The 47047-nt window shown below is 70.1% G+C and carries 46 protein-coding genes and 1 pseudogene (1 of these 47 running past the window's edge); 15 read left to right on the top strand and 32 right to left on the bottom strand.

From position 1 onward, the window contains the following. On the top strand, positions 1-345 hold a 345-nt coding region (locus ABZ807_RS10920; protein WP_357155211.1), incomplete at its 5' end, for a phosphotransferase. A 64-nt stretch (positions 346-409) separates the two neighbouring features. Here the strand turns inward: ABZ807_RS10920 and ABZ807_RS10915 are convergent. After that, a complete protein-coding gene (locus ABZ807_RS10915) occupies positions 410-1018 on the bottom strand; it encodes an IS30 family transposase (protein ID WP_357155209.1) in 609 nt (202 codons plus the stop codon). Positions 1019-1031: 13 nt separating this feature from the next. Continuing rightward, positions 1032-1181 carry a helix-turn-helix domain-containing protein gene (locus tag ABZ807_RS10910; protein WP_357155208.1) on the bottom strand — a complete coding sequence of 50 codons (150 nt, stop codon included), beginning with the start codon at positions 1179-1181 and terminating at the stop codon, positions 1032-1034. A gap of 156 nt (positions 1182-1337) precedes the next feature. Here ABZ807_RS10910 and ABZ807_RS10905 point away from each other — a divergent pair, with 156 nt between their 5' ends. Both ABZ807_RS10905 and ABZ807_RS10900 read left to right on the top strand, forming a co-directional pair. Next, positions 1338-3551 carry an ATP-dependent RecD-like DNA helicase gene (locus tag ABZ807_RS10905; RefSeq protein WP_357155250.1) on the top strand — a complete coding sequence of 738 codons (2214 nt, stop codon included), beginning with the start codon at positions 1338-1340 and terminating at the stop codon, positions 3549-3551. A gap of 33 nt (positions 3552-3584) precedes the next feature. Beyond that, positions 3585-3899, top strand: coding sequence for a hypothetical protein (locus tag ABZ807_RS10900; RefSeq protein WP_357155206.1), 315 nt, complete (start codon positions 3585-3587; stop codon positions 3897-3899). Between the two features lie 469 nt (positions 3900-4368). Here the strand turns inward: ABZ807_RS10900 and ABZ807_RS10895 are convergent, their stop codons facing one another. The 4 genes from ABZ807_RS10895 to alr form a co-directional block, all read right to left on the bottom strand. Beyond that, complete coding sequence (locus ABZ807_RS10895; protein ID WP_357155204.1) at positions 4369-4599, bottom strand: hypothetical protein; 231 nt, start codon at positions 4597-4599, stop codon at positions 4369-4371. Positions 4600-4957: 358 nt separating this feature from the next. Beyond that, positions 4958-6133 carry a UDP-N-acetylglucosamine--N-acetylmuramyl-(pentapeptide) pyrophosphoryl-undecaprenol N-acetylglucosamine transferase gene (locus ABZ807_RS10890; protein WP_357155202.1) on the bottom strand — a complete coding sequence of 392 codons (1176 nt, stop codon included), beginning with the start codon at positions 6131-6133 and terminating at the stop codon, positions 4958-4960. Next, positions 6133-7161 (bottom strand): D-alanine--D-alanine ligase family protein, encoded by a 1029-nt coding sequence (locus ABZ807_RS10885; protein WP_357155200.1) that lies wholly within the window; start codon positions 7159-7161, stop codon positions 6133-6135. The genes ABZ807_RS10890 and ABZ807_RS10885 overlap by 1 nt, the downstream gene beginning before the upstream one ends. Then, entirely contained in the window at positions 7158-8291 is a 1134-nt protein-coding gene (gene alr, locus ABZ807_RS10880) for an alanine racemase (protein ID WP_357155198.1), read from the bottom strand. Before alr ends, ABZ807_RS10885 begins: the two co-directional genes overlap by 4 nt. 190 nt (positions 8292-8481) lie before the next feature. On the opposite strand from alr, the gene ABZ807_RS10875 reads away from it, so the two are divergent. Then, entirely contained in the window at positions 8482-9228 is a 747-nt protein-coding gene (locus tag ABZ807_RS10875) for a response regulator transcription factor (protein ID WP_357155196.1), read from the top strand. After that, positions 9225-10883 (top strand): ATP-binding protein, encoded by a 1659-nt coding sequence (locus ABZ807_RS10870; RefSeq protein WP_357155194.1) that lies wholly within the window; start codon positions 9225-9227, stop codon positions 10881-10883. Before ABZ807_RS10875 ends, ABZ807_RS10870 begins: the two co-directional genes overlap by 4 nt. On the opposite strand, the gene ABZ807_RS10865 is transcribed toward ABZ807_RS10870, so the two are convergent. The 4 genes from ABZ807_RS10865 to ABZ807_RS10850 form a co-directional block, all read right to left on the bottom strand. Beyond that, positions 10861-11154, bottom strand: coding sequence for a hypothetical protein (locus ABZ807_RS10865; protein WP_357155192.1), 294 nt, complete (start codon positions 11152-11154; stop codon positions 10861-10863). The two genes, ABZ807_RS10870 and ABZ807_RS10865, sit on opposite strands and share 23 nt — an antisense overlap. A gap of 314 nt (positions 11155-11468) precedes the next feature. After that, on the bottom strand, positions 11469-14786 hold the full coding sequence (locus ABZ807_RS10860; protein ID WP_357155190.1) for a S8 family serine peptidase: 3318 nt from the start codon (positions 14784-14786) through the stop codon (positions 11469-11471). Positions 14787-14890: 104 nt separating this feature from the next. Next, on the bottom strand, positions 14891-16084 hold the full coding sequence (locus ABZ807_RS10855) for a CU044_5270 family protein (RefSeq protein ID WP_357155189.1): 1194 nt from the start codon (positions 16082-16084) through the stop codon (positions 14891-14893). Then, complete coding sequence (locus ABZ807_RS10850; protein WP_357155187.1) at positions 16081-16638, bottom strand: RNA polymerase sigma factor; 558 nt, start codon at positions 16636-16638, stop codon at positions 16081-16083. The genes ABZ807_RS10855 and ABZ807_RS10850 overlap by 4 nt, the downstream gene beginning before the upstream one ends. A 370-nt stretch (positions 16639-17008) precedes the next feature. Here ABZ807_RS10850 and ABZ807_RS10845 point away from each other — a divergent pair, with 370 nt between their 5' ends. Then, positions 17009-17218, top strand: a complete 210-nt coding sequence (locus tag ABZ807_RS10845) for a hypothetical protein (RefSeq protein WP_357155185.1) — start codon at positions 17009-17011, stop codon at positions 17216-17218. 86 nt (positions 17219-17304) lie between these two features. Then, positions 17305-17493 carry an ABC transporter permease gene (locus ABZ807_RS10840; protein ID WP_357155183.1) on the top strand — a complete coding sequence of 63 codons (189 nt, stop codon included), beginning with the start codon at positions 17305-17307 and terminating at the stop codon, positions 17491-17493. 268 nt (positions 17494-17761) lie between these two features. On the opposite strand, the gene ABZ807_RS10835 is transcribed toward ABZ807_RS10840, so the two are convergent. The 4 genes from ABZ807_RS10835 to ABZ807_RS10820 are packed head-to-tail and all read right to left on the bottom strand — an operon-like array spanning position 17762 to position 20176. After that, positions 17762-18049 (bottom strand): hypothetical protein, encoded by a 288-nt coding sequence (locus ABZ807_RS10835; RefSeq protein ID WP_357155181.1) that lies wholly within the window; start codon positions 18047-18049, stop codon positions 17762-17764. Continuing rightward, on the bottom strand, positions 18046-18621 hold the full coding sequence (locus ABZ807_RS10830; RefSeq protein WP_357155180.1) for a SigE family RNA polymerase sigma factor: 576 nt from the start codon (positions 18619-18621) through the stop codon (positions 18046-18048). Before ABZ807_RS10830 ends, ABZ807_RS10835 begins: the two co-directional genes overlap by 4 nt. Continuing rightward, positions 18618-19766 carry a hypothetical protein gene (locus tag ABZ807_RS10825; protein ID WP_357155179.1) on the bottom strand — a complete coding sequence of 383 codons (1149 nt, stop codon included), beginning with the start codon at positions 19764-19766 and terminating at the stop codon, positions 18618-18620. The genes ABZ807_RS10830 and ABZ807_RS10825 overlap by 4 nt, the downstream gene beginning before the upstream one ends. 17 nt (positions 19767-19783) lie before the next feature. After that, complete coding sequence (locus ABZ807_RS10820; RefSeq protein WP_357155178.1) at positions 19784-20176, bottom strand: hypothetical protein; 393 nt, start codon at positions 20174-20176, stop codon at positions 19784-19786. 149 nt (positions 20177-20325) lie between these two features. On the opposite strand from ABZ807_RS10820, the gene ABZ807_RS10815 reads away from it, so the two are divergent. The 4 genes from ABZ807_RS10815 (at position 20326) to ABZ807_RS10800 (ending at position 23963) form a co-directional block, all read left to right on the top strand. Next, positions 20326-20559 carry a DUF3311 domain-containing protein gene (locus ABZ807_RS10815; protein WP_357155177.1) on the top strand — a complete coding sequence of 78 codons (234 nt, stop codon included), beginning with the start codon at positions 20326-20328 and terminating at the stop codon, positions 20557-20559. A gap of 92 nt (positions 20560-20651) precedes the next feature. Next, on the top strand, positions 20652-22841 hold the full coding sequence (locus ABZ807_RS10810) for a carbon starvation CstA family protein (protein WP_357155175.1): 2190 nt from the start codon (positions 20652-20654) through the stop codon (positions 22839-22841). After that, entirely contained in the window at positions 22838-23026 is a 189-nt protein-coding gene (locus ABZ807_RS10805; RefSeq protein WP_357155173.1) for a YbdD/YjiX family protein, read from the top strand. Before ABZ807_RS10810 ends, ABZ807_RS10805 begins: the two co-directional genes overlap by 4 nt. A 223-nt stretch (positions 23027-23249) precedes the next feature. Next, positions 23250-23963: an ABC transporter permease subunit gene (locus tag ABZ807_RS10800; RefSeq protein WP_357155171.1), complete on the top strand. Its 714-nt coding sequence runs from the start codon at positions 23250-23252 to the stop codon at positions 23961-23963. A gap of 139 nt (positions 23964-24102) precedes the next feature. Here ABZ807_RS10800 and ABZ807_RS10795 read toward each other — a convergent pair whose 3' ends face one another. The 8 genes from ABZ807_RS10795 to ABZ807_RS10760 form a co-directional block, all read right to left on the bottom strand. Beyond that, positions 24103-28308 (bottom strand): LamG-like jellyroll fold domain-containing protein, encoded by a 4206-nt coding sequence (locus tag ABZ807_RS10795; protein WP_357155170.1) that lies wholly within the window; start codon positions 28306-28308, stop codon positions 24103-24105. 70 nt (positions 28309-28378) lie between these two features. After that, a complete protein-coding gene (locus tag ABZ807_RS10790; RefSeq protein ID WP_357155169.1) occupies positions 28379-29242 on the bottom strand; it encodes a cobalt transporter in 864 nt (287 codons plus the stop codon). Positions 29243-29245: 3 nt separating this feature from the next. Next, a complete protein-coding gene (locus tag ABZ807_RS10785; protein ID WP_357155168.1) occupies positions 29246-29887 on the bottom strand; it encodes a hypothetical protein in 642 nt (213 codons plus the stop codon). 301 nt (positions 29888-30188) lie between these two features. Further along, positions 30189-30785: an SRPBCC family protein gene (locus ABZ807_RS10780; protein WP_357155248.1), complete on the bottom strand. Its 597-nt coding sequence runs from the start codon at positions 30783-30785 to the stop codon at positions 30189-30191. Positions 30786-30877: 92 nt separating this feature from the next. Continuing rightward, positions 30878-31024 (bottom strand): hypothetical protein, encoded by a 147-nt coding sequence (locus tag ABZ807_RS10775; RefSeq protein ID WP_357155166.1) that lies wholly within the window; start codon positions 31022-31024, stop codon positions 30878-30880. Positions 31025-31045: 21 nt separating this feature from the next. After that, a complete protein-coding gene (locus ABZ807_RS10770; RefSeq protein WP_357155164.1) occupies positions 31046-31654 on the bottom strand; it encodes a TetR family transcriptional regulator in 609 nt (202 codons plus the stop codon). Further along, the gene (locus ABZ807_RS10765) at positions 31641-32384 is read right to left on the bottom strand and encodes a hypothetical protein (RefSeq protein ID WP_357155163.1); all 744 of its coding nucleotides are present in this window, start codon (positions 32382-32384) and stop codon (positions 31641-31643) included. Before ABZ807_RS10765 ends, ABZ807_RS10770 begins: the two co-directional genes overlap by 14 nt. After that, positions 32381-33313 carry an ATP-binding cassette domain-containing protein gene (locus tag ABZ807_RS10760; RefSeq protein ID WP_357155161.1) on the bottom strand — a complete coding sequence of 311 codons (933 nt, stop codon included), beginning with the start codon at positions 33311-33313 and terminating at the stop codon, positions 32381-32383. The genes ABZ807_RS10765 and ABZ807_RS10760 overlap by 4 nt, the downstream gene beginning before the upstream one ends. Positions 33314-33550: 237 nt before the next feature. On the opposite strand from ABZ807_RS10760, the gene ABZ807_RS10755 reads away from it, so the two are divergent. After that, on the top strand, positions 33551-34636 hold the full coding sequence (locus tag ABZ807_RS10755; RefSeq protein ID WP_357155159.1) for a GNAT family N-acetyltransferase: 1086 nt from the start codon (positions 33551-33553) through the stop codon (positions 34634-34636). A gap of 132 nt (positions 34637-34768) precedes the next feature. Here ABZ807_RS10755 and ABZ807_RS10750 read toward each other — a convergent pair whose 3' ends face one another. The 5 genes from ABZ807_RS10750 to ABZ807_RS10730 form a co-directional block, all read right to left on the bottom strand. Further along, the gene (locus tag ABZ807_RS10750; RefSeq protein WP_357155157.1) at positions 34769-36154 is read right to left on the bottom strand and encodes a rhodanese-like domain-containing protein; all 1386 of its coding nucleotides are present in this window, start codon (positions 36152-36154) and stop codon (positions 34769-34771) included. A 204-nt stretch (positions 36155-36358) separates the two neighbouring features. Further along, the gene (locus tag ABZ807_RS10745) at positions 36359-36787 is read right to left on the bottom strand and encodes a carbonic anhydrase (protein WP_357155155.1); all 429 of its coding nucleotides are present in this window, start codon (positions 36785-36787) and stop codon (positions 36359-36361) included. Between the two features lie 2 nt (positions 36788-36789). Beyond that, positions 36790-38562 (bottom strand): sulfate permease, encoded by a 1773-nt coding sequence (gene sulP / locus ABZ807_RS10740; RefSeq protein WP_357155153.1) that lies wholly within the window; start codon positions 38560-38562, stop codon positions 36790-36792. Continuing rightward, entirely contained in the window at positions 38559-39149 is a 591-nt protein-coding gene (locus ABZ807_RS10735; protein WP_357155151.1) for a rhodanese-like domain-containing protein, read from the bottom strand. Before ABZ807_RS10735 ends, sulP begins: the two co-directional genes overlap by 4 nt. A 77-nt stretch (positions 39150-39226) precedes the next feature. Then, positions 39227-40561: an MBL fold metallo-hydrolase gene (locus ABZ807_RS10730; protein WP_357155149.1), complete on the bottom strand. Its 1335-nt coding sequence runs from the start codon at positions 40559-40561 to the stop codon at positions 39227-39229. 130 nt (positions 40562-40691) lie between these two features. On the opposite strand from ABZ807_RS10730, the gene ABZ807_RS10725 reads away from it, so the two are divergent. After that, positions 40692-41540 carry a GntR family transcriptional regulator gene (locus ABZ807_RS10725; protein ID WP_357155147.1) on the top strand — a complete coding sequence of 283 codons (849 nt, stop codon included), beginning with the start codon at positions 40692-40694 and terminating at the stop codon, positions 41538-41540. 392 nt (positions 41541-41932) lie between these two features. After that, the gene (locus ABZ807_RS10720; protein ID WP_357155145.1) at positions 41933-42199 is read left to right on the top strand and encodes a metal-sensitive transcriptional regulator; all 267 of its coding nucleotides are present in this window, start codon (positions 41933-41935) and stop codon (positions 42197-42199) included. 23 nt (positions 42200-42222) lie between these two features. Here ABZ807_RS10720 and ABZ807_RS10715 read toward each other — a convergent pair. The 3 genes and pseudogenes from ABZ807_RS10715 to ABZ807_RS10705 form a co-directional block, all read right to left on the bottom strand. Continuing rightward, positions 42223-42468 (bottom strand): annotated as a pseudogene (locus tag ABZ807_RS10715) (ISKra4 family transposase); the annotation flags it as partial. A gap of 550 nt (positions 42469-43018) precedes the next feature. After that, positions 43019-44347 carry an alkaline phosphatase family protein gene (locus ABZ807_RS10710; RefSeq protein ID WP_357155142.1) on the bottom strand — a complete coding sequence of 443 codons (1329 nt, stop codon included), beginning with the start codon at positions 44345-44347 and terminating at the stop codon, positions 43019-43021. A gap of 134 nt (positions 44348-44481) precedes the next feature. After that, on the bottom strand, positions 44482-45747 hold the full coding sequence (locus ABZ807_RS10705; protein ID WP_357155140.1) for an MFS transporter: 1266 nt from the start codon (positions 45745-45747) through the stop codon (positions 44482-44484). Between the two features lie 291 nt (positions 45748-46038). Between ABZ807_RS10705 and trxA the strand changes: the two genes are divergently transcribed. Continuing rightward, on the top strand, positions 46039-46413 hold the full coding sequence (trxA, locus tag ABZ807_RS10700; protein WP_357155138.1) for a thioredoxin: 375 nt from the start codon (positions 46039-46041) through the stop codon (positions 46411-46413). Positions 46414-46469: 56 nt separating this feature from the next. Here trxA and ABZ807_RS10695 read toward each other — a convergent pair whose 3' ends face one another. Both ABZ807_RS10695 and ABZ807_RS10690 read right to left on the bottom strand, forming a co-directional pair. Continuing rightward, complete coding sequence (locus ABZ807_RS10695) at positions 46470-46862, bottom strand: DUF302 domain-containing protein (RefSeq protein WP_357155136.1); 393 nt, start codon at positions 46860-46862, stop codon at positions 46470-46472. Between the two features lie 113 nt (positions 46863-46975). Beyond that, positions 46976-47047: the end of a hypothetical protein gene (locus ABZ807_RS10690; RefSeq protein ID WP_357155134.1), read on the bottom strand. 1614 nt of this gene lie beyond the right edge of the window; 72 of the gene's 1686 nt are visible here — the last part of the coding sequence; its start codon lies off the right edge, out of view; the stop codon is at positions 46976-46978.

The raw sequence follows: 47047 nt of genomic DNA, 5'->3' as shown, positions 1-47047 counted from the left end.
CGCAACCGCCGGGTCGCCGAGGCCGCGCTTCGGCCGTGGACTCCGGTGTTCATGCACGGCGACCTGCAGATCACCCACGTGTTCGTCGACGACGAGATCACCGGCGTAATCGACTGGTCGGAGGCAGGCCAGGGCGACGCCCTGTACGACCTCGCCAGCTTGACGCTCGGACACGAGGAGCACCTCCGCGACGTCATCGCCGGCTACGGCGCCGACGTCGACCTAGACGTGATCCGCGCGTGGTGGTCATTGCGAAGCCTGCTGGCGATCCGCTGGCTGGTAGAACACGGCTTCGACCCGGCCGCGCCAGGCTGCGAGGTCGACGTGCTGAAATCCCGGATGTGAGGCCGCACGAGCCCGCCTGCCACGAGTGCCATGCGCGATCTGCGCGTGTTGCGGTGCCGTCCGATCATGCCCATGAGCGTGCGCCAGCTCCGGCGTGCCGAACGCCGGCGGCGGTGATCCGGGCGTGGCCGGCCATCTCCGCCCCGCAGTCCCAGGTCAACGACCGGGCCAGTTGTGGCGGGAGTGTCCCGGCGGCGGCGATGATCGCGTCGCCGACGGTCAACGCGTCCCGTCCGGTCAGCGGGACCAGGACCACGAACCGCGACGTGCGCTCAACCAGGGTCGCCACCGCAGTCTTGCCCGCCTTGCCGATGACCAGGTCACCCTCCCAATGTCCGGGGACCTGCCTGCCCTCGACCTCGGCAAGGCGTTCATCGAGGTAGCGGGGCTCGCGGATCCGTGGCGCCGGAGCCGGACGGGCACCACCACGACGGGCCGTACGGCCGGTGCGCAACCGGATCAACTCCCGCGCCAGGGCGGACACCAGTTGGGCGTACACCCACTGATAGATCGCCTCGTGAGACACCCGGTAAGCCTGATCGTCCGGGTAGTCGAACACCAACCGACCCGCGATCGACGCCAGCGACCAGCCCAGCCGCAACCGCTCCCGGACCACTTCCCGCAGGCCCTGCACCCGCTCGACCGCCCACGTCTTCGGCCGACATCGCGCCACCCCCGCCCCGGTGTCAGCCGTCGCGGCCCGGTACCCCGGTCCGGCCGCCGTGCCGGGCGACCTCCCGCGAGACCACCGACGGGTCCCGACCGATCAGGACACCGATCCGCTTGTACTCCAGGCCCTCGGCCAAGCCACGGGATATCTCTTCACAATCAGCCAAGGTCAACATCGCGCGCACGACGGAACATCCTGTCCCACCCAACCGCCAAGATCAAATGCTACGACCGGCTGAACCTGCCCACGGGTGTCGTCGGTGGTGACCGCAGCTGCGCCACCGCCCGGCCTGGCCGGTGCGGCCGCCTGGGCGCACGGCACGATGGTGCGCGTGACCGTCGCCTCCCGCCCGCCGCTGGCGGTGCTCGACGCGGTGCTCGAGCGGCTGACCTACGTCAACGACGAAACCGGCTACACCGTTGCCCGGGTCGCCACCGACCGCAGCAGTGACCTGTTGACCGTGGTCGGCGCGTTGTTGGGCGCGCAGCCCGGGGAGAGCCTGCGACTGTCGGGGCGGTGGTCGTCGCACCCGACGTACGGCAGGCAGTTCGAGGTCGACTCCTACACCACGGTGCTGCCGGCCACGATCCAGGGCATCCAGCGCTATCTCGGGTCGGGCCTGGTCAAGGGCATCGGGCCGGTGTTCGCCGAGCGGATCGTGGCGCACTTCGGCCTGGACACCCTGCGTGTTATCGAGGAGGAACCCTCCCGGCTGGTGGAGGTCCCAGGGCTGGGGCCGAAGCGGACGGCGAAGATCACCGCGGCGTGGGAGGAGCAGAAGGCCATCAAGGAGGTGATGGTCTTCCTGCAAGGCGTCGGGGTATCGACGTCCCTGGCGGTGCGGATCTTCAAGCAGTACGACGACGCCTCGATCGACGTGGTCACCAAGGAGCCGTACCGGCTGGCCGCGGACGTGTGGGGCATCGGGTTCAAGACCGCCGACACCATCGCCCAGGCCGTCGGCATTCCCCACGACAGCCCTCAGCGGGTGATGGCCGGGCTGCAGTACACCCTGTCCGAGGCCACCGACAACGGCCACTGCTACCTACCAGCTCTCGAGCTGATCGCCGACGCCACGAAGATCCTCGACGTTCCCGGAGACCTCGTCACCAGCTGCCTCGACACCCTGGTCGCCGACGAGGGGGTCGTCCGCGAGACGCTGCCCGGCGGCGACGGGGAGCCGGTGCAGGCGGTGTACCTGGTGCCGTTCCACCGTGCCGAGCAGTCCCTCGCCAGCTCCCTGCGGCGCCTGCTCCACGACCGGGCCGACCGGCTGCCCCACTTCACCAACGTCGACTGGGGCAAAGCCCTGACCTGGCTGAAGGCGCGCACCGGCGCCGACCTCGCCTCCGAGCAGGAGCAGGCCGTCCGTCTCGCGCTGACGTCGAAGGTGGCGGTGCTGACCGGTGGGCCGGGCTGCGGCAAGAGCTTCACCGTCCGCTCGATCGTCGAACTCGCCGCCGCGAAGAAGGCGAAGGTCACCCTCGTCGCCCCGACCGGCCGTGCCGCCAAGCGGCTGTCCGAGCTCACCGGCCACCCCGCCGCCACCGTGCACCGGCTGCTGCAGTTACGCCCCGGCGGGGACGCCTCCTACGACCGGGACAACCCCCTCGACGTGGACCTGCTCGTCGTCGACGAGGCCTCCATGCTCGACTTGATCCTGGCCAACAAGCTCGTCAAAGCCGTCCCACCCGGCGCCCATTTGCTCCTGGTCGGCGATGTCGACCAACTTCCGTCGGTCGGCGCGGGCGAGGTGCTGCGCGACCTGCTCGCCGCCCCCGCTGTTCCGCGGGTGCGGCTGACGCAGATCTTCCGCCAGGCCGCCCAGTCCGGCGTCGTCACCAATGCCCACCGCATCAACGCCGGCCGCCCACCCCTCCTGCAGGGCCTGCCGGACTTCTTCCTGTTCGCCTGCGACGACACCGACGCCACCGCCACCCTGACCGTCGACGTCACCTGCACCCGCATACCAGCGCGCTTCGGCCTGGATCCGCGCCGGGACGTGCAGGTCCTCACCCCCATGCACCGCGGTCCCGCCGGCGCCGGCGCCCTCAACACCCTGCTGCAGCAGCACCTCACCCCACACCGCGAGGGCCAGCCGGAGCGACGCATGGGCGGGCGAGTGTTCCGCATCGGCGACAAAATCACCCAGATCCGCAACAACTACGACAAGGGCCAAGCCGGCGTCTTCAACGGCACCATCGGCATCGTCACCGCCCTATCCCCCGAGGAGCAGACCCTGACGGTACGCACCGACGAGGACGAGAGCATCGACTACGACTTCGACGAACTCGACGAACTGGCCCACGCCTACGCCATGACCATCCACCGCTCCCAAGGCTCCGAATACCCCGCCGTCGTCATCCCCCTGACCACCAGCGCGTGGATGATGCTGCAACGCAACCTGCTCTACACCGCCATCACCCGCGCCAAACAACTCGTCGTCCTCGTCGGCTCCCGCCGCGCCCTCGCCGCCGCCGTACGCACCGTCGGCGCCGGCCGCCGCCACACCGCCCTCAACCACCGCCTCACCTGATACCAGCAATTCGAACGCTTGTACGATAATCTGGTGCAAGCCGTGGCGGGGCGCTGGTGGAACGCCATCTGGGGACGCCTGGCCCGCCGCGACGTATGGCTCACCCGCGAGACCCGGTGGAAGGTCGTCGCCCGCGCCGGAGACACCGAGACCGGTCGGGGCCTGCGGTGGGAGTCCGACACCGAAGCCGAGGCCCGCGCCATGGTCGAACGCCTCCTCGCGACCGACGCCGACGGCGCGGGCAACGGGAGCCATGTGCCGACGAAGGCTCCACCAAGGGATCAACCGCTTCGGCGGTTACCCCACTGGCGCGGGCTCTGGACCGAGCCCCGGCCACCGAGGCGCTGACCCTTTCCAAACGGTTGAGGCGAGACAACCTTGCCCTTCGCGCGTCGGGCAGCCCGATTTGCGTAAACGGCAGAGTCGTCGGTCTCGGTCTCGGTCTCGGCCATGGTTGGCGTGTCCGCATCCTCGGCGTGGGCGCCTTGAACGGGCTCGGGCTCCGGCATCGGTATCTCCCTGGATTCGTCGGGCGCCCTGCGGACCATCGCCAGCCGGCGGACGCGGACTGCTCGACGCCGGTGTGGGCACCTTGACGGTATCGCAACGCCGAGCCCGTCCGATCGACGGTCCGTAGGCCCCGCGCGGGTGGCAACCGCCATCAGATCTGTGGTGTCAACGCCGCCAGGCGGGGCGCCCGAGGTGCGCCGCCGGACGACGCCATCCTGGGAACCTTCGTCGAATCGGCACTTGATGACAGTCGGCTCCCAGCTAGCGGGACGACGGTGCGGGTGCGTTGGTCGGGAAGGGTGCACGGTCAGGCCATCGCGCTGCTCACCGTGCAGCCCACCGGCGGCGGGGTCATCGCGTACGCCATGCACGGTGACGACCGAACCGGCTGGTGGATCGACCTGCGGCTGCTGTTGCCGGCCGAGGGCGCCGACCAGCGGCCGATCGGCTGGCGGATCCAGGCTGACAACGGCACCCGCACGCCGACGGACCAGGTGCGGGTGGTTGCCCCGCCGGACGCGGCCCGCGTTGCGGTCACGGTCGACGGTGCACATCCGATCACTGTCACCCTCGACGGATCGGGCGCCGGCACCACCCGGGTACCACCGGACCAGCCGGCCACCCTCACCGCATACTCGACGGACGGAAGTGTCCTTGGAAGCACGCCGTTGCCGCCAGTCGAGGCTGACAGGTCCGGCCTGCCGGGCGGCAGCCCGGCGACCCGGGTGACCCCTAACAACTCGAGGCGACGCCGCTGGCCATGTCCGCAGCCAACTGAAGACCCCGAAGGGTCGTGGCGGGGTCAACCCGAAGTTCCGCAACCTGGCGCACGTCGACCAGGGCTTCCCCGTCGTCGCCTAGCGGAATGGCCGAAATTCGCCGATCGGACAGCAGAATCATGACCGGCACCGGCCGGCGGCGTCGATGATCGCGCTGGCCACGGCTGCGGCCGCGTGGGGGCGGCCGTGTTGACGGGCGGCGTCGGCCAGCTCCCGGCGTCGCTCCGGGTGGTCGAGCAGCACCATGATCTCCTCATAGAGGCGGTTGGCGGAGGCGTCGGGGCCGGCGAGCATGCGGGACGCACCTGCGTCGGCGAGGTGCCGTGCGGTCCGCCGCTGTTCGTCGCCTCCGGTGGGGATGAGCGGGATGAAGACGCATGCCTTGCCCAGGGCGGTGAGTTCGGCGACGGTGCCGGCGCCACTGCGCGCGACGACGATGTCCGCAGCGCTCAGGACGTCGGGCAGCTCGCCGTGGACGTAATCGACCACCCGGTACCTGCTGCGCAGGTGTTCCGGAATGGCGTCGGCGACGTTCCGCATGCGGTCGAGTGAGAAGTCGCCGCACTGGTGGAGCACCTGACATTTCGGCAGGAGTCCGGGGAGGATGTCGGCGATCAGGTTGTTGATCTGGACGGCACCCTGGGCGCCGCCGGTGACGTACACCAGCGGCAGGCGGGGATCCAGGTGGTATGCGGCGAGCGCCCGGTTGCGGTTGCCACTGAGGATCTCGGGCCGGATCGGGTTGCCGGTGACCACCGCGTGGGCTTTCGCTCGGGCGGGCAGATGGTCGATGGAGGATTCGTGGCTCAGCAGGACTCGATCGGCCAGGCGGGCGAGGATCCGGTTCGCCAGCCCGAGCGTGAGGATCTGCTCGTGCATGACCAGCGGGCGGCGGGTCATCCAGGCGGCGATCCCGATCGGGACGGAGACGTACCCGCCGGTGGAGAAGACCACCTCGGGCCGGGTGCGCACCACGATCATGATGGCCTGGAAGATGCCGAGCGGCACGCGGAAGGCGTCGGCGACGTTGCGGCCCCACTCGTGCAGGTTCGGCGAGCGGCGCAGTTTGCCGGTGGTGATCGCCGTGAAGGGTATGCCCTCCTGCCTGGCGACTCTGGCCTCCAGTCCGTGGGCGACGCCCACCCAGAGGACGTCTGGTTCGGTGCCGGCTGCCGCCAGCCGGGCGCGGAGCGTGCGGATCGTGGTCAGCGCCGGGTAGGTGTGTCCGCCCGTTCCCCCGCCGGTGACGATCACGCGGATGCTGCGGAGATGTTCCGCGGTGTAGACGGCCATCAGCAGGGCCTCGAGCGGGGGGAGGCGGCGTCGCGTCGGTGCAGTGCGCCCCGGATGAGGATGTCGAGCAGCGCCGAGAAGTCGATTCCGGCCCGCTGCCAGATCTGCGGGTACTGGGATGCGGCGGTGAATCCGGGAAAGGTGTTGACCTCGTTGATCACCGGCTCCCGGCAGTCTCCGGTCCACGCTGTGCCGTGGTCGGCGTCCGGTTCAGGGAGGAAGAAATCGACGCGGAGCAGCCCACGACAGCCGAGCGCGTGGAATGCCTGCACAGCCCGGTCCTGCAGCAGTCGGGCGGTACCGGGGTCGAGTTGGGCCGGAACGTGGAAGTCGGCACCGCCGTCGTACTTGGCTGCGTAGTCGAAGAAGGCGGCGTCCGCCACCCATATCTCCAGCGGCGGCCCGGCCTCGACACGACCGTCGGGGTGCTGAAGGACGCCGACGTCGATCTCGCGCCCGCGCACCGCGCGCTCGACGAGAACCTTCGCGTCGCTCTCGCGCGCGAGCCGCAGGGCGGCGGGCAGCTGCGCCCATCGTTGGACCTTGGAGACCCCCAGGCTGGAGCCGGCCCGGGCCGGTTTGACGAAGACGGGCAGCCCCAGTCGCTCCTGATCCCGCGACGACAGCTCCTCGTCGGGGCGCAGCGTCACCCCGTCGGCCACGCGCAGGCCGTCGGCGGCGAGGATTTTCTTCGTGACCGGCTTGTCCATCCCCGCGGCGCTGGCGAAAACACCGTTTCCGACAAACGCGACGCCGAGCCACTCCAGCATCGACTGGACGGTGCCGTCCTCACCGTACGGGCCGTGCAGCGCCGGAAACACCACGTCCTGACCGCCCAGTGTCCGCAGCGCCTGCGCGAACGTGGCCCGGTCGCCATCTACCCGCCACTGGCCGTCCCGCTCGATCAGCACCTCGGTCACGTCGTACGTGTCGCGGTCGAGATGGGCCAGGATGCTTTCCGCCGAGTGCCGGGAGACGTCGTGTTCCCCGCTGCGCCCACCGAACAGCACCGCCAGACGAACAGTCATGATGTCGCCGCTCCCCCGCGTAGGTGTACGCGCGCCACTCGCGCTCCAATTCCGGTCAAGACTTCATGCGGGTTGGTGCCGGCCCACTGCGCCCACTCCGCGGCCGTCGGCTCGGCCGAGTCAGGCGAGCCCGGCTCGGCGCCGGGACCGAAGACGACCACGGGATCGCCGAGCGCCACCGGTAGCTCGCCGACATCGGCGACGCACTGATCCATGGCGATGCGGCCGACGATCGGACATCGTCGACCAGCGAGCCAGACCCACGCGCGGCCCTCGGCGGTGCGCGACAGACCATCGGCGTACCCGAGTGGCAGCAGGGCGAGCGTGGTCGGCCGATTGGTCACGTGGTCGGGCCCATACGAGACGCCGGTCCCGGCGGGCACGCGCTTCAGGTTGATCACCCTTGACCGCAGGGTCATGGCGGGTCGCAGGCCGAAACGGCGGGGACCGGTCCCGCCAAAGGGGTCGACGCCATACATGGCCAGGCCGATCCGACAGAGATCGAACCGGGTCTCCGGGGCGGCCAGTGTCGCCGCCGAATTGGCCAGATGCACCACTTCGGGGTCGAGCCCGGCATCCCGGGCGATCCGCAGCGCCTCCCGGAACGTTGACAGCTGCCGGCCGATGCTCGGGCATCCAGGCACGTCGGCGTTCGTCAAGTGGGACCACACCCCGTGTACCCGGACGCTGCCCTCCGCCTCGTGCTTGCGAGCCCAGGCGACCAGTACGGGCCATTCGTCGCCGCTGGCACCGTTGCGTGACAGACCGACGTCCGCCTTGAGCTGGACCGCGGCGGGCACACCGAGATCCGTGGCCGCGTTGGCGATCGCGTGCAGATGGGTCAGGGTCGACACCGCGATGTCGACGTCCGCGGCGATCAGGCGGGTGAAGTCCTCGCCCGGCCGGTGCAGCCAGCTCAGGACGGGCGCGTCGATGCCCGCCGATCGCAGTGCCATCGCCTCCGTCGCCGAGGTCACGCCCAGCCAGCCGGCGCCGGCCCCCAACGCAGCCCGCGCCACCGGCACCGCGCCGTGCCCGAAGCCATCGGCCTTCACCACGGCCATCAACCCGGTACGTGCGATCGCCGCGATCGTCCGGATGTTCTCCGCGATCGCCGCAAGATCGATCACGGCCTCGGCCAGCTGGGCACTCTCTGACACGACGGGCACGGTAGGCAGCCGGTTGTGAAGAAGCCTTGAAGAAGCCGTGGGCCAACTGTGCGAATATCCCGCTCGCCGCCCTCCGGAGCTCGCCCACATCAGTCCTTCACGGGTTTCGGGTTTACTTGACCCCCGCCACCACCAGCCAGAATGAGGAAACATGAGCGCGCGGATCCTGGTCGCCGAGGACGACCCCAAGCAGGCCAACCTGGTGCGGGTCTATCTCGAACGCGAGGGGCACAGCGTGCGGCTGGTCGGCGACGGGCGGGCCGCGCTGGACCAGTGCCGGTCCCACCGGCCGGACCTGGTGGTCCTCGACGTGATGATGCCGGTCGTCGACGGCCTCGACGTGTGCCGGATCCTGCGCGCCGAATCGGAGATTCCGATCCTGCTGCTGACCGCCCGCACCACCGAGGACGACGTCCTGCTGGGCCTCGACCTCGGTGCCGACGACTACCTCACCAAGCCGTACAGCCCGCGGGAGCTGGCCGCCCGGGTACGGGCGCTGCTGCGCCGGGCGCGGGTGGTGAGCGCCGACAACCGGGCGGTGCTGCGCGTCGGCGACCTTGAGGTGGACGCCGGCCGGTTCGAGGTACGCGTCGGCGGCCGGCCGGTCGCCCTGACGGCCAAGGAGTTCGGCATCCTCGAGGTGCTCGCCGGCGAGCCCGGGCGGGCGTTCACCCGGGCGCAGATCATCGACCGGGCCTTCGGATTCGATCATTTCGTGCTCGAACGCACCGTCGACGCGCACGTGATGAACCTCCGCCGCAAGATCGAGGACGACGTTGCCGAGCCGCGGTACGTGCAGACCGTCTACGGCCGCGGCTACCGGCTCGCCGAACCGGAGCCGGAGCCGACGGCGACGCCGACGCCGACGCCCGAGGGCACGCCCGGAGCCCGCCGGTGAGTTTTCGGCTACGGGTGCTCTGGCTGGTCATCCTCGTCGCGGTGAGCGCGACCGGGGCGACCGCGTGGCTGACCCTGCGGCAGGCCTCGCAACAGATCAACGACTCGGCCACCACCGACGGGGCGCAGCTCGACAAGGTCGTCGCCCTACTCAGGACGTACGGCAGCCGGCACGGCACCTGGGAGGGCGTGCCCGACCTGGTGCAGGACCTGCACGCCCAGACCGGTCAGCGGATCCACCTGGTCGCCGACACGGGCCAGGTGATCGTGGACACGGACACCCAGGAGAACCGCACCGCCCGGCCGCTCGGCACGATGGTCGGGTTCGTCGACCCGCGGCCGGTATTGAATCTGGCCGCATTGCCAGCGGAGCCGGCAGGCCGGGAGAAAGCCATGGTCGGCGCGATCGCCGCCTACCGCACCGGCGTGCGGTTCGCGGCCTGCCTGACGCGGAAATCCGTCCCTGTTGTCGCTTCACCCACCAGCACGGGAGTTCCGCAGTTCGACGCCGACCTGAGCAAGGCCGACGTGCGCGATCGCCAGGGCGTCGACGAGATCGTCGACGGCTGCCGCGACGCCGCGGCCGAGTCGGGCCGGGCCCTGGCGGCGGGCGCTGCCCGGGTGCAGGTCTGTGGCACCTCGACGGCGGGACCATTGGATTCCTGCCTGGCCCAGGCCTTCACCAACGAGATCAGTGACGTCGCGCCGGTACCCACCCAGGTCTACCTCGGCGCTCGCGGCGATCCGGCGTCCGTGTTGAGCGCCGGTCCACTGCTCGCCGCGGCAGCGGGCGTTGCGGCGGTCGCGGTCATCGGCACCGTGCTGCTGAGCCGGCGGGTGTTGCGCCCCATCGACACGCTCACCGCGGCCGCTCAGCGGCTCGGCCGGGGCGACCTCACCGGACGGGTGCCGGTGCGGGGCAACGACGAGCTGGCGGAGTTGGCCCGGTCGTTCAACCGGATGGCCGACTCCCTGCAGCGCGGGGAGGAGCGGCAACGCCGGCTGGTCGCCGACGTCGCACATGAACTGCGCACCCCGCTGGCCAACCTGCGCGGCTATCTCGAGGCGCTCTCCGACGGGGTGATCACGCCGGACCAGGATCTCTTCGCGTCACTCCACGAAGAGGCGGTGCTGCAACAGCGCATCGTCGACGACCTGCAGGACCTGGCCCTGGCTGAGGCCGGCAACCTGGCGTACCACCGGGTCACGGTGGATCTGGCCGAACTCCTGGAAACCAGCCGCACCGCCCACCACGCCCGGGCGGAGTCGGCCGGGGTGTCGTTGCGCGTGGCGGCCGAGCCGGTTGCGGTACACGCCGATCCCGACCGGCTCCGCCAGGTGGTGGGCAATCTCGTCACCAACGCACTACGGGCGACCGCTGCGGGCGGCAGCGTCCGGCTGGTCGCGAGCCGGACCGACACGCAGGCGATCGTCCGGGTCGTCGACACCGGCTCGGGAATCGCAGCGGACGCGCTGCCGCATGTGTTCGACCGGTTCTGGCGGGCCGACGCCGCACGGGGCCGCCGTACCGGGGGCAGTGGCCTCGGCCTCGCCATCGCCCGGCAGATCGTCACCGATCACCAGGGCACCATCACGGTCGCGAGTGAGGTCGGCGCCTGGACGGCATTCACCATCACGCTTCCCCGCGCCGACTAGCGCCCGCCGGACGGCTCAGGCGGGTGTCAGGTCCCAGCTCGGCGAGCACCGGGTAGTCGGTCGGAGGCATGGTCCGCGTCCCCCTGCGGCCCACCCAAACCTCCCGGGTCAGCGCGACGACCGGCGTGATGCCAAGCAGGTAGTCCAGCCGCACACCGGTGAACTCGGCGCCGCCGTACCGGGCAGGCACGGTGCGGCCGTCCGGCTCCGGGGCGCCGCCGGCGCGCGCGGCGTACAGATCGACGAGGCCGACCGCGAGCAGGCAGGACACCGGTTCCGCTGGGCACCGGTGCCGTTCATGATCCTCGGGCCGGGTGGCCGGTGTTCGACACCGGCCACCCGGCTGTTCACGTCACCCGGTTTCGCAAAGGGCTCGGGCGGCCGCCGGCAGAACGCCGTAACGGAGTGCCACTTGACGCGGGCGGCCCGGTGGCGGCTTGATGGGGCCAGCTATAGCCGTCACGGGTGGAGCGAGGCGTGCCGCCGAAGTCGGCGTTCGCTGGCTTCCGGTTCCCGCCCGAGCTGATCGTTGCCGCGGTGCGCTGGTATCTGCGGTTCAACCTTTGGCCGCCCCCGCTCGGTGCTCTATGACGGAGCGCCGTACCGGTAAGCGCGCAAGATGGTCTGGGTCACTGCGTTACCACTGGTGTCGCTGGCCGTGGCGCGCAGCGACACGTACCCGCTGCCTGCCAGGTGGTGCACCAGGGCTGCCCCGTCCTCGAGCTTCGCCTTGGTCCAGGTGGCGCCGTCGTCGTAGGAGACCTCGACGGTCAGCGCGTTGACCTGGCCCACCTGCGCGCCGGGCTGCGCGGCGACGATCACTGGCACCTTGAACGCCCGCCCTGCCGGCGCGGCCTGCCGCGCGTCCAGCTCGGGTGCGTATCGGACGGTCCACAGCGGTAGCGCGGCCCAGTCGTCGGCGTGCGCGGATCGGAAGGTCCAGGTAGCGTCGATTTGGGTGGACAGGGGGTACGGCGTGCCGCGCTCGCTGTGTGTTTCCAGCCGGTACGCCGCGTCGCCGGCCGGTACGGCGAAGTCGCCTTCCCCGCCCCAGTCCGCCTCGCCGACCTTGATTTCGTTCCGGTAAAGGCGGGTGCTGCCGGAGTTCCCGCCGAACCCGAGGTTGCCGGCGGCGTCACTGTAGAGCGGCAGGTCCACGGAGATCGTGTCGCCGTCCCGGACCACGCCGACCCACTTGTTCAACTCGCCGTGCACGGGTTTGGCGAGGACCGGCCCGAACACCGCCTGGTTCCAGGTCTGCTGGTGGCGGCCCGGCTCGTAGTGGGTGTAGGGCTGCACCAGGCCGCCGACCTGACCGTCCGCGTCGGTGTATTCGGCCATCGCCGAACGCCACTCCACGCTGCCCTCGGTGGTGAAGTAGTGGGTGACGCCAGCCGGCAGGTCGTAGCGCAGTCCGACGGCGCTGGAGACCCGTTCCTGCCCAGGCCGGCGGCTGACGGCGTACCAGTAGCCGTAGGTGCCGTCGCCAGCGGACAGGTGCCGGGTGTTGACGGCCGCCAACTCGGCAGAGCTGACCGTCCGCCGCACCCCGGAGAGCATCCGGCCCTTGACGTAGTGGGTCGTCGAGTAGGTGTAGGGGCTGTTCGCCGTGCTGCCGTCCGGGCCGGTCGCGGCCCAGGTGCCGTTGAGCTCGGAGATGAAGCCGTCGACCGGTGCGGTATCGCCGACCTGCGCCGTGTAGAGGTGGGAGAAATCGCCGCCTATGATGCCCACCCCGCCTTGCAGCAGGCCGTGCGCTGTCTCCTGGGTGTAGCCGACCGCCGCGTGCACCTGGGTGGCGGAGGGCTTCGGCACGGTGACGGAGCTGGCCTTGGCGAGCCGTGCGTCCAGAATGATCGTCTGCGGGCCGGTCACCTCCAGCACCGGTTGCGTCAGCAGCGTCAGTTCGGGTTCGGCCTCGTCGATGAACTGGAAGAAGTAGCTGTCCATCACGTAGCGGCCAGCCCGGAGCCGGACGGTCGCCGTACCATCGGAGCCCCGCCCGGCGGCCTCATGCCGGCCGCGGCCGTCCAGGCTGGTGAACGCGGTGTCGTACCCGCCGAACGGTGTGCCGTCCCGGCCGACGTGCTGCAGCGTCAGGTCGTAGCTCTCGACCTCCTTGTCCACCGCGAGCGGGGTCCGTACGCCCTGCCCATCGCCGGTCGCGACGAGCGCCCCGGTGAGCGTCCCGTCCGGACCGGCCACGCGGGTGTCGACGGTAACGGTGACCTTGGCGTCGCCGCCGGCCGGCACGGTCAGGGTGGCCGGGCTGACGGTGAACGTGCCGGCGGCGGCCGATCCGGTGTCGATGGTCAGCGCCAGGGTCACCGGCGACGTGCCGGAGCTGTGGTAGGTGACGTCCCGGGTCAGCACCTCGTCGTCCTGGTGCGGCCAGAGTTGGGTGCCGAAGCCGACGCTCGCCGGGGTGGCGGCCACCCTCTGGATGATCGCCTTCGCCACGTCGACCCGGCCGGCGCCCTGACCGAACACCCCCTCGGCCGGTTTCGCCGAAGCCATCAGCGTCGCCTTGAGCTGCCCGGCGGTCCAGTCCGGATGCTGTTGGGCGAGGATTGCCGCCGCGCCGGCCACGTGCGGGGTGGCCATCGAGGTTCCGGAGAGCGTCACGTACGCGTCCCCGGGCGCGCCGCCGACGTTCGTGGCGTCTTTGCCGCGGGCGGCCGTGATCGCCACGCCGGGTGCGGTGATGTCGGGCTTGATGCCGCTGTCGCCCAGTTGCGGGCCACGGCTGGAGAAGTCGGCCAGCCTGTCGGACTTGTCGACGGCACCCACTGCCAGGGCGGCGTCGGCGCTCGCCGGCGAGTTGATCGTGCCGCTGGACGGGCCGTCGTTGCCGGCGGCGACAACGAACAGCGTGCCGTACTGCTCGGTCAGCGTGTTCACCGCCTGCTCCAGCGGGTCGATCCCCGGGCTGTCCCAACCGCCGAGGCTCATGTTGACCACCTTGGCGTGCTGCTCGGCGGCGGCCCATTCCATGCCGGCCAGGATCCACGACTCCGCGCAGCCATAGGCGACGCACACCTTGCCGTCCATCAGCTTGGTGCCCGGAGCCACACCCCGATACCTGCCGTCGGAGGCGGAGCCGCTGCCGGCGACGGTCGACGCGACGTGTGTGCCGTGCCCCACGAGGTCGCGATCGTCCTCCTCGCCCTCGGTGAAGTTGGCCCGGGCGGTCACCGTTCCGGCCAGGTCGGGGTGGGTGTCGTCGACGCCGCTGTCCAGCACCGCGACGGTCACCCCCGAGCCGGTGTAACCGGCCTGCCACGCGGTCGGCGCGCCGATCTGCGGCACGGACACGTCCAGCGCCGGTTGACGTACCCCGTCCAGCCAGACCTTCTGCACCGATGCCGGCAGGGTGCGCGGCGTGCGCGACCCGCCGGTCAGGCCCCGCCAGAACGCACTGCCCTGGCGCCGGTCCTGACGCAGCGCCACCGCCTTGAGGCGCGGCAGTCGCCGGTCGACCCGGGCACCGGCGGACGGCACGGTGGCCTTCGCCTGGCCCGTCGTGACAATCAGCGGCAGGTCGTCCCGGCGGTCGTCGTAGCCGTACTCCAGCAGGGCGGTCACATCGAACAGGCGCGGGTCGAGCCGGCCAGCTCCAAGCAGTGTGACCGCGTCGCCCGGGATGACGGTCAGGTGACCGTCGACCCGCCGGGTCTGGAAGGCCATGCCGGTGCGTCCCGCACCGGGCTCGACCGCGAACGAGTTACCGTCCAGCACGGTCACCCGGTCGCCGGTCACCAGGGTCACCGTACGGAGTGCCCTGCCGCCGGCCGGCTTGTCGTTCGCTGTGGGGGTGGCGCTCGCTCCGTCGGGAGCCGCCAGCAGTCCCGCGACGGCCGCCGCCGCTGCCAGGCCGCCAACCGTACGCCTCAGTCGTCTCATCGAAATTCCTCGTAGTCGATGGGGCGCGCCGGATTTCGGGCGCGCAGAGATGGGCGTGCGGTGCGGACGCAGAGCAGTCCGCACCACACGCCGAGGAACTGTCGTTACTTCTGCGCGGTCGGCGGATTGTCGTTCGTGAAACCCGCGCTCACCACGAGGTCGTAGCTCAGCAACGTTCCGCTGGCCTTGGGAGCCCGACCCGAACCCAGGTCCCAGGACTCGCTGGCGAGCGCCTGGCCGGTATGCGGATCGATGATCAGCCGAGCCTGGCTCCAGTGCCCGCCGTCACCCTTCCGCGCGAACCCGACCGCCATACCGGCCCGCCCGCGCTGGTCGGTGACCTCACCGAGCGAGGTCACCCCCGGCACGTCGGCGAGCATCCGGTACGCGGCCGCCCGCACCTGCGGAGACACCGGCAGGTCGAAGATCAGGGTGCGGGCGCTCCAGAAGAGGGAGTAGTTGGTGGCCTCCTGAACCTCGCTGGCCTTCAGCCGCTTGAGCAGCCACGCCTTCAACGCGGCCGGCTCGGTGGGCACGGTGGCCAGATCGGCCAGCGAGATGGCTCCGCCAGCGAGGTCGTACGCGGCCTTGCTGCCCTTCACACCCTTCGGCGTCGGCCTGGCGGAGTCCCACCGGGCGGTCTCCGGCCCGGGCGTGCCGCTGATGATGATCGGCTCCGCGTTGGGGATGTCTCTGGGGGCGGGCAGGATCCACTGCGTCGGCGAGCCGTCGGCCTGCCACGCGGCCCGGTCCTCGGCGGTGAACGGCACGACACCGAGATCCCGGAAGAAGGCCACGCTCCGGCCGCCGGACGTCATCGCGTCCCACAACCGCAGGCCGTGCCGTTCCATGATCTGGTAGCGCCGGTTTGCGGGGCCGACCTCGCGCAGTTCGCCGTGTTCCTGGCCGAGAACCCAGTAGCGGCCACCGGTAGCGGGATCCGCCGCGCTCCGCTCGGCGGCGACCAGCAGCAGGTCACGCGCGGTGCGCGGGGCCGAGGCGGTGGTAACGGTGGTCGGATCGGCCGCCGGGCTGCCGGCGCCCAGCGCGCCCGCCGGTCCGGTCCCACCGGCGCCGACCGTCAGGAAGACGGCGCCGGCCGCCACCACGGCCACGGTGGGCACCACGCCCGCGAGGACCAGCCGGCGGGTCGGCCGGCGTACCGCCCGTGCCAGCGCGGTGGTCGGCTGCGGATGCGCCATGAACGCGTACGGGTCACGGCGGTTGTTCAGATCGGGGTCGAGTCGGGCGGGGCGGGCGTCGGCCAGCGCCTTCATGACGTCTCTGCGGGGACTCACTTGCTGTACTCCTCAACAGGAAAGGCGATCGGGGAACGACGGGCGACCTGGTCCGCCCCGGCCAGAGCCTCCTGCAGTCGCTTTCTGGCCCGGTGCAGCCGTACGAAGTAGGTGGCCGTTGAGCAGCCGACGACCCGGGCGGCCTCCCTGGCCGACAGGCCGTGCCAGGCCACCAGGGTCAGCAGTTCGCGGTCGTCCTCGCTGAGCCGGGCGAGGGCGGTGAGCACGGTGCCGCGCTCGGTCACCTCGTCCGCCACGTCCGCCGCCGCCTCGTCGGCCCAGGCGCGCAGCTCAGCCACCAGGCTGGCCTGCCGGACCTCGTCCCGGTAGCGCTCTCGCAACACGTTGCCGGCCACGCCTAGCAACCACGGCAGGGGCGGTGCCGGAACCGTGGCCAGCTTGCGCCACGCCACGAGGAAGGTGTCGCTGACCACGTCGTCGGCGAGTTGACGTCCGGCCCGGCCCACCGCGTACGCGTATACCTGCGCATGGTGCGCGTCGTAGAGCGCGATGAACCGCCTGCTCGCGTCGGCTTCAGCTTCGGCTTCTGTCACTGACTCCTGCTCCTTGAGTATGCGGGAAGGTACGCCGTCACTTGGAAATGCGCGCAGGGGCCGGTTTCTTACCGCTGCAGGGTCCACAATCTGTGTCCGCCTGGTCGGTGGGCGAGCCGACGCGCAAAGCGTCGAATCTCATGTTCACGCAGCGTGTCCGGCAAGGCGTAGAGGGGCCGTCAGGTGCTGCTGCTCGATGTCGATCTCGTTGCGGCCAGATCCCTCGGCTCCCCGCGAGTCGGTGCTCGACGGCATCGAGGGTGCGGGGTGGTCTCGTGGAGAAACAGCCTTGTTTTCTTGGCGGTCTCAGCCGCCCACGCTTGACCTGCGCTCTTTCAGCCGGACACGCCAGAGCATCCGCCTCGCCGAGGTGGTCCGCGGCTCGATCGTCCTCGGCACCGCCGCAGGCGATCTGGACATCGGCATCGCCGAGGGCACCGCCGCCTGGCTGGAGGTGAACACCGGATTCGGGCACGTGCACAACCTGTTGGAGAACGCCACCCGGCCCGACGAGGCCGACCAGACCGTCGAGGTGCGCGGCCGCACCTCCTACGGCGACGTCATCATCCACCGCTCCTGATCCACCTCCGGCCCTGGAGAAAGGGACACCATGACCCGCTTGTTCTGCTGCCCTTCCTCGGCAGCGGGTTCGTCCCCACCGACTCCATGCCGGACGGTCTGCGCTGGTTCGCCGAGTGCCAGCCGTTCACGCCGATCATCGAAACCCTGCGCGGCCTGCTGATGGACAAGCCGATCGGGAACAACGCGTGGATCGCGCTCGCCTGGTGCGCCGTCATCGCGCTCGGCGGATACCTCTGGTCGAAACGACTGTTCAACCGCGAGTCCTCCCACTGAAAGGAGTTCGTGAGGTCGCACGAATCGACGACCATCCCGGGTCCTGGCGTGACGGAGCTGCCCTTGGCGCGTCCCGCGGACTGCCCATTCGACCCGCCCTTGGAGCTGGGCCGGATCCGTGAGCAGCACACGCTGGTCCGGATGACCTACCCCGACGGGCATGTGGGTGGCTGGTCATCTCCGAGGGCACCGCCGCCTGGCTGGACGCGCGCACCTCGACCGGCCGGGTGTACAACTACCTGGAGGCCCCCGGTCGACTACGAACACTTCATCGCTCAAGCCCGACGGGCCAATTGCGCTCCTCTACCGAGGTTGGGCCGTTGAATATCACCGGTGGGTCGACCTGGGTCTGGTTGAGTGCCCACAGCCCGATGGCGTCGGCAATGGCGAAGACGACGGCGATCAGGATGGCCAGGATGAGCCGCCGTCGCCGCTCCCGGCGACGCCACTCGCGCCGTACCCGCTGGTAGGCGTGCGGCGTCGCGTGCACCCCGTCGGCCATGGCGTCGAGGGCTTCCCGCAGCTGTTGCTCGGTGCTGGCCGGGCCGCGAGTCATCGTCGTGCCTCCATCAGCTGGGCCAGCTTCGCGATGCCCCGCGCGGTGTGTGACTTGACCGCACCCACGGAGATTCCCATCGCGGCGGCGATGTCGCTTTCGCGCAGGCCGAGCCAGTGACGTAACACCAGTGCCTCCCGCTGTCGGTCCGGCAGGCGTCGCAGGGCCTCGATGAGGACGCGGTGGTCGTCCTGGAGCAGGGCGACGCTCTCCGCCGAGGCCACCGAGTCGTCGATGGGCTCGGTGTGCCGGCGGATCACCTGGAGGTGACGCAGCCGCATCCGCGTGAGGTTGCACACCACCGAGCGCAGGTACGCCAGCGCCGCCTCGGCGCTGCGCAGTCGCTGCCACCGGCGGTACAACTGGCAGTACGCCTCGGCGACGACGTTCTCCGCGTCGTCGGCACCGAGCAGTACAGCCAGCCGGAGCAACGCGGTGTAGTGCAGGTCGAAGAGCCGGATGAGCGCGGCCTCCCGGTCCAGGTCGTTGAGGTCGGTGCCGGCGGAGGCCGGGTCGCTCCGCGGCCTGGGCGTGACGCGGACCGGGGCGGGCTGCTGGCCTAGGTAGGTCATGTCAAGTTCGTCCCTTGTGCCGGTAGCGACCCCGCCGGGGCAGGGAGGACGGTGTGGTCGACGCTGCGTGGGCTGCGCAGCCAGTCCAGCAGCGGAGTGAGCGCGACCGCGACGACGAGGTTGAGCGCCAGGGCGGCGAGCGCGGCGTAGACCTGCACATGCCGCCCGGCCAGGTTGATCGAGATGATGGAGGAGAAGCCGCCCCAGACGACCATCAGCGTGCCGCCCACCATGCCGACCACCCAGCCGGCCAGCAACGCCCGGTGGTGCAGCCAGCGCGTGTAGAGGCCGATGGCGACGGCCGGGAAGGTCTGCAGGATCCACACCCCGCCGAGCAGTTGCAGGTTGATGGCCACCTGGTTGCGCAGGCCGAACACGAAGACGACCGCGCCCAGCTTCGCGGTGACCGAGACCGCCTGGGCGATGCGCATCTGGTGCTTGGGCGTGGCGGTGGGGTGGAAGTACTGGATGTAGATGTTGCGGACGAACGAGGTGGCGGCGGCGATCGACATGACCGACGCGGGGACCAGCGCACCGACCGCGAGCGCCCCCAGTACCAGCCCGGTCAGTGCCGGCGGCATGAGTTCGCGGACCAGCAACGGCACCGCCATCTCGGCACTGCCCGTCGGTGCCTGCACGCCGGCGGCGAGCGCGGCGATACCCAGCAGCCCGAACAGACCCAGCACCGCGGTCCACGCGGGCAGGCCGATCACGGTACGCCGTAGCGTGTCCGAGCTGGACGCGGCGAACGCCGAGGTGAGCACGTGGGGGTACATCAACAGGGCCATCGCGGAGCCCAGTGCGAGGGTGGCGAAGACCGGAAACATCTGCGGCTCGAGGGCTAGCGGGACGTCGTTCGGTATGGAGGCGTCGTCGCCTCGGGAGCGGGCGGCGGTGAACAGCGCGCCGGGTCCGTCCAGGCGCGCCAGCACGAGCAAGACGACCGCGATCACCGACCCGAAGATGACCGCGCCTTTCACCAGCGCGATGACCGTCGGTGCGCGGAGGCCGTGCCGGTACGTCGCCACGGCCAGGATCGCGAAGACCGCGACCAGCGCGAGGTCACCGGCTGGGCCGGGCGGGTAGAGTCCGCCGGCGGTCAGCACGGCCCGGATGCCCAGCAGCTGCAGCGCGATGTAGGGCATCGTGGCGAGGATTCCGGTCACGGCGACGGCGAGCGCCAACGGTGCGGAGCCGTAGCGTCCTGGACAAAGTCGCCGACCGTCAGATATCCGTGCCGACGGGCCACCGTCCACAGCCGGGGCAGTAGCAGGAACGCGAGCGGGTACACGATGATCGTGTACGGCAGCGCGAAAAAGCCCAGCGCGCCCACGCCGTACACCAGACCCGGCATCGCGGCGAAGGTGTACGCCGTGTAGATGGTGCCGCCGAGCAGGAACCAGGTCAGGACCGGCCCGAACCGGCGGTCGGCCAGCGCCCAGCCCGCCAGCGTGGGCAGGTCGTCGCGGGAGTGCAGCCAGCGGGCGGCGACAGCGAGCAGCGACGTGGCACCGAGGATGGCCACGAAGGCCGCGACGGTGGTTCCATCGGTCATCGGTCACCACCCACTCTGTGGCTTGTCACGTCTATGTTGCGCACGCCGCCCGATTCGATGACAGGAAATCTCGACGAAATTCGCGGTAAACCAATTCGGGTTGGCGACAACTCTTCCGACGAGACAATCACTCCGGCGGGAGGACGAAAGTGAGCCGACGGCGCGGGATACGGGTGACGGTCGCCGGAGCCTGCCTGTCCGCGCCGGTCGTCGCCCTGCTGTGGGTGCCCTGGTATGCCCTGGAACGCCCTCGCCTGGCGGGTGTGCCGTTTTTCTACTGGTACCAGTTCCTGTGGGTGCCGCTCAGCGTTCTCTGCATGATCGCCGCATACCTGCTCCTCTACGGCCGGGCCCGTACCGGCGTTGACTCGCGACGGCGATAGCCGCCCGACACATCCGTCAACAATTCCCGCCAGATGGGACGACCCACCTGGCTCGATGCAACCTGCCCAATTCCCGATACAGGAGGACCGCCATGACCATCCCCCGGGCGCTCGGCGCCAGAACCAACCTCAGATCGGTGCTCGTCTGGACCGTGGTCGCGGTCGTGGGCGCCGCCGCCTGGGGCGTGCTCGCCCTGTCCCGGGGTGAGCAGGTGTCGGCGGTGTGGCTGCTGGTGGCCGCGCTCGGCTCGTACGCCATCGCGTACCGCTTCTACGCGCGGTTCATCTGCCAGCGGGTACTTCGGGTCGACAACCGTCGGGCCACCCCGGCTGAACGCCTGGAGGACGGCACCGACTACCAGCCGACGGATCGGCGGGTGCTGCTCGGTCACCACTTCGCCGCCATCGCCGGAGCCGGGCCCCTGGTCGGACCGGTGCTCGCGGCGCAGATGGGCTATCTCCCCGGCACGATGTGGATCATCATCGGGGTGATCTTCGCGGGCGCCGTGCAGGACATGGTGGTGCTGTTCATCTCGATGCGCCGCGACGGCCGTAGCCTGGGCCAACTGGCCCGTGACGAGATCGGCCTGATCGGTGGTGCGGCCGCGCTGATCGCGGTCTTCGCCATCATGATCATCCTGCTCGCGGTCCTCGCACTGGTCGTCGTCAACGCGCTGGCCAAGTCCCCCTGGGGCACCTTCTCCATCGCGATGACCATCCCGATCGCCCTGTTCATGGGCATCTACCTGCGGATGCTGCGACCGGGTCGGGTGATCGAGACCTCACTGCTCGGCGGCGCGCTCCTGCTGGGTGCCATCGCCGCCGGCGGCTGGGTTGAGGGATCCAGCCTCGCCTCGGCGTTCACGCTGTCCCCGAAGGCCCTCGTGCTCTGCCTGGTCGGCTACGGCTTCCTCGCCTCGGTACTGCCGGTCTGGCTGCTGCTGGCCCCACGGGACTACCTGTCCACATTCATGAAGATCGGCACGATCGGACTGCTCGCGGCCAGCGTGCTCATCGCAGCCCCGGTGCTGCGGACCGACGCCGTCACGGAGTTCGCCAGCACCGGCGCCGGCCCGGTGTTCTCCGGCACGCTCTTCCCGTTCGTGTTCATCACGATCGCCTGCGGTGCGCTGTCGGGCTTCCACGCGCTGATCGCCTCCGGCACCACGCCGAAGCTGATCCAGAAGGAGTCGCAGGTCCGGCTCATCGGCTACGGGGCGATGCTGATGGAGTCGTTCGTCGCCATCATGGCGCTGATCGCCGCCTGCATTCTCGATCCGGGCCTGTACTACGCGATGAACGCGCCGGCCGGCGTACTCGGCACCACCGCGCAGAGCGCGGCCACGGCAGTCGGCCAACTCGGCTTCACCATCGCCCCGGAGGACCTGACCAGCGCCGCCGCCGCGGTCCGGGAGAGCACGTTGATCGCCCGTACCGGCGGAGCACCGACCCTCGCCGTGGGCATGTCGGAAATCTTCTCCAGCGTGTTCGGCGGCAACGCGCTCAAGGCGTTCTGGTACCACTTCGCGATCATGTTCGAGGCGTTGTTCATCCTCACCACGGTTGACGCCGGTACCCGGGTCGGCCGGTTCATGCTGCAGGACACCCTCGGCAACGTCTGGAAGCCGCTCACCCGGGTCAGCTGGAAACCCGGACTGTGGGGGACCAGCGCCGTGGTCGTCCTGGCCTGGGGCTACTTCCTCTACGCCGGTGTCACCGACCCGCTGGGCGGGATCAACCAGCTGTTCCCCCTGTTCGGTATCGCCAACCAGCTGCTCGCGGCGATCGCCCTGACCGTCGCCACCACGGTGCTGATCAAGAGCGGCCGGCTCAGGTGGGCCTGGGTCACCGCCGTACCACTGGCCTGGGACGTCGCCGTGACGCTGACCGCGAGCTGGCAGAAGATCTTCTCCACCAACCCCCGGATCGGCTTCTTCGCCCAACGGGAGCGCTACGCCGAGGCGTTGGAGCAGGGCAAGATACTCGCCCCCGCGAAGAACGCCGCGGACATGCAGGCGGTGGTGGTGAACTCCACGGTCGACGGGGTCCTCGCGGCGCTGTTCGCGGTCCTGGTGATCCTGGTCATCGGCAACGCCGCCCTGGTGTGCCTGCGGGCGCTGCGGTCCCGTACCCCACTGCCGACGACCGAGGCGCCGTTCGTGGAGTCGCGGATCGTCGCACCGGCCGGGCTGATCCCCACCGCCGAGGAACGCCGGGAGATGGCCCTGGCGGGTGCTGGTGCGCAGCCGCCCGCCAAGGTCCCGACGGCGTCGGGCTCATGAGCCCGCTACGGGCGCTCGAGGCGCTGCACTGGTACCTGCGCGAACTCACCGGCGAGTCCGCGTACGACCGGTACGCCGAGGGGCACCGGGCCCGCTGCGGGGATACCCCGCCGCTGTCCCGCCGCGAGTTCGAGCGGGAGCGGACCCGACAGCGCGACGACCGGCCCGGCATCCGATGCTGCTGAGCCCGACCCCGCCGGCTGGCCGGCCCGATCGCACCTCGCGTGCGACCGGGCCGGACCGCCGCCGATTCCTGCGCGGGGCGGCCGCGTTGGCCACCGCCGCTGTCCTGGCCGGCTGCGCCCACGAGGAGGACGGCGCGTTCGGTGCCGACGCCCTGGCTGGTGGGCCGACGGAGGTCTTCACAGCGCCGACCGGTCGCCTCTCCGGGCGCCTACGCATCCTGCTGTGGAGCCACTGTGGTTCAACGCGCCGGCCACGGCCGACCACGTCGGCTATCTCGTGCGGCACACCGCCTTTCCGAGATTCGCGTGGAACACGATCTGGACCGGCACCCTCGTCGTGCTGGTCACGCTGCTGCTCGCCGTACCGACCGGGTACGCCCTGGCGCGGCTGAACCGGCCGTGGACGGCCCGCCTCGGCGTGGCGGTGTTCATGATCTACCTGGTCCCGCCGAGCGTGCTGTTCCTTCCGCTGTCCGAGATCGTCGCCCGAATCGGGCTCCAGGACTCGGCGTGGTCACTGGTCCTGGTCTACCCGACCATCACGATCCCGGTCTCGGTGTGGCTGCTGATGGGGTACTTCAAGGCGGTGCCGATCCAGATCGAGGAGCAGGCACTCGTCGACGGGTGCACCCGTCCCGCCGCGTTCCGTCGAGTTGTGCTGCCGCTGGTGGTACCCGGCCTGGTCGCCGTCGTGGTACTCGCGTTCGTCCTCTGCGTGAGCGAATACCTGTACGCCCTCGCGTTCGTCTCGCCCACCGCCCAACAGGTGGTCTCGACCGGGGTGCCCACCGAGCTGATCCGGGGTGACCTGTTCCACTGGCAGTCCCTGCAGGCCGCCGTGGTGCTGGTCGCGCTCCCGGTCGCGGTGGTCTACAACCAGCTCCTGACCCGGTTCGTCGCCGGTTTCACCGGTGGCACGATCGGTACCGGCCGCTGACCCTGCGGGCTGTCAGATCCGTACGAAGCCCTCACCCAGCAACGCCCGCGGCCTACGCCGAACGCGGCGGGAACGAGAAGCGGGGCCGGCCCGATGGGACCGACCCCGCTCGGGGGTTACCCCCCTTTGAATCCCTCGATCAGCGGGTGCGCTCGACCACCGTCAGCGTGAAGTCGTCGTACGACGCCGCGTGGGTCTTGTCGCCGCCGTAGACCGCCCGCGCCTGGTGGGTGCCGGGGTTGGGCAGCATGGGGACGGTGCAGGAGGCGATGCCCTTCTTGACCGGGGCCTCGCAGAGCACGTCCTCACCGATCATGAACTGCACTGGACCGGTCGCCGTGGTCGGCGTGACGGCCGCGGTCAGTTTCAGGGTCGACTTCCAATTGGCCTGTACGTCGTTGGCGCGGACCGAGGTCGGAGTGAGCTCCACGGTCGGGACCGCGGTGACGGTGACCACCCGGTTGGCGACCGCCTGGTTGCCGTTGGTGTCGGAGACCAGGTAGGACAGCGCGTAGCTGCCCGGGGTGGTGGTGTCGACGGTGCCGACCACCTGGATCCTGTCGGTGACGTCGCCGTCGGTGTTGTCCACCGCGGTGACCCCGGCCAGCGGATCGAACGCCTGCCCCTGCTTGACCGAGGTCGTGGCGGGGACGGTCAGCACCGGCGCGGTGACGTCGGTGCCGGCGGCGGTGGCGATGAAGATGCCGCCGAACTGGTCGATCGAGCCCACCTGGTCACCGTCGCCGGTGTGGCTGGTGGTGGTCCAGGCATAGAGCTCGCGCTCGGTCAGGCCGCTCCACTGCACGGTGGCCGGCCAGCCCGACTTGGCGGTGGCCTGACCGATCACGGTGTCGGTCGGCGTGACCAGGACGAGACCGTCGGTGCTGAAGCTGGTCTTCCGCGTCGACAGGTCGATCGGCAGCACCATGTTGTCCTCTGCGCCGTTGTAGCGCTTGCGGTCGTCGTACTCGCTGGCACCGAAGTTGTCGAGCATCGGCGAGTAGGTGTCGATGCTCATCTGGGCCCGGTCGACGTCGATCTGCAGCAGCCGCAGGAAGCTGGCGCCGAACTGCAGCAGGTCGCCCTTCTTGTGGTCGACGGTGCCGTCGCCGTTGAGGTCGAGGTTGCCATTGGCGTCGACCTTTTCCGGCCACAGTTCGCCGGCTGTCATCTTGTAGAACTGGTAGTCCGCGAGCAGTTCGACCACGTTGTGCTCGACGGTGACGCCGACCCCGGTCTTGAGATTCGTGCCGACGCCGTGCTCGTGACCGGCGAGGACCAGGAACACGTTCGGGTTGGCCGCCACGATGCTCGAGAAGGCCCGCGATCCGTCGGTGGAGAAGTTGGCGCCCCGGCCGTCCGGCGCGGCCGACGGGGCGATGTAGGCGTGCGTCAGCAGGATGCCGTTGCGGTCGTGGTAGCGCTGGAAGATGGAGCTGGCCCAGTCGGCCTCGGCCTGGGTGACGCCGTAGGAGAGGCCCACCGCGACGAAGTCCAGACCGCCTGCGGAGAAGAGGACGTAGTTGTTCTGGTTGTCCTTACCGCGGGTGACCACGGCGCCGGAGGCATCGGTGGTCTCGTCCCAGGCGTGGTACGCCGCCTTGAGCTCGGCCGGCCACAGCTTGGACCCCTCGTAGTAGCGCTCCGGGCCGTAGTACTGGTTGAACCGCGAGGTCGGGCCGGTCTCGGCACCGCCCTGGTTGTCGTGGTTGCCCGCGACGACCTGGTTGACCAGTCCGGCCGCATCCAGGGTGCGCTGCGCCTCGGCGGTGAACTGGAACTCCTTGGTCACCTGCTCGTCCAGACCGGGGCGGAGCAGGTTGCCGCTGGAGTCGGTGGCCAGCGGGTTGGTGTAGTCGTTCTCGGTGATGTCACCGGTGTGCGCGGTGTAGGCGATCTTCCGGCGGGCGGCGTTGTCGGCCAGCCACTGGGTGGTGTCCCGGTAGGACTTCGCCCAGAGCGCCTGCTCCTCCATGGTCATCTTGTCGGTGGGCTCGACGATGCCGTCGAAGTCGTCGTACGTGCCACCGACCGCGCCCTCGGCAAGGTACTGGGTGTCGGTGAAGTGGGCCAGCGAGAAGTCGTAGGCCGCCGGGTCCTCGAAGTGGTCCCTGTTGGCCGGGGCACCGGCGCTGGCGTCGCGCGATGCCAGGTCGTCGGCGAACGGGTCCTGGCCGGTGACCAGGACGTGGACCACGCCGTTGTCGACCAGCTCCGGCTGGACGACGGCCTTCAGCGCGGTCTCACCCTCGGCCTGCCCGCGGGCGGTGGCGAGCTCGGTCCACGCCTGGGTGGTGCTGTTCCACGCGTGCAGCGAGACCGCGCGCTCGGGGTCGACCACACCGTTCCACAGGATCTGGCGACGTTCGGTCGACGCCGGCACCTGGACGTCGTACCGCTGGAAGGGGATGTCGCCCGTGGAGGGGCTGTCGACGCCCTTGCCGTCCGGGCGCGGTGCAGCGCCGATCTGGCCGCCCTCGGTGTAGGAGAAGTCCAGCGCGGACGGCATCACCGGGACGACACCCTGGATGCCGCCGGCGGGGACACTCGGGGTGGCCTGCTTGAAGGTGGTGGTGACCTCGCCGCCGTCGGGGTTGTGGGCGATCGCGGAGAGGGCCACCCGGCCGCTGCCCTGACCGACCTCGGTGCCGCCGCTGGTCGGAATGGCGTCGGAGGTGAAGCTCACGGTCTTGCTGACCGGCTTGCCGAAGACGTCGGTTGCCGAGATCTGCAGGGTGTGGCTGCCGGACTTCAGGCCGGCGCCGATCTCCTGGCCGACCTGGACCGGCTCGCCGTCGAGCAGGTACCGCCAGCCGGTGGCGTTGCCCTGGTTGGTGACTTTGATCTGGAACCCGGTCGGGCGGCTGAGGTGGGCACCCTCGGCCGGGATGGTCGAGGTGACGACAACAGCCGCGTCACGGGCGTCGCCGAAAGCGGCGATGTTGAGCGCCTTGACCTCGTCGAGGGTCAGCACCTTGGAGTAGATCCGGGCGTTGAGCACGGAGGCCGGGGCCCAGAACTGGTTGACCGAGTCGGCGCCGATGTAGAAGGCGTTGCGGGCGGCGCCACCGGGCAGCCCGAGCGTGCCGGCGGCCGGGGCCTCGGCCGCGAGGACGCCGTCGACGTAGAGCCGGATGGCCTGTCCGTCCCACGTGCCGACCGCGTGGTACCAACGGCCGGAGACGATCTGGGTCTGCGCCGACTTGTAGCCGCCGCCGACGTACGCGGTGAAGGTCAGCTTGTCGCCGTAGATCACGACCGAGTAGCCGCCGCTCTCCTTGTCGGAGCAGACCGAGTGCTCACCGCTGTTGGGCAGCGTGCCGTTGGACTTCAGGGTGCACTCGATGGAGACCTTGGTGCTGATCTTGCTCCACTGGTCGCCGAAGGCGTAGGAGTAGGCGTCGTTGGCGCCGTCGAAGGAGGCGACCGGCGCCTTCACCGCGGTGTCCTGCGCGATCACCGGCTCGCCGTGGATGGCGACGGCGAGGTTCTGCGCGTCGTCCTTCGGGGTGCCGTCGTCGAAGTCGACGTCGAGGACGTCGGCCACCGGGACCGGCGGCTTGGTGTTGTATGCCGACGCCAGCTCGGCAACCTGGGCGCTGCTCAAGGCGGCGCTCCAGACCTTGCTCGCGGCGAACGAGGCGGGCGGGGCGACCTGGCCGATGCCGGTCGGAGCGGCGTCGGCGCCGACCACGAAGCGGCGCGCGGTGGAGACCGGCGGGGTGAGCGCACCGGTGGCCGCGGCCGAGCCGGCCAGCTGGCCGTTGACGTAGAGGCTCAGGGACTGGCCGTTCCAGACCGAGGCGGCGTGGTACCAGCGGTTGCCGCTGATCGGGGTCAGCACCGACTTGTAGCCGCCGCCGATGTGGGCCATCGTGCCGAGGTTGCCGCCGTTGACGTAGACCGAGAAGCCGCCGCCCTCCTTGTCGGAGCAGAGGTCCTTCTCGCCGCTCACCGGCATCGGGGTCTCGACCCGGAAGACGCACTCGATGGCGAAGCCGGCGGAGAACCTGCTCCACTGGTCGGTGAAGTCGAAGGAGACCGCGTCGTCGACCCCGTCCACCTTGAGCAGGTCGTGACCGAACGCCGCATCGGTGGCGTAGCTCGGAGCGCCCCAGGTGGTGGGGGCGAGGCCCTGGGCCCGGTCGGTGGTGGTGCCGCCGCTGAAGGCGACGTCGAGCACGTCGGCAGCCGGAACCGTGACGGCCGCAGCCGCCTGGCTGGTGCTGGCCGAGGTCTGAACGGCCTGGGCGGGCTGCATCAGCGCGCCGGCCATCGCGAGCCCGAGGGTGGCCGCGCTCAGGCGGCGCCACCTCTGGGCGAACGGATGGAGTCGTGTCGTCACGACATCTCCTTTTCTGGGGTTTCTGCGTTGGTGTTGGGTGGGTAGCCGGCCGGTAATCCGGTGAGGAAGGTCAGGTGCCGGGTAGGCCGGCTACGGCGGAGGCGGAGATGCCGACGCCAATGAGGGTGATCCCGCAGGCGGCCAGCACCGGGGCCACCCGGGTGGCCAACTGCAGGAGGACGTGGGACTGGGCGGCGCGCGTCACGAGGGAGCGGCCGGTGAGAGCCATGAGGCCGACGGTGAAGAGCACCGCGGCGAGCCCGAGGCCGAAACAGACCACGAGGACGAGAGCGAACCCGGCCCGCCCCGCGAAGATGCCGGTCACCAGCACGAGGAAGGCCGCCGGCGAAGGCGTCAGGCCGCCGGACATGCCGAGAAGGAGGAGACCCGGGCGGGACGGGCCGGTGTGGCCATGTCCGTGGTCGTGGTCGTGGTCGTGGCTGTGGTCGTGGCTGTGGCTGTGGCTGTGGCTGTGGCTGTGAGCATGACCACGCCGATGCAGGTGGCGTCGCAGCAGCCAGAGCCCGACGGCGACGACGGTCAGGCCAGCCGTCAGCTGCAGTCCGGTGGTCAGTCGCTCGAGGCTGACCAGGTCGGAGAGGGAGAAGAAGGTCCAGGCGACCGCGATGGCCAGCACCGAGACGGTGTGCATCGCGGCCACCGAGAAGCCCAGCCAGGCGGCGTCGCGGACCCGACCCCGGGAGCCGATCAGGTACGCCGCCGCGAGACTCTTGCCGTGGCCGGGTGCGAGTCCGTGCGCCGCCCCAGCCACGAAGGCGATCACCAGGGCCACGGGCGCGAACCCCGGCGACTGCACCGTCTCGGTCAGTCGATCGCCGAACTCTGCGGCTCCGAAGAGATCGACATCGAGGAGGGCCGTGGGGCCGGAGCCGAGGGGTGCCGCCGCGGTGCCGAGGCTGGTGATCGCGTTCATGGTTCAGGCCTTTCGTTCGCGCCGGCGGTACCAGAACGCTCCGGCTGCGACGACGGCCAGCAGGACGCCCCCGACAACCGAGAGCTGCAGGGCGCTGCTACCCGAGGAGACGGCGGCTACGGTCCGGGTGGACACGGGGCGGGAACCGGCGTCGCTGATGGTCCAGTCCGCCGACTCGTGCGTGGCGTCGTACACCGCCTTCTGCCCATCGGGGCCTCTGGCGAGAGTCCGGTAGGCCTCGTGCAGGTCGGTGAGCATCCGGGACGTCACGGTCACTGTGCTCACCGGTTCGGGACACGTGAACAGCACCTCGGCGCCGTCGGCCACCAGATCGTCGGGCACGCTGACCTCGCCCTTGCAGGGCCGCCCGACCTGGGTCACGGTGATCCGCTCGGTCAGGTACTCGGCGAACTCGGGAGCCCCAGCCATCGCCTCGGCATCGGAGGCCTTGTAGATCACCGCGCCGTCCAGCATCACCCGGTCCTTCGGGAGCACGCCGAGGGCGATGCCGAGCAGGGTCAGGTCATCGGTTCCGCCGACGAGCCAGCGGACCCGCACATCGTGATCACCCTCGCCCACGACCACGACCTGCTGTGGGGCACCGAAGGGATGCGCCGAGGCCGAGTCCGGAACCAGCCCTCCCATCAGCACCAGTGCGAGCACTCCCCAGGAGCAACGCCAGGCGTGGCGTTGGGCACGGCGACACAGGGCAGACACAACAGACTCTCACTCGCTCGGAGATCGGGCGGAAACGCAATGACTGTTTCGGCCGCAGATGACCAACAAGGTCACAGAAACTGAGCAAGCCCTTACGGAGACATTGCTGAACTGCGAAACCAATGAGCCCTGTTCATCGTGTGCAGCGGGCGTCTTCGGCGGCTCGGAGGGCGAGGATGGCCTGCACGATCGCGGTGGTGCGGCGGGAGCAGCAACGGCGCCATGCGACTCAGACTCTCTCCAGGGCCTCCTTCAATCGCAGCAGTGTCAGTCGCATCGTCTGCCGGTTGTGCGAGGCTCGATCCCGGACCCCTGAGGTCAGGGCACTCAGCCGGCGCCGGGCGGGGCCGCGCCGGTCCCGCCAGGACTGGATCACCTCGGTACGGGTACCGTCTGGCGCCCTGAACCAGGTCGAAGCGCCACGAGGCGATGCGGCCGCCCGACGACACGTCGAAAGCGAAACACGTCGGTCGGTGACGGTGACGGTGCATCGGGTCGTCCAGGCCCGCCACCGGCCGATTCGGTTGTGGCCGGTGAATCGTGTCCCCACCATCGGTTCGGCGTCCGGGTCTGCCAGGGTGGCGCCCACGCACTCCGGGCTCCACTCCCCCATCCGGCGGACGTCGCTGAGTGCCGCGTACACCGCCGCGGCGGGTACCTCGATGGCGGCCGCCGCCCAGGTGAACTCCAGGAGACCGGCGGTGCCGTGATACGACCCGGATACCGGATTGGCGCCCGGTACGGAAAGGGTGGCTTGCGGGTGGATGAGCTCGTTGACGGTTGCGGTGTCGCCGCATGAGATGGCGGCGTAGATCCGTGCCGCCACCTCACGCGGCGTGACGCCGCCGCCGGATCTTGTGCTGGGGATGCTGTTCACAGCTCTCCTCGGTCACACCGGATTGGCGTCCTGCGGGCCGGTCATTCGGGAGGTAGTACGCCGGTCAGGTGCAGGGCCAGGCCGATGGCCACCACGACCACGGCGGCCATCACGATCAACACCGTCCGGCGCCTGCCCGCTCGCCTGCCGTCAGGCCGGTACGGGGTGGGTTCGGTGGGTTCGTTCATCGCACGTCTCCTGGTTCGAAGTTATTGCCGCACGGCGATTGCCGTGGCGGTGGCGGCGAGGATCTGTTCCAGTTCGGCGCGGGCAGGTCGCGGCCATGCCTCACCGGCGACCAGCAGGTTGTGCAGCGCGCTGGCGATCAGGAACCCGAAGGCGTATTCGTCGATGTGGGGGGCGACGCGGTCGGCCTGCTTCTCCGCGGCGAGATAGCGCGACAGGACGACGGGAAGGGCACCCGGGCTCAAACCAACGTCGTGGGCGGTGGCGGCGACCGACTGCCGGAGCGCCTTGTCGGAGAGCAACTCCTCGGTGAGCGCAACCGCCGGCGAGTCCAGGAAAGCCTCGGCGAACCACATGAGGTTACCGGCGACGGTCGCGGAGCCGGCCCGCTGGACCAGTTCGTCACAGGTCGCCCGCAGCTTCTCCAGTTCGATGTGGACGATCGCGGCGACGATCTCGTGGCGATCGGCGAAGACCTTGTAGGGCAGACCGACGGCGCAGCCGGCCTCGGTGGCCAGCGCTCGCATGGTCAGGGCGGCCGCACCGTCGCGGGCGATCAGCCGGCGGGCGTGCTCGATGAGCGAGGACCGTAGCTGTTCGGTCGTTTCGGCACTGCGCTTAGCCGGTGACATCGTCACGCTCCACCAGACGTACCCCGGCGGCCAGGGCGACGGCGATGACCCCGAGCAGGACAGCGGCGGCGGCACCCGCCGGCAGCAGATGGTCGGCCGGCTGACGGCGCAGGCTCAGCGACGCGATCCCCGGCAGCCACCGGAAGACCTTCGGCGCCGCGGCGAACAGCGCCGGCTCGACCAGAACCGTCCAGGCCAGGGCACCGACGATGGCCGGCACTGGCCTTCGTACGATCGCCCCGATCGCGACCCCGAGAACGCCGAACAGTGCGGCGACCGCGACACACCCGACAAGCGTCAGCCACACCGCCGATCGGTCGAGCGGCAACGTGAGGCCTTTGGCTCGGTACCAGCCCCAGGCGGTCGCGGTCGCCGCCACGGCGGCGGCCATTCCGTAGACCGTCCCGATCCCCAGGTAGACGACTGTCTTGACGGTCACCACGCGCCACCGACGCGGGGTGCTCAGGAAGGCCTGGCTGACCTGCCCGAAACGCCACTCGCCGGCCATGCCGATGATGCCGGCCACCAGCACGAGGACCGCTCCGCCGGCCGCACCGTGCAGGGCCGCCCGTATCTGGTGATCGCCGAGAAGGTCGACCGGCTTCCCGTCGACGGCGATCAGCGGCGCGAGGGTACCCAGAATCCCGATGGCGGCGGTGCTCATCAGCAGCCACCACGTGACAGGGGTGGACCGCACCTTGCGCAACTCGGCCCGGAAAAGCTGACTCATGACGACACCGCCACATCTGACAACGGGTGGGGCATCGACCCGGCCAGCCGGAAGTACACGTCCTCGAAACTGCCGGTGCGCTCGGTCAACCAGTAGACCGGCCCGGCGCCGACCGCGGCCACCGCCTCGCCCGTTTCCCGGGCCGACAATCCCTCGATGAGCAGGCCGTCACCATCGGCAACGACCTTGACCTGGCGGGCCCGCAGTTCCTGGACCAGCGGGGCCGGATCAGCGCAGCGCAACTCCACCACGTGTGACTGCTCGGCGAGCAGGTCGTCGAGTGTGGTGTCGGCGATCAGCCGACCACGGTCGATGATCACGACCCGGTGGGCGACCTCCGCCAGCTCGGACAGCAGGTGACTGGAGACGAGCAGGGCCCTGCCCTCCTCGGCCAGTCGGCGCAGCAGATCGCGGACCCACAGGATGCCGGGCGGATCAAGGCCGTTGACCGGTTCGTCGAGAATCAGGATTCCCGGGTCGCCCAGCAGCGCCCCGGCCAGAGCCAGTCGTTGCAGCATGCCCATCGAGAAACCGTCTACCCTCCGGTGGGCGTGCTCGGTCAACTCCACCAGGTCCAGGACCTCGTCGACCCGCCTACGGGGCAACCCGCCCGCCAAGGCCATGATCGACAAGTGGGTCCGGGCCGAATGGCCCGGGTGGGCACCGGGCCCGTCAACGACCGCGCCGACCTCGCGGCGGGGCTGCTCCAGATCCCGGTACGGCCGCCCGTTCACCCACGCGGTCCCGCTTGACGGCGCCACCAGGCCAAGCAGCATCCGCATCGTCGTCGTCTTACCCGCACCGTTCGCTCCCACGAAGCCGGTGATCGTGCCCGGCGGGACCTGGAATGAGACGTCATCGACTGCAACGCGATCGCCGAACACTTTCTTGAGGGAGCGGCATTCGATGGCCCCCGTTCGTGAACTCATGTTCACGACATTATCGTGAACATGAGTTCACCACAAGGATGCGCGCATGGTTTCTTCACGAGCCGCGTGATCCCCGCTCGCCCCGCCGGCAACACGACGATCCGCGACGTCTTCATCGACGCGTCACCGGACGGTCACTGGTTCGGCCTCTGGCGCCGCGACAATGGCCGTCCGACGCCTGGCCTCCGGACACCAGCGTCGCCACATCGTCCCGTCGCACGCCGAAGGCAGGCCGCTGTGTCCGAGCCCATCACCCACCCCGTCGCCGGCCCGCTCGCCGGCCCGCTCGCCGGCGTCGTTGCCGACGTCCTGCTCGCCGACGTACCCGAGGCCGTCATCGGCGAGGTCATCGCGGAACTACTGCCCGCCGAGGGCCCGCAGGCGCTCACCGACGATTCGGTGGAGGCCGTCGCCGCTATCACCGAATTGGTCGAGGCCGCGACCCGGCAGGTGTTCGCTCCCGACCCGCTGGCCGATCCGGTCGCGGCCCTCACCAGCCCGACGCCCACACCGCAACCGACCGGCCCGGCCGCTGCGGCCGCCGCCCGCGCCAATGTCGACATCCGTCCGGTCGACACGCACGTCGACGTCGCCGCCGCCGTCAGCGTCCTCGACGGGGTCTTCGCCCCGGGTGCGGGAAACCACTTCTATCCGCCGAGCCTGCTGCGCAACCTGCTCGCCGCCGGCGCGCCGGTGCTGCTGGCCTGGGACGGCGGGGCTCCCGTCGGCGTGGTGCTCGCGTTGCCGGGATGGACCGCCAACGGCCAGCCGCTGGTGCAGTCCGGCCCATTGGCGGTGTTGCCCACCGCCCGCGGCCGCGGCGTGTCGGCCGCGCTCAAGCTCGCCCAGCGGGCCTGGGCCCTCGATCGGGGCGTCACCGAGATCCGCTGGACGTTCGACGCGATGGCCGCGGTCAACGCCAACCTCAACCTGCGCCGGCTCGGCGCGACCGTAGAGGCATTCCTGCCCGGCTACGAGGGTCTCCGCGACGCCGACAGCCCCACCCCACTGCCGTACGACCGGTTGCTCGTCGCCTGGCATCTCACCGGCGAGCCCGCCACACCCGCCGACGACGACACCGAGCTGGTGTGGGCAGTCGCCGCCACCGACGGGCTGCCAGTGCTCGACCCGGCCTGGACCGTCGCTCCCGCCGCGCTGGTCGCAGTGCCGACCGACATCTCCGCGCTGCGCCGAAACGCCCCGGCCGCAGCCAGCGCCTGGCAGCACGCCGTCGGCGGCGTGCTGCAGGAGGCCCTTGCCTCCGGCTGGCGGGCCGGCTGGGATCCCCGCGGCGCCTACCGGCTCACCGCGCCCACCCACTGACCGCCGAGAGCGGCTGCGGTTACGGCGGGAACGGTAGGGGCCGCGGTGGTGCACACGGAATTGAAGTCGGCAGGGTGGGTCGGGCCGGTCGGGGTGGCCGTCGACAACGGCCACCCCCTCTTCGACCGGTGCTCAGGCTGCGGTGGGATGCAGCATCGTCTGCCAGGCGGCGTAGCCGCCGAGCAGGTCGGACACGTCAGTCCCGCCAGCGTTGCGCAGCAGGCTGGCCGCGACCGAGGAGCGGTAGCCCCCGGCGCAGTGCACGACGATCGGCCGGCCGTCGGGCACCTCGTCGAGTCGGCGAGACAGCTCGGCGACCGGGATGTGCAGTGAGCCCTCGATGGTGCCCTGCTCGCGCTCGCCGATGTTGCGCACGTCGAGCACGAGCGGTGGCTCGGCCCGGTCGAGCGCCTCGCGCAGCTCGCTGGCAGTGACCCGGCTGGCCCGGGCCAGGTCGCCCACCATGTCGAGGAACGCGTGCTCGGGTTCGCGCAGGTAGCCGACGACGTGGTCGAAACCGATCCGGGCGAGCCGGGTGACGATCTCCTCTTCGCGGTCCTGCTGGGCCACCACGAGGATGGTGCGGTCGGGAGCGACGACGCTGCCGGCGGTCTCGGCGAAGCGGCCGTCGACGGGGATGTTGATCGCGCCACGGAGGTGCCCGGCGGCGTACTCGTGAGGGTCACGGGCGTCGACCACGACGGCGCCGTCCGCGCGGGCGGCGAGGAACTCGGCGGGGCCGAGCGGCTGGGCGGGCCGGGTGTGGTCGAACAGCTCGCGGTCCTTGCGGTTGAGCACGGCGTCAAAGGCGAAATATCCGGGAGCTGACGGCTGGCCACCGGTGACCAGAGCCAGAAACTGTTCCTGGCTCATCGGCGCGCACGCGTAGTTGGTGCGGCGCTGTTCACCGATGGTGGACTGCCGCTCGGTGGACAGGTTCTTCCCGCACGCCGAACCCGCGCCGTGGGCGGGGAACACCCGCACCGGGTCGGGCAGGCTCATGAGCTTGTGCTGCACGCTGTCGTAGAGCATGCGGCCCAACTCGTCGGCGGTGACGCCGAACGAGGCGAGCAGGTCGGGCCGGCCGACGTCGCCGATGAACAGCGCGTCGCCGGTCATGACCCCGTACGGCACGGCGTCGTCGGCGTGCTCGTGGACCAGCACGCTGATCGACTCCGGGGTGTGCCCCGGAGTCTCGATGATCTCCAGGGTGACGTCGCCGAGGCTGATCCGCTCGCCGTCGGCGAACTTGCGGATCGGGTACTCGGTCTCGGCCCGCTGTCCGTAGCCGATCCACGCCCCGGTCGCCGCGGCCACCTCCAGGTGGCCGGCGAGGAAGTCAGCGTGGAAGTGGGTGTTGATCACCCCTTCGATCGTCAGCCCACGGGCCTGGGCGTCAGCGAGGTACTCGTCGATGTCACGGCGCGGGTCGACCAGCACGGCGCGCTTCGTGGTGTCGTCGGCGACCAGGTACGACGCCTGCGACAGGCAATCCAGGTAGTACTGGGTGAACAGCATCTGCCAACTCCTCTGCAGAGATGGCGGCCAATGGAGCCGCCTCTTCTCTTATACCCCCCAGGGTATCCGATCCGCCACTGCAACCAGCGTCTCTCCCGGGTAGGGGCCTCCGGCCCTACGTAGGTTGGTTCACGCTGTCATCGGCATCCCCCGCTCCTGTGCCGCTTCTCAGTAGCGGTGGCAGGACCTGTACGAAACCGGGCCCTACGCCGCTGGCCGCACGCCGGTGGCCGCTGGTGGCACCTCAGCGACGAGTTCGGGATCCCAGCACTGCTCCCCGCACCGATCGGCATGGACGGCGAGGATTCTGGTGTTGGGTAGCCGTCCAGCCACTCGGGCAAGGCTCTGACGTAGCTGGTCGCGATGCTCATCGACGGACACCGGGTTGCCGGCGCAGTCGGAGTGGGCGGCGATGACCAGCGTGGCGCTGCCATGGGCCCGCTGGGAGACCTGCACCTTCTCCAGGAGAACCTCCAGGCATCGCTCACCGGTGCCGGCCAGCACAGCCTCTGGTCCGGGTTCCGTGATCGTGTCGAGGTACTCGACATCGAGGTGTTTTCTCACCCACTCGTTGAGGGGTTGCTGGATACGCCCGTCGATACAGGTGAACATCGTGGCGAATCGGTCGGGCACGGTTACAGCACCTCCTGGGGTACGGGCGGCCGGTCGGGCTCGGGTGCCGTCCGACGCGGCGGATCGGACGCCTCGTTCCCGGTCGCCGTGAGGGCGGCGGTGACGTCCCGGTGTACGTGGCCGGCCTCGTGCATCAGTCGCCACACGCCGGCCCGATCGAGCAGGTCACGCACCGGACCCCGAACGGTCGCCACGTGGAGGACCACCCCGCGCGCCGCAGCGCGCTGGCCCAGTTCCACCAGGGCGTGGGCGCCGTCCGCGTCGATGTCGCTGATCGCGCTGGCGTCGAGCACGATGGCCTCCAGCGCCTCCCGCTGTTCGGCCAGTGCGAGCAACCGGTCCTCGAGGAATTGGGCATTGGCGAAGTAGAGCGGGCCGTCCACCCGGATGATCGCGACCCGGGGGTCAGTGACCAGACCGTGGTACCGGTCCACGTTGCGGTAGGTGTCCGTGTCGGGAACGCGACCCAGTTCTGCGGTGTGCGGCCGGGCGGAGCGCCACAGGAAGACTCCGAGGCTGAACACCACGCCGGCGGCGAGACCGGGCTCGACCCCGAACATCAGGGTGACCAGGAACGTCAGGGCCAGAGTCAGCCCATCCGACCGGCGGGATCGCCACGCGGTGGCGGCCGCCCCGCGGTCGACCAGGCCGAGTACCGCTACCACGACGATGGTGGCAAGTACGGCCTTGGGCAGGTGGTAGAAGGCGGGCGTCAACACGAGCGCGGTGAGGGCCACCATCGCCGCCGTCAGCACCGTGGCCATCGGCGTACGTGCGCCGGCGGAGAAGTTGACCGCGCTGCGGGAGAAGCCGCCGGCCACCGGAAACGCCTGGAAGAGCCCGGCCGAGACGTTGGCGGCCCCGACCGCCACCAGTTCCTGATTGGGGCTGACATGCTGGCGGGACTTCGCCGCGAGAGCCTTGGCCACGGCGATGCCCTCCATGTAGGCGACCAGCGCGATGGCCACCGCCGCAGGCACCAGCGCCTGGATGTCCTGACCGGACAGTGCAGGCAGCGCAGGTGCCGGGATCCCCCCAGGGACTTCGGTGAGGATCTGCACACCGCGCTCGCCGAAGGACAGCGCGGCGCTGATCGCGGTGACTCCGGCCACGACGAGCAGTGCGCCGGGCAGTTTCGGCACGTACCGGCGCAGGAGCACCAGTCCGGCGACGCTGGCCAGGGAGATGACAATCGTCAGCCCGTGGGCGGTGGTCGCCGACCTCCAGACCGATTCGACGATCTCCGGGAAGGTCTCCGCCCTACCCGCCTTGAGCCCGAACAGGTCCTTGACCTGGCTGGCGGCGATGACGATCGCGGCGGCGGAGGTGAACCCGGACAGCACCGAGTGGGACATGAAGTTGACCAGCACACCGAGGCGCAGCACGCCCATCAGCGCCTGGATCGCCCCGACCAGGAGGGCGAGCAGGCCGGCGAGGGCCGCGTAGCGGGCCGGATCGCCGTCGGCGATAGGGGCAAGCGCGGCGCTGGTCATGAGCGCGGTGATGGCCACCGGCCCGACGGCGAGGGATCCGGAGGTACCCAGCAGCGCGTAGACCAGCAGCGGCACGATCGAGGCGTAGAGACCGGTGACCGGCGGCATGCCGGCCAGCGCGGCGTAGGCCATGCTCTGCGGCACCAGCATGACCGCTACGGTCAGGCCGGCGATCAGGTCGTGACGCAGGGTGACCCGGTCGTAGCGGCGCAGCCAACCCAGTAGCGGCACCACTCGGGCCAGACCGGAGCGGTCCTGCTGGATGTACCCGGCCGCGCTCATACCCCCCTCCCCTCACGACGGAGCCGTCCGAGGGAGGCGTTGACGTCGCAGCCTGCCCCACGGTTGTACGGCAGTCGGGACAGCAGCGCGCCCATCGCGCAGGTGTTGGTCAGCGCCGCGAAGGTCAAACCGGCGCCGATGAAGCCGGCCACGAACCGCGCCGGTGGCACCCAGATGCTGGCGACGATCGACAGCACGACGATGCCGCCCGCGATCAGGCGGACCTGGCGCTCCAGGCTCCACCGTTCGCGGCCGCGCTCCACGGGGCCGCCTGCGGCAATCCAGGCGTTCATGCCGCCGGTGATGACGGTGGCGCCGGTGAGACCGGCTTTCGCCAGCTTGGTGCAGGCCTGGGTGGCGCGGTTGCCGGACTGGCACATCAGCAGCATCCGGCCGCCGGCGTCGTTGACGATCCGCCCCAGTTGGGCGTCGACCTGGTCCAGTGGCAGGTTGATCGAGGCCGGGACGTGAGCGGTTTCGAATTCGCCGGGCGTGCGCACGTCGACGATCAGGACGTCGGGGTTGTTGGCGATCAGGGCGCGGGCGGTGGCGACGTCCATGGCCGACGAGCCGTTCTTGGCGTTCATGTAGCACTCCATGTTCAGGTGTTGGGTGGCGGCCCGGCAGGCGGAGGGATCCACCCCGCCGGGAGGAGAAGAGATGGTCAGGGGATGCGGGCGGCGACCACGTCGGCGACGCCGGCGCCGGTCAGCACGACGGGCTGGCAGCCCTCCCGGGCCAGCAGCGTGGCGGCGATGGCGGCACGTCGACCGCTGCCACAGGCAACCAGCACCGGGCGCGCGGGATCGATCTCGGCGGGCACGCCGTCGCTGATCAGATCGGGCAGGAAACGTTCCACCGCCCCGTCCAGCCGCGCGGCCGCGCGTTCGTTGGGCATCCGCACGTCGAGCACCTGGGCGGTGGGGTCGGCGAGCCGGTTAACGAACGTGGACACGTCGACCAACTCGAATCGGTCGGTGGCGGCCTCACCCAGGTCGCGCAGAACCCCGCGGACGCTGTCGACGCCGATCTGCGCCAGCTGGGTGACCGGCTCGGTGATGTCCTGGTCGGGCTCGGCCACGAGCACGACAGGCGCCTGGTAGGGCAGCAGCCATCCGGCCCAACTGCCGAAGTCGTCGGCCATTTCGATCCCGACCGAGCCGGGCAGAAAGCCGGCGGCCTGCGCCGTGCGGGGGCGCACGTCGAGCACCTGCGTCCGATCCGGCTGGTCCGCCAGGTCCGCCAGGTCGAGCTCAGGCACGGTCAGCTCCGGCATCGGCGGGACGCCCAGGGTGTTCGCCGGGCCCATGTACTGGTAGAACGCCGGGATCGGCATCGGCTCGGCGAGCAGCCGATCGGCGAACTGCTCGACGTCGCTGACCGCCAGCAACGGGTTTCCCTCGAGCTCCTCGCCGATGGTGGAGGTGTAGCGACCGGCGCCGGTGGCGGTGCAGAAGGAGCCCTCGCCGTGGGTGGGATACAGGGCGACGTCGCCGGGCAGGCCGGCGAGGCGGTGCAGCGAACCGTGCTGCAGCTTGGCGAGCGTCCGGGCCCGGGCGGGGCCCAGCAGGTCCGGCCGACCGGCCGAGGCGACCAGCAGACTGCCGCCGGAGAACACGGCCACCGGTTCCCCGTCCACGAGCACCAGGTAGCTGGTGTGCTCGGGGGTGTGGCCCGGGGTGTGGATCGGGCGGATCGTCAGGCCCTCGGCCTTGATGTCCTCGAGATGGAACGCTGCGGTGTGTGGATAGGCAGCAGCCGCCGCAGCGGGCAGGACCAGTTCGGCCCCGGTACGGAGCGCTGCCTGTTCACCTCCGGAGACGTAGTCGTTGTGCAGGTGGGTTTCCAGCACGAACCGCAGCTCGACGTCGCGTTCGGCGGCCGCGTGCAGGAAGCGGTCGATATCGCGCTGCGGGTCGACCAGGACGCCCTTCCCCTGGTGGGTCAACAGGTACGTCTGGTCGCCTAGGCCTGGAGTACGGAATGACACGAGATCCACGGTGTGGCCCCTCCTCTAGACCCCCGTCGCATACCCCCGGGGGTAACCAGTTTCGAGTATGTACGAATGAACGGACAACCGCAAACCTCCCGTTCCACGACGCGAGCGAGGCACGTGGAGACCGCTACACTTGTCCGGTCAACCGAACAACTCGTGCGAAATGGCCAGCTCCGTGGCAGACCAGAAGTCGGCTCGGCTCCTCGACCGCAGCCTCCCCCTCCCTCTCTGGGCGCAGCTCTACGAAGACCTTGTACGGCGGCTGGAGGCGAAGGCGTTCAGCGGGGCGTTCCCCGGCGAGCATCAACTGGCGAACGAGTACGACGTGAGCCGGCACACCGTCCGCGAGGCGCTACGCCGGCTACGGCAGGCCGGGATTCTCGATTCCGGTCGTGGACGCCGCACCGACGTGCGGACAGCCCGCATCGAGCAACCACTCGGTGCGCTGTACTCGCTTTTCAGCGAGGTCCAGGCACGCGGCATGCACCAACGCAGCGAGGTCATCGCCAGGCGGCTGGGCCAGGATCCGACGGTCGCGAACCGGTTGGGCATCGACGCCGGGACCGCCTTCGTCTACCTCGAACGGCTGCGGTACGCCGACGAGCAGCCACTCGCCCTGGACCGCACGTGGCTGCTGGCGTCGTTCGCACGGCCACTGCTGGACGCGGACCTGACTGCGACCGGGGTCTACGCCGAGCTTGCCGGCCTCAGCGGTGTCCGCATCACCGGTGGCCAGGAGCGCATCTACGCCGTCACGCCCACCACAGATCAGCGCCGCCTCCTTGGCCTCGGTCGAGGCGTGGCTCTGCTGGCCATCGACCGGATCGGCCGCGTGAACGGTGACCCGGTCGAGTGGCGCGAGACGCTCGTGCGCGGCGACCGCTTCAGCGTCGTCGCGACGTGGACACGGCATACCCCGTACCAGATGGCGGTCGCCGATGGCTCCCCGCTGGGATCCGCCCGCTCGGGGTCCGCCGGGTGAGGTTACCCAGTGGCGAGCAGGAGTCCGAGGAGCGCCGATCGGGGCAGCGGTGCGCCCAGCCGGATCGCCCGCTCGCGGCGCTCCCACCGTGGGTAGCTCATCGCGGCGCCTGTCCCACCTCGTCGAGAGGGGGACGGTCCGAGGAATCCTGGCGGCCGATGTTGGCTCAGGTACTCCAGCGGAAACGAGGATGCTCAGCCGCCATGTGCTCGTGCGGCTCCCCGGACGTCGGTGATCACCACGCCTCACTGCGCGATGGCAAGCGTCGCAAGGTCGACATCACCGTTGGTGAACCTACATACCCTGGCGGGTATGCCCGCAAGCCATCGTAGCAGGCGGCAACTCATACCCCCGGGTGTACTCTTGATTTGGAACGTAGAGAGGGGCTGAAGATGCAGGTCGAAGAGAGTGCGGTCGGCGATGTGATCAAGCGGCTTCGCCGCGCCGAAGGCCAGATTCGCGGCGTCATCGGCATGCTCGAAGATGGTCGAGACTGCGCTGAAGTCGTGACTCAGCTTGCGGCGGTGTCGCGGGCGCTGGACCGAGCCGGCTTCAAGATCGTCGCGAGTGGGTTGCAGCAGTGCGTCAGCGGCGCCCCGGGCGAGGAGCAGAAGGCCAACCTCGAACAGATGGAGAAGTTGTTCCTGTCGCTCGCTTGACATCCTTTCCGCCCTAAACGGGCCACCGAGGCGTGCAGCCACTTGCCGGCCGCTTTCGGGCCGGGGGCACGGGTGCGGCGGCGCCGGCCGGGTGGGCTGATCACATCCGCCGGGGTGAAGTCGTAGACACAGCCGACCTCGGCCATCCGCTTGCGGTTGACTTTCTCACCCTTGGACAGCCGGGTGGACAGCTTGCGCTGTGTAGTCGCGGCGGCCTTCGCGGTCTGCTCGCGCAAGCTGTCGGGGCGCATCACGATGCCCTTGCCGTCCACGGTCAGCGCGAGCGCGTCACCGGCCTTCGCCCAGCCAGCCGACCGCCTCCTCCAGCAGTGTCCGCGACCGGTCGAAGCCATCACCACCGACCGTGGATACGCATGCTCGCAACCGGGCTCCTTCTACACGTCCGTCGGGAGTAGACCCTCGGAACGTAGTCAGAAGGAGCCCTTAACGTTGCCCGACAACCAGACCAGCCGGTCATACGGCGATAATCTTTCCCTCCAGGAGGACTGCACCCAAATCAGCGTGTTAATCCTCTGCGAGCCCTAACGACCGAAGGACCCGCCGTCCGTAGATGGCGAAGACATCCGCGTCTCGTCCCGGAGCCCAGCGGAGTCGGATTGACCATGGCCACGACCGTAGCTCAACTCACCGGCCGCCAAGGTGCGCCGCCGCATCTGGGCTGTGTGGGGCAGCGACCCTGTTCGCTGGCCGCGGTCGGCAGGTGACGCGGTACGGCCCGTCCGGGCTCTGCACCCACAGCTTCGGCCCCACGCCTGCCTTCCGTGGCAGCGACCGCAGGACAGTGGCAGTCGCGAACGCTCAGCGTTCGTGGGTGATTCGGTGGTGCAGCGCCTCGGTGAGCACCCTTCCCTCGGTGTGTGCCGGAGCGGGAATGCCGAGCAGGGCAGCGATCGTCGGTGCGATGTCGACGTGCCGTACCTGCTGGGGCTGCACCCCGTTGCGCACGCCGCGACCAGCGAGCAGGAGGGCGCTCTCGCGTTCTTCCGTACGGCCGTGGTAGCCGCGCGGGCCGTCCGGGTCGGTCACGGCGAACGACCAGCCGGCGACCGGCTCGGCCACGAGTTCGCCGAGCAGTGGGCTGGCCCCGAACGCGTCGAGGTCGGCGCGATCGTAGACCCGCTGTACTTGCTCGACCGATTCGAGGGCGGCCCTCGCCCGCGCGATGTTCTCGTCCGTACGCGCGGTGCCGAGCAGGTGGACGCTGGCGACGCCGCCAACGACCATCGCGAGGTCGGTCTGCGGCGACGGGGCACTGCCTGGGGAAACGAACTCGGGGGTGAAACCGGCGTCGCTCAACGCGGCCAGCGCGAGACCGCCGAAACCGCGGGTGAACGTCGTCATGCCGTGGTCGCCCACCACCAGAAACGCGGTTTCCCCGTAGATGCCGACATCCTTGGTCGCCTGCACGAGCCTGCCGAGATCCGCGTCGAGGGCGGCCAGCGTGGCGCCCATGTCCGGTGCCTCCGCGCCCTGTTGGTGACCCAGCCCGTCGAGCGCGTCGCAGTACACGGCAAGGAGCATCGGAGGCTCCTCGACGGTGACCATCGTCGACCCGGACCGCACCGGACGGCCGTGCAGGATGTCGACCGCCACGTCGACGCGCACCGAACTCGGGCCGCCGGGCTGCACGTACAGGGCACGAGGGTCGCCGTACACGGTCCCGTGGTTCTGCACGATGAAGAACTGCACCGAGGCGACGGTCCCGCCGGCGGCGGTCACGGCCTCGGCAATGCTCTGCGCCTCCAGGGTCCGGGTCTGACTCACCGCGCGCCCCGACGACGGGTCGATGAAGTACGGGGTGTTCAGGTGGGTGTGTGGCCAGGCGCCGGTCGCGATGGTCGCCCACGAGGTGTTGGAGATCGACGGGAAGCAGCCACTCGTCGTGCCGAGGCTGCCCTGGCGGGCCAACTCGTCGAGGTGCGGCGTCTCGACCAGATCCAGGTAGGCCGGGTCGAAGCCGTCCCAGGCGAGGAGCACGACGTGCTTGGCGCGCGGCCCGGTCCCGGAGGAGTCGGCCCAGGCATCGCGGGGGAGCATCGCGAGAGCAGCCGATCCGATGCCGGCAGCGAGCAGGGCACGGCGGCTGAGCGGGCGGACGGATGTGGGGCGCGGACTCGACTCGTTCATGTCCGGCAACGTAAGGGACCTTGGTGAACTGCTGGCGTCGACGAACTGACACCGGGCCGTGCCCCGGTCGACCGTTGACCTGCGGCGACGGCAGCGGCGCCGACAACGGACAGCCGGTGGGGCGACTCCCGCGGTCAGCGATGCCGCAGGGCGCCGACCGGGTGGGTCTCGTACATCCGCGCGGCGACCAGGAGGCCGGACGCGGCGGTCAGGACGGCCACCGCCCACGTGGCGCCGCGGATGCCGACCAGGTCGGCCAGCACACCGCCGAGCACAGCACCGGCGGCGAAGCCGCCGTCGCGCCACAACCGGTAGACCCCGACGGCGCGAGCGCGCCATGCGGGGTGGGCGACATCGCCGATGGCCGCGAGCAGGGAGGGGTAGACCATGGCGGTGCCGGCGCCGAGGAGCACCGCGGCTGCCGCCCACGTCCCGAACGTGCCGGCGGCCGCGACGAGGCCGAGCGCGACGGCCTGGGTGAGCATGCCAGCAACGATGAGCGGCTTGCGGCCGATGCGGTCGGACAACGGCCCGGTCAGGACCTGGCCGAGGCCCCAGACCGCGGGGTAGAGGGCGGCCAGCGCGCCGATATGGGACAGCGACAGGCCGGCGGCGGCGAACAGCAGCGGGAACAGGCCCCAGGCCAGGCCGTCGTTGAGGTTGTTGACCAGACCCGCCTGGCTGGCCGAGGACAAGGCGGGTTCCCGCCAGCTGACCATGGCAAAGATCCGCCGGGTGGACACCGCACCGTGCTGGCGGTCCGCAACCGGACGGTGGGTTTCGGCCTCGTGGTGGGCGTGGCCACGGGTCTCCCTGACGAAGACCAACGACAAGCCCAGGCCCAGGGCGGCATAGGCGGCCCCGAGCAGGAACGGGGCGGGACGCAGCCCGTACGTGGCGGCGAGTGCGCCGGTGACCATGGCGGTAGTGGCGACGGCCAGGTATCCGGCTGCCTCGTTGAGTCCCATCGCAAGGCCGCGTCTATGGGGTCCCGCGAGGTCGATCTTCATGATCACGGTGGTGGACCAGGCCAAGCCCTGGTTGGCCCCGAGCAGCACGTTGGCGGCGATCACCCAGCCCCAACTGGGCGCGAAGATCAACATCAGAGGTACGGGCAGCCCGATCAGCCAGCCCGCGATGAGCACCGGTTTGCGGCCCAGGCGGTCGGACAGGGTGCCGGCGAAGAAGTTGGTGGCCGCCTTGGTGACACCAAAGGCCACGATGTAGGTCAGCGCGGCCGTGTAGGCGCTCAGGTGGAACTCCTGCTCCCCGAGGAGCGGCAGCACCGTGCGTTCGGTGCCCAGCAGCCCACCGACGAGAGCGTTGACCGCGACGAGGAGAGTGAACTGGGCGGCGTTGGCCCGCAACCCCAACCGCACGACAGCCGTGGTCGCGCTCACGTTCGGACCCCCATGCACAATCCGCAGCGACCACAGGAGCGCTCCTGCAGGGCTTCATCGGCATTCATGTGAGCCTGCCGCAGCGAAGGTCGCAGGGTCTAACTCACGCACGGTACCCACTCCCCCAATCCGGATACCCCCCTGGGTATCCGGATTCGACCATAGCGCGATCGGAACCTTCCCCACCAGGAGGCACACGGGAGAGCCGGCCACCTCCCCTAGCCGGGGAAACTAATACCCCCTCGGGTATGCTCAGCCGAGGGGCCGTTGTTTGAGACGTGGAGGTCTGGGTTGGCCAGCGTGGCTCTGACCGTAAAGAACTTCGAGCGGACCGTGGCCAGCGGCGGGATTGTGCTGGTGGATTTCTGGGCAGCCTGGTGCGGGCCGTGCCGGCGCTTCGCGCCGGTGTTCGAGCAGGCCAGTGAGAAGCACCTGGACGTCGTGTTCGGCAAGGTTGACACCGAGGCGGAGCCGGAGCTGGCCACAGTGGCTCGGGTGTCGTCGATTCCGACGCTGATGGCCTTCCGGGACGGCGTGCTTGTGTTCTCCCAGCCCGGGGCGCTTCCGGCACCAGCACTGGAGCAGGTGATCAACGCCGTCCGTGAACTCGACATGGACGACGTGCGCGCCAAGCTGGCCGAGCATCGTCGACCCGACACGCAGTAGCGCCGCGGACGCCGGCGCGGGGGCAGGCCACGTGACGGCCCGCCCTCGCGTCCAGGTCAGTCAGCCAGCCCGTCCAGTGCGGCGCGGAGCCGTCGGGTCGCCTCGTCCGCCACCGGTCGCAGGTCCGCCTGCCCGGTAAGCTGCACCATCACCTGCGGGTCAAGGACCTGCACCAGGATGGCGCCGGGTCCGTCGGCGCGTACCACTACGTTGCACGGCAGCAGTAGGCCGATGGCCCGGTCCACCTCGAGCGCCTGGTGCGCCAGTGGCGGGTTGCACGCACCGAGGATCACATAGTCCTCAAGCTCCGTGCCGAGCTTCTCCCGCAGAGTAGCCCGCATGTCGATCTCGGTGAGCACACCAAAACCCTGCTGCTTGAGTGCGGCGCGGACCCGTTCGACGGTCGGGGCGAACTCGGCCGTCAGCCGGATGGTAATCGCGTACGTCATGAATCTGGCCTCCTCATAGAGATGGTGCCGGCCACGGACGGCCGGTGGGCCCGATTCGTTCAGGTGAGGTGGCGCCGCTTGTGACGGCGGCGCCACCCTGGCGTACGGAACTTCTACCGGGCCCAGCCGTAACTGCCCCGCCGCTCGGCGGGGATGCCGTTACGTGGCTGGTCCTTCAGGATCCA

Source organism: Micromonospora sp. NPDC047548 (assembly GCF_040642975.1).
Taxonomy (GTDB): domain Bacteria; phylum Actinomycetota; class Actinomycetes; order Mycobacteriales; family Micromonosporaceae; genus Micromonospora.
The sequence above is the reverse complement of the archived record's forward strand: the minus strand, read 5'-3'. Positions and strand labels throughout refer to the sequence as shown.

Excerpts from the sequence above, each read along its gene's own strand:
- ABZ807_RS10810 (WP_357155175.1), top strand. The coding sequence starts at position 20,652 with ATGACCATCCCCCGGGCGCTCGGCGCCAGAACCAACCTCAGATCGGTG.
- ABZ807_RS10735 (WP_357155151.1), bottom strand. The coding sequence starts at position 39,149 with ATGAACGCCAAGAACGGCTCGTCGGCCATGGACGTCGCCACCGCCCGC.
- ABZ807_RS10695 (WP_357155136.1), bottom strand. The coding sequence starts at position 46,862 with ATGACGTACGCGATTACCATCCGGCTGACGGCCGAGTTCGCCCCGACC.
- ABZ807_RS10760 (WP_357155161.1), bottom strand. The coding sequence starts at position 33,313 with ATGAGTTCACGAACGGGGGCCATCGAATGCCGCTCCCTCAAGAAAGTG.
- ABZ807_RS10785 (WP_357155168.1), bottom strand. The coding sequence starts at position 29,887 with ATGGGAGGGCTGGTTCCGGACTCGGCCTCGGCGCATCCCTTCGGTGCC.
- ABZ807_RS10765 (WP_357155163.1), bottom strand. The coding sequence starts at position 32,384 with ATGAGTCAGCTTTTCCGGGCCGAGTTGCGCAAGGTGCGGTCCACCCCT.
- ABZ807_RS10790 (WP_357155169.1), bottom strand. The coding sequence starts at position 29,242 with ATGAACGCGATCACCAGCCTCGGCACCGCGGCGGCACCCCTCGGCTCC.
- ABZ807_RS10770 (WP_357155164.1), bottom strand. The coding sequence starts at position 31,654 with ATGTCACCGGCTAAGCGCAGTGCCGAAACGACCGAACAGCTACGGTCC.
- ABZ807_RS10825 (WP_357155179.1), bottom strand. The coding sequence starts at position 19,766 with ATGCCCTACATCGCGCTGCAGCTGCTGGGCATCCGGGCCGTGCTGACC.
- ABZ807_RS10840 (WP_357155183.1), top strand. The coding sequence starts at position 17,305 with ATGCCGGACGGTCTGCGCTGGTTCGCCGAGTGCCAGCCGTTCACGCCG.
- ABZ807_RS10775 (WP_357155166.1), bottom strand. The coding sequence starts at position 31,024 with ATGAACGAACCCACCGAACCCACCCCGTACCGGCCTGACGGCAGGCGA.
- ABZ807_RS10860 (WP_357155190.1), bottom strand. The coding sequence starts at position 14,786 with ATGAGACGACTGAGGCGTACGGTTGGCGGCCTGGCAGCGGCGGCGGCC.
- ABZ807_RS10750 (WP_357155157.1), bottom strand. The coding sequence starts at position 36,154 with ATGCTGTTCACCCAGTACTACCTGGATTGCCTGTCGCAGGCGTCGTAC.
- ABZ807_RS10885 (WP_357155200.1), bottom strand. The coding sequence starts at position 7,161 with ATGACTGTTCGTCTGGCGGTGCTGTTCGGTGGGCGCAGCGGGGAACAC.
- ABZ807_RS10820 (WP_357155178.1), bottom strand. The coding sequence starts at position 20,176 with ATGACCGATGGAACCACCGTCGCGGCCTTCGTGGCCATCCTCGGTGCC.
- ABZ807_RS10720 (WP_357155145.1), top strand. The coding sequence starts at position 41,933 with ATGCAGGTCGAAGAGAGTGCGGTCGGCGATGTGATCAAGCGGCTTCGC.
- ABZ807_RS10710 (WP_357155142.1), bottom strand. The coding sequence starts at position 44,347 with ATGAACGAGTCGAGTCCGCGCCCCACATCCGTCCGCCCGCTCAGCCGC.
- ABZ807_RS10830 (WP_357155180.1), bottom strand. The coding sequence starts at position 18,621 with ATGACCTACCTAGGCCAGCAGCCCGCCCCGGTCCGCGTCACGCCCAGG.
- ABZ807_RS10890 (WP_357155202.1), bottom strand. The coding sequence starts at position 6,133 with ATGGCCGTCTACACCGCGGAACATCTCCGCAGCATCCGCGTGATCGTC.
- ABZ807_RS10805 (WP_357155173.1), top strand. The coding sequence starts at position 22,838 with ATGAGCCCGCTACGGGCGCTCGAGGCGCTGCACTGGTACCTGCGCGAA.
- sulP (WP_357155153.1), bottom strand. The coding sequence starts at position 38,562 with ATGAGCGCGGCCGGGTACATCCAGCAGGACCGCTCCGGTCTGGCCCGA.
- ABZ807_RS10905 (WP_357155250.1), top strand. The coding sequence starts at position 1,338 with ATGGTGCGCGTGACCGTCGCCTCCCGCCCGCCGCTGGCGGTGCTCGAC.
- ABZ807_RS10875 (WP_357155196.1), top strand. The coding sequence starts at position 8,482 with ATGAGCGCGCGGATCCTGGTCGCCGAGGACGACCCCAAGCAGGCCAAC.
- ABZ807_RS10835 (WP_357155181.1), bottom strand. The coding sequence starts at position 18,049 with ATGACTCGCGGCCCGGCCAGCACCGAGCAACAGCTGCGGGAAGCCCTC.